Source organism: Rufibacter ruber (assembly GCF_001647275.1).
In the GTDB taxonomy this organism is placed as follows: Bacteria; Bacteroidota; Bacteroidia; order Cytophagales; family Hymenobacteraceae; genus Nibribacter; species Nibribacter ruber_C.
Window position 1 is genome coordinate 1 of record NZ_LRMM01000036.1, and the last position, 45,243, is coordinate 45,243.

27 protein-coding genes are annotated in these 45,243 nt (G+C 50.7%); 16 read left to right on the forward strand and 11 right to left on the reverse strand.

Annotation, left to right across the window (positions count from 1 at the left end; translation table 11 throughout):
- Positions 1–191 precede the first annotated feature (191 nt).
- The 4 genes from A8O25_RS13900 to A8O25_RS13915 all read right to left on the reverse strand — a co-directional run bounded on the left by A8O25_RS13900 (position 192) and on the right by A8O25_RS13915 (position 2,944).
- Positions 192–635, reverse strand: a complete 444-nt coding sequence (locus A8O25_RS13900) for an Hsp20/alpha crystallin family protein (protein WP_066835894.1) — start codon at positions 633–635, stop codon at positions 192–194.
- A 39-nt stretch (positions 636–674) separates the two neighbouring features.
- Complete coding sequence (locus A8O25_RS13905; RefSeq protein ID WP_066835896.1) at positions 675–1,520, reverse strand: universal stress protein; 846 nt, start codon at positions 1,518–1,520, stop codon at positions 675–677.
- Positions 1,521–1,628: 108 nt separating this feature from the next.
- A complete protein-coding gene (locus A8O25_RS13910) occupies positions 1,629–2,471 on the reverse strand; it encodes a universal stress protein (RefSeq protein ID WP_074987984.1) in 843 nt (280 codons plus the stop codon).
- Between the two features lie 59 nt (positions 2,472–2,530).
- Positions 2,531–2,944: a hypothetical protein gene (locus A8O25_RS13915; protein ID WP_066835899.1), complete on the reverse strand. Its 414-nt coding sequence runs from the start codon at positions 2,942–2,944 to the stop codon at positions 2,531–2,533.
- A gap of 298 nt (positions 2,945–3,242) precedes the next feature.
- On the opposite strand from A8O25_RS13915, the gene A8O25_RS13920 reads away from it, so the two are divergent.
- The 6 genes from A8O25_RS13920 (at position 3,243) to A8O25_RS13950 (ending at position 13,444) form a co-directional block, all read left to right on the forward strand.
- On the forward strand, positions 3,243–4,781 hold the full coding sequence (locus A8O25_RS13920) for a sensor histidine kinase (protein WP_066835900.1): 1,539 nt from the start codon (positions 3,243–3,245) through the stop codon (positions 4,779–4,781).
- A 13-nt stretch (positions 4,782–4,794) separates the two neighbouring features.
- On the forward strand, positions 4,795–5,244 hold the full coding sequence (locus A8O25_RS13925; RefSeq protein ID WP_066835901.1) for a response regulator: 450 nt from the start codon (positions 4,795–4,797) through the stop codon (positions 5,242–5,244).
- A gap of 165 nt (positions 5,245–5,409) precedes the next feature.
- Positions 5,410–6,642, forward strand: a complete 1,233-nt coding sequence (locus A8O25_RS13930) for a hybrid sensor histidine kinase/response regulator (protein ID WP_066835908.1) — start codon at positions 5,410–5,412, stop codon at positions 6,640–6,642.
- Entirely contained in the window at positions 6,639–7,706 is a 1,068-nt protein-coding gene (locus A8O25_RS13935; protein WP_066835910.1) for a response regulator, read from the forward strand. The genes A8O25_RS13930 and A8O25_RS13935 overlap by 4 nt, the downstream gene beginning before the upstream one ends.
- A 1,709-nt stretch (positions 7,707–9,415) precedes the next feature.
- On the forward strand, positions 9,416–10,684 hold the full coding sequence (hemA, locus tag A8O25_RS13940) for a glutamyl-tRNA reductase (RefSeq protein ID WP_066835950.1): 1,269 nt from the start codon (positions 9,416–9,418) through the stop codon (positions 10,682–10,684).
- Positions 10,685–11,434: 750 nt separating this feature from the next.
- Positions 11,435–13,444, forward strand: a complete 2,010-nt coding sequence (locus A8O25_RS13950; protein WP_082893645.1) for an ATP-binding protein — start codon at positions 11,435–11,437, stop codon at positions 13,442–13,444.
- A gap of 497 nt (positions 13,445–13,941) precedes the next feature.
- Here the strand turns inward: A8O25_RS13950 and A8O25_RS13955 are convergent, their stop codons facing one another.
- Complete coding sequence (locus A8O25_RS13955) at positions 13,942–14,868, reverse strand: alpha/beta hydrolase (RefSeq protein ID WP_066835916.1); 927 nt, start codon at positions 14,866–14,868, stop codon at positions 13,942–13,944.
- Positions 14,869–16,157: 1,289 nt separating this feature from the next.
- Here A8O25_RS13955 and A8O25_RS13960 point away from each other — a divergent pair.
- The 4 genes from A8O25_RS13960 to A8O25_RS13975 all read left to right on the forward strand — a co-directional run bounded on the left by A8O25_RS13960 (position 16,158) and on the right by A8O25_RS13975 (position 19,474).
- Complete coding sequence (locus A8O25_RS13960) at positions 16,158–16,574, forward strand: hypothetical protein (RefSeq protein WP_066835921.1); 417 nt, start codon at positions 16,158–16,160, stop codon at positions 16,572–16,574.
- Positions 16,575–16,773: 199 nt separating this feature from the next.
- Positions 16,774–17,052 (forward strand): hypothetical protein, encoded by a 279-nt coding sequence (locus A8O25_RS13965; protein WP_066835923.1) that lies wholly within the window; start codon positions 16,774–16,776, stop codon positions 17,050–17,052.
- Between the two features lie 62 nt (positions 17,053–17,114).
- The gene (locus A8O25_RS13970; RefSeq protein WP_066835924.1) at positions 17,115–18,023 is read left to right on the forward strand and encodes a YihY/virulence factor BrkB family protein; all 909 of its coding nucleotides are present in this window, start codon (positions 17,115–17,117) and stop codon (positions 18,021–18,023) included.
- Positions 18,024–18,139: 116 nt separating this feature from the next.
- Positions 18,140–19,474 carry an NAD(P)/FAD-dependent oxidoreductase gene (locus tag A8O25_RS13975; RefSeq protein WP_066835927.1) on the forward strand — a complete coding sequence of 445 codons (1,335 nt, stop codon included), beginning with the start codon at positions 18,140–18,142 and terminating at the stop codon, positions 19,472–19,474.
- Between the two features lie 60 nt (positions 19,475–19,534).
- On the opposite strand, the gene A8O25_RS13980 is transcribed toward A8O25_RS13975, so the two are convergent.
- From A8O25_RS13980 to A8O25_RS22710, 4 genes are all read right to left on the reverse strand, one after another.
- Positions 19,535–20,038, reverse strand: a complete 504-nt coding sequence (locus A8O25_RS13980) for an ankyrin repeat domain-containing protein (protein WP_066835929.1) — start codon at positions 20,036–20,038, stop codon at positions 19,535–19,537.
- 1,007 nt (positions 20,039–21,045) lie between these two features.
- Positions 21,046–23,400 (reverse strand): penicillin-binding protein 1C, encoded by a 2,355-nt coding sequence (gene pbpC / locus A8O25_RS13985; protein ID WP_066835931.1) that lies wholly within the window; start codon positions 23,398–23,400, stop codon positions 21,046–21,048.
- A gap of 427 nt (positions 23,401–23,827) precedes the next feature.
- Positions 23,828–28,711 carry an alpha-2-macroglobulin family protein gene (locus A8O25_RS13990; protein WP_082893646.1) on the reverse strand — a complete coding sequence of 1,628 codons (4,884 nt, stop codon included), beginning with the start codon at positions 28,709–28,711 and terminating at the stop codon, positions 23,828–23,830.
- Between the two features lie 95 nt (positions 28,712–28,806).
- The gene (locus tag A8O25_RS22710) at positions 28,807–29,244 is read right to left on the reverse strand and encodes an Ig-like domain-containing domain (RefSeq protein WP_082893647.1); all 438 of its coding nucleotides are present in this window, start codon (positions 29,242–29,244) and stop codon (positions 28,807–28,809) included.
- 765 nt (positions 29,245–30,009) lie between these two features.
- On the opposite strand from A8O25_RS22710, the gene A8O25_RS14000 reads away from it, so the two are divergent.
- Both A8O25_RS14000 and A8O25_RS14005 read left to right on the forward strand, forming a co-directional pair.
- Positions 30,010–31,044, forward strand: a complete 1,035-nt coding sequence (locus tag A8O25_RS14000; RefSeq protein ID WP_066835935.1) for a GHMP family kinase ATP-binding protein — start codon at positions 30,010–30,012, stop codon at positions 31,042–31,044.
- 135 nt (positions 31,045–31,179) lie between these two features.
- Entirely contained in the window at positions 31,180–31,893 is a 714-nt protein-coding gene (locus A8O25_RS14005; protein ID WP_066835938.1) for a nucleotidyltransferase family protein, read from the forward strand.
- Positions 31,894–32,025: 132 nt separating this feature from the next.
- Here the strand turns inward: A8O25_RS14005 and A8O25_RS14010 are convergent, their stop codons facing one another.
- Positions 32,026–32,835, reverse strand: coding sequence for a hypothetical protein (locus tag A8O25_RS14010; RefSeq protein WP_066835940.1), 810 nt, complete (start codon positions 32,833–32,835; stop codon positions 32,026–32,028).
- An 893-nt stretch (positions 32,836–33,728) separates the two neighbouring features.
- Here A8O25_RS14010 and A8O25_RS14015 point away from each other — a divergent pair.
- From A8O25_RS14015 to A8O25_RS14030, 4 genes are read left to right on the forward strand one after another with little or no spacing between them, the layout of a single operon-like run.
- Positions 33,729–37,745: a response regulator gene (locus tag A8O25_RS14015; protein ID WP_066835941.1), complete on the forward strand. Its 4,017-nt coding sequence runs from the start codon at positions 33,729–33,731 to the stop codon at positions 37,743–37,745.
- Positions 37,735–38,568, forward strand: coding sequence for a CheR family methyltransferase (locus tag A8O25_RS14020; protein WP_066835942.1), 834 nt, complete (start codon positions 37,735–37,737; stop codon positions 38,566–38,568). Before A8O25_RS14015 ends, A8O25_RS14020 begins: the two co-directional genes overlap by 11 nt.
- Positions 38,569–39,141 (forward strand): chemotaxis protein CheB, encoded by a 573-nt coding sequence (locus A8O25_RS14025; RefSeq protein WP_066835943.1) that lies wholly within the window; start codon positions 38,569–38,571, stop codon positions 39,139–39,141. It abuts the gene before it with no gap.
- Positions 39,131–40,333 (forward strand): sensor histidine kinase, encoded by a 1,203-nt coding sequence (locus A8O25_RS14030; RefSeq protein ID WP_066835944.1) that lies wholly within the window; start codon positions 39,131–39,133, stop codon positions 40,331–40,333. The genes A8O25_RS14025 and A8O25_RS14030 overlap by 11 nt, the downstream gene beginning before the upstream one ends.
- Positions 40,334–41,058: 725 nt before the next feature.
- Here A8O25_RS14030 and A8O25_RS14040 read toward each other — a convergent pair.
- Complete coding sequence (locus tag A8O25_RS14040; protein WP_082893648.1) at positions 41,059–45,123, reverse strand: IPT/TIG domain-containing protein; 4,065 nt, start codon at positions 45,121–45,123, stop codon at positions 41,059–41,061.
- Positions 45,124–45,243: the final 120 nt, after the last annotated feature.

Below are 45,243 nucleotides of genomic sequence, written 5' to 3' on the forward strand. Positions count from 1 at the left end.
CGCCTAACCCCATAGAGTGGGCACTTATCTTCCAGAACTGGTTAATGAACAGCGTGGCGTAGACCGTGGCAGTAATCAGCCCCATGACCACAAAGAAGAGCTGTTTTGGGAAAAACAGCCCTAAAACGCAACGGTGAGGAATTGCAAAGTTCCTGCAATAAAAAATACAGGAAAGAGAGCGGGCCTAACCGTTAGGCAACGGCAATCTCTTTTCTGGCCAGGTCAATGGCTTCCTTCTTTTTAGGGAGGTGAAGAGACAGGATTCCTTCTTTGTACTGGGCATCTATGGCGTCTGCGTTCACAGAAGTGGGCAGTTCAAAGGAGCGGGAGAAGGAGTCATAGGTGAACTCCTGGCGGGTATAGTTTTCCTTCTCCTCTTTCTTCTCCTCCTTGCGCGCTGCTGAGACGGTTAAAACATTGTTGCTGAGTTCAACCCTGAAGTCTTTTTTCTCCATGCCCGGTACTGCCAGGGCTATCTCGTAGCTGTCGGCTTTTTCTTTGATATTGGCCGAAGGGGTCTTTTTGGGTCCGGCAAACCAGGGAGACTGCCCAAAGAATTTGTCTACCTCTACCAGGTCTGTGAGAAGGGAGCGGAAAGGGGTGAGTTCATGGGAGGTTTTAGGTAAGAGTGACATAGTTTTTATGGTTAAGGTGAAAGAATATGGGATTTGTTTTTATTTGTGATGGAGCACCAGCACGGGGAGGTAGGTGTGGGTAGATTCGCTCTGGAGATAGGTTGGGGGAAAAAGGTGTTGCCATGAGTTGACAGGCTTGAACCCAACTACCAGCATGTCAGCTTTCTGCTCCCGGCAGAACCGGCTGATCCCTTCCTCTACAAAGGGGCTGGTCTGCACATGGTAAGAAACATACTCATACTGTAACCGCCTGCCTGCGCGCTGTAACTCTTCAAAGGCAAAGGCTTGGGCTTCCCTGTCTTCTTTTGGCAGCACGTGCAGCAGTTGAAGCTCTGCCCCAAACAGGCTTGCCAGTTTTAGCAGAAAAGCAGTATCAAAGCCAGAAAGCCCCTGTAAATCTACCGCCACCACAATTCTATGAAGGGGTTTGAAGTCTGTGTTAGCAGGAATATGCAAGACGGGGCAGGTGGTGTTTCTAATAAGGGAGGCAGCCATGGAATCAACAAAAATCTCCTTCAGGCCCTGAACCGGCTCATAGCCCAGCACTAACAAGTCTGCCCGCTCTTGTTGCGTAACATGGGCAATGGTGTCAGCCGCCTTGCCATACCCTATGCGGGTCTCATAGCTGATGGGGATTCCCCAGTCAGTGTTCTCCAGGTAGGTTTGAATGGCCTTCAGCTTGCCTAAGTGACGAACCTCTTCCCCGTGCAGGCTTTCTGGGGCCGCCTCTGTGTCAATGCTGAAATCTTCATAGGCGGGAGCCGGTTCATGAATAGAGTGGAACAGGATGATGCGGGAATCTAGGCGCTGGGCTATCTCATCAGCATACCGTATGGCGTTGATGGAGCAGGCTGAGTAGTCTGTGGGGCAGATGATTGTTTGCATGGTCTTTAGGAGGTGAGGATGTTACATAGTAAAGATGGTATATTTAAGGGGCGTGCCAGATGATCTTCCGCAGTTCCAGAAATGAGAAATGTCATCTTTTGCAGAAGCTTAAAGCGTGTGGTGTACAACCAGGAGCGGGAGAAAAGTCTGGGCCGCAATCTGGCGGGTGTTGTCCTGGAGAAAAAGATGCTGCCAGAAGTTTTTGGTACGGTGGCCAATGACCACCAGGTCAGCCTTCTGCTGAAAACAGAACTGGTGAATTCCCTCTTCAATCTCCGGGTGCACCTCAAGGTGGGTAGAAACTTTGTTGTAGGGGAGCCGCTTGAGTAAAAGCCCTAGGCCGGCCTGGGCGCGTTGCCGGTCAGTAAAAGTATCTTCCTCTAAGATGTGAAGCAGCTGCAGTTCAGCGTTGAAGAGTTTGGCAATCTGGCAGACCAGGCTCAAGTCTGTAAAAGACTCACCTTTCAGGTCTGTGGCGAACACAATTCTGTTCAGGTACTTGAAGGAAGCATGTGGCGGTACCACCAGCACGGGGCAGGGCGCTTCATGAATGATTCTGGCGGTGAGGGAGTAGCCAAACACTTCCTGAAACCCCTCATGCCCAATGACCAGCAAATCTACGTGCTCTTTCCGGAGGGTGTGCACCATGGAGTCCAGCGTATGGCCGTAGCTGAGCTGGCACTCAACAGAAACCCCGCTGTTGAACGGCGACTCCCGCTGCGCCTCTGCCAGGGCCTCCAGTTTCTGCTGCTGCCCTTCCCTGTAAACCGGGTCTTGTACGGCCTCTACCAGCGGCGCGGTACCAAAAGGGGCCAGGTCCATGAGCACGGGTTCATAGATGTTGTGGTATAAGATCAACCGGGCGCCCATAGGCTGCCCCAGGGCGGCTGCGTAGCGAATGGCGTTTTCTGAACACGCTGTAAAATCTGTTGGGCATAGAATAGTCTCCATGGGTGAGGGGGTTATTTTAGATAGAACATGAAAGAAAGACTGGCTGGCCGTACCGGTACCTACAGGTACTGCTCGGCAAACTGGAACAGCTCCTGGCGGTACTGCCTGTAGTCAAGCGCAAAGGCGGCCAGTTGCTCTTTCTGCTTCTGGTGCTGCTCCCGGTATGGCTGGTCCTGGAAGGAACTGTCTTCCCTGCCAAGCTTTTGCAGGTAGTTTTCATGCAGCCTGACGTCATGTGCGAACCGGTCAAGCAGCTCTCCCTGAAAATAGGTGATGAGGTGCTGAAAATGGTCAATCTGCTTTTTGTCTTCTACAGCATGGGCCTTGGGGGCAATGCTCTCCAGTAGCTTTTGGAAGAAGCTGAACTCATTTCTCCAGAGTTCAATCTCCTGTACCCAGTTCTTGCTTTCCTGGTGCAGGTGGGAGATGCTGGTCTCCAGCAAGGCGGGTGTGGGTTGATGAACAGTTTCCATTTGTCTCTCAGGTTTTTGCGGTGAACGGTTTAGAATAGTGGTTCAAATTTTTTCAATTTATCAGCTTAAGTCAATGACAATCATCACCTTTGGAGGTGATGCCGGTCATCTGGCACTGGGGCTGTGCCCCGTGCTTCGTCTCTGTGTTTTTTAGATGGTTTTTCTAACGGTGCTGCGTTTTAGGCCTGTTTTTCTGAAAACAGGCCTAAAACGCAGCTGTCAATGCCTGTAATTGAGGAACCCGCATTGACAGATGCCGTTCAATTAGCTACTTTTAGACTGCCATTTATTTTTGCCTTTGGAACCACTACCACACCCTCAGAACCTGGATGACCAGATTCGGCTGAAAGCCATCATTGACACGGCCATTGACGGTATCATCACCATAGATGCCAGAGGTATCATTGAAACCGTGAATCCGGCGGCGGCCCGCATCTTTGGGTATTTGCCAGAGGAGGTCATTGGCCAGAACATCAGCATGCTCATGCCAGAGCCTGATAAGAGCCGGCATGACCAGTACATGGTCAACTACTATAAAACCGGCGAAGGGCAGATCATTGGCAAAGGCCGTGAGGTGGTGGGGCAGCGCAAAGACGGCTCCGTTTTTCCGTTTCTGCTGAGTATTAGTGAGGCACGGCTGAAAGACAAAGTCATTTTCACGGGCATTGTGCATGACATCTCGCAGCAGAAGAAGGCAGAGCGGGCCCAGCGGGAGAGCGAGAACAAGATTAACTCTATTATTGAGGCGGCGGTAGACGGCATTATCACCATAGACCCCCGCGGCATCATGGAAATGGTAAACCCCTCGGCGGCCAGGTTGTTTGGCTATGAAGCCCAGGAACTGCTGGGCCAGAACATCAGTATGCTCATGCCAGAGCCAGACCACAGCCGCCATGATGCCTACATGGACCACTACCACCGCACCGGCCAAAAGAAGATCATTGGCATAGGCCGTGAGGTCTCCGGCCTGAAAAAAGACGGGACGGTGTTCCCTTTATACCTGAGCATAAGCGAGGTGCAGCTGGAAGACCGCAAGGTGTACACCGGCTTTATTCATGACATCACCCACCAGAAGATGAGTGAAGAGCGGCTACGGCGCTACGCCGCCGAGCTGGAGCGCAGCAACGGGGAGCTGCAGGACTTTGCCTACGTCTCTTCGCATGACCTGCAGGAGCCGCTCAGAAAGATACAGGCGTTTGGTGACCGGCTCAAGAACAAGGAGAAAGACCACCTGAGTGCGCAGGGGCAGGACTACATAGACCGCATGCTCAATGCGGCCGTGAGAATGCAGAACCTCATCAATGACCTGCTTACCTTCTCCCGCGTCACCACCAAATCTAAACCGTTTGAGAAGGTGAACCTAGACGTGATCTTACAGGAGGTGCTGTCTGACCTGGAAATCACCATTGAGAAAACCGGCACCGTGATTGAACGCACGCCCCTGCCCGTTATTGAGGCGGAGCCCACCCAGATACGCCAGCTCTTCCAGAACCTGATCAGCAATGCCATCAAGTTCCGGAGGGAAGAGGCCACCCCGGTCATCAAAATCACCTCCCGCCTGGTGCAGCGCCGGGCGCACCTAACCTCCACCCCCGGTGATGAGCACGTGGAGATCTCTATTGAAGACAACGGCATAGGCTTTGACGAGAAGTACCTGGACCGGATTTTCAATATCTTTCAGCGGCTGGAGGGGCAGAAATATGAAGGCTCTGGCATTGGCCTGGCTATCTGCCGTAAGATAGCCACCCGCCATGGCGGTGACATCACCGCCCAAAGCAAACAAGGGGTTGGCACCAGATTTATTATTACCTTAGCCACCAAACACCTGCAAGAATAGACATTCCTGTACAATGAGCATAAAGAAAAGAACAATTGTGATCCTGATTGCCGACGATGACGCCGAAGACCGTATGTTAGTCAAAGAGGCCCTGGAGGAAAACCGGCTGACAAACGAGATTCAATTTGTAGAAAACGGCGAGGAACTGCTGGACTACCTGCACAACAAGGGGCGGTTCTCAGACAAAAACCAGTACCCTACCCCCGGCCTCATTCTCCTGGATCTGAACATGCCCAAGAAAGACGGCCGGGAAGCCCTGAAGGAAATCAAGTCTGACGAGCATCTGCGGGTGATTCCGGTGGTGGTATTGACCACGTCTAAAGCCGAAGAGGATATTCTGCGTACCTATGACCTGGGCGTAAGCTCCTTTATCACCAAACCCGTAACCTTTGCCGCCTTGGTAGACGTCATGAAGACCCTCACCAAGTATTGGTTTGAGATTGTAGAACTACCCAAACCCTAGGTTTTCCTGTTTTGAAACGGGCGGCTGGCCTGCCTGTGAAGAACGTGAAGCCAGGGTTTTTACTTTCAGTTCAGGCTGTTTTGGGACTGTTTTGGCCAAAACAGCCCTAAAACGCAACTGCCGCCCCCGTAATGGGGGGCACCTTCTCCCTTCAAATAGACCATCATGCCAGATCAAACCAGAATTCTGTTGGTAGATGATGATGAAGATGACTATATCATCACCAGAGATATCATAGAAGATATTCAGGGCCGGAGCTACCACCTGGATTGGACCTCGTCTTTCACAGAGGCGCTGGACATTATCAAAGAGCAGCGGCATGATGTCTACCTGGTTGATTTTTTTCTGGGTGCCGAAAACGGACTGAATCTGATCACCCAGGCGGTCTCTGGCGGAAGCACCGCCCCCTTTATTTTGCTCACCGGCCAAACTGACCGCGAAACCGATGAAAAAGCCATGCGCGCCGGGGCACTGGATTATCTGGTGAAGGGCACCTTCAACCCCTTTGACCTGGAACGCTCCATCCGGTACAGCATTGAGCACGCCAAAAGTCTGAACGAGATCCAGAAACTGAATTCTGAGCTGGAACAGCGGGTAGAGGAGCGCACGCAGGAGCTGGCAGAGGCTATCCATAAACTGGAGAAGACCAACAAGATCTTGTATGATGCCCAGCTGGAGATTGAGAAAGCCCTGCAGAAAGAGAAGGAGCTGAACGAACTCAAGTCCAGGTTTGTAACCACCGCCTCGCATGAGTTCAGAACACCGCTGAGCACTGTGCTGTCTTCGGCCTCTATCATTGCGCGCTATACTTCAGCAGAAGACAATGACAAACGGCTCAAGCACGTAGACCGCATCAAATCTGCGGTGCAGAACCTGACCACTATTCTCAATGACTTCCTGTCTATGAGCCGTATTGAGGAGGGCAAGGTGTACAACGTGCCCGCCCAGTTTGATCTGGTCAATTTCTCCCAGGAGGTGGTAGAAGACATGCAGGCCCTGGTGAAAGAGGGGCAGCGCATTGAGTACCGGCATGAGGGGGGGCAGCGCACGGTGGCGCTAGACAAACAGCTGTTCAAAAACATTCTGATCAACCTGCTTTCCAACGGGAGCAAGTACTCCGCTGAAGGCAAGACCATTCATTTCACAACCGCCATCTCTCCCGGCGCCGTCTCCATTACGGTGCGGGACGAAGGCATAGGAATTCCGGAGGCTGACCAGACACATTTGTTCACCCCGTTCTTCCGGGCGCACAACGCCACCAACATCCAGGGAACCGGTCTGGGGCTCAATATCGTAAAACGCTACGTAGAGGTCATGGAAGGTTCTATGGACTTCACCAGCGTCTTAGACGAAGGCACTACCTTTACCATCACGTTCCCGCAAACTGCTGAGCTATGAAAAAAATACTGCTGATTGAAGACAACCAGGAAATCAGGGAGAACACGGCTGAGATCCTCACCCTGGCCAATTATGAGGTGGTAGAGGCCGAAAACGGAAAGGTGGGCGTTGACCTGGCCCGCAAGGAGCAGCCAGACCTCATCATCTGTGACATCATGATGCCTCAGCTAGACGGCTATGGGGTGCTGCACCTGCTGAGCAAAAGCCCTGAGACCTCCAGCATTCCGTTTGTGTTCCTCACCGCCAAGTCTGAGAAAGAAGATTTCAGGAAGGGCATGAAACTGGGGGCCGATGATTACCTGATCAAGCCCTTTGATGACCTGGAGCTGCTGGATGCCGTAGAAATGCGCCTCCGGAAGAACGAGATCCTCAAAGCCGAATTCCAGAAGAACGTGGAGGGGCTTGACAACTTTATACAGGAGGCCAAAGGCTATGAAGACCTTAATAAACTTATCAGTGACGAGCGCAGAATCACCGTCTATAAGAAAAAACACAACCTCTTTCTGGAGGGCAAGTACCCCAACGCGCTGTATTTCCTGAGCAAAGGCAAGGTAAAAACCTACAAGGTGAATGAAGACGGCCGCGAGTACATTACCAACCTCTACAAAGACGGCGATTTCATTGGCTATCTGGACCTGCTGGAAGAAAACGCGTACCGCGAATCGGCCATGGCCATGGAAGACGCGGAGGTCTACCTGATACCCAAAGAAGACTTCTTCACGCTCCTGCACCAGAACCGGGACGTAGCCAACAAGTTCATCAAGATTCTCTCAGACAACCTGGCAGACCGGGAAGACCGTCTCTTAAAGTTAGCCTACAACAGCGTGCGCAAACGCGTGGCCGAGGCGCTGCTGCTGGTAGAGAAGCAGTACAAGCAGGAGGGCGTTGCCGCAGACACCACTGAGATGTCTATCTCCCGTGATGATTTGGCCAGTATTGTAGGGGCCTCCAAAGAAACGGTGATCCGCACGCTGGCTGATTTCAAAGACGAGAAACTGATTGACACCCGCGGCAGCAAGATCTTTATCCTGAATTCGCAGAAGCTCGCAAAAATGAGAAATTAAGGTCTGGGGTTGTCCCTTTTGTGATAGAGATGTTTTTGGCTTGTTTTTCAGAAAACAGGCCGAAAACAGCTTTTTTACTTCTTTAGAGGAGTAGAAGCGGTCTAGCGTTTTTAATTCAGGTAATGGCACATGCGTGTGCTGGTGCCTTTAGTTTAAGTGAACCCCTGTTTCCGGGCTGTTTTTTGGAAAGTAGCCCCAAAACGTAGGCACACGCTCACGCCCCTTGCCAAGGTCCGTCACGGTCCATCACTAAAGAAAAGGAAACAGCTTCGTAGTTGAAGGCCTTCTCATGGACCTCCTGTTGGGCATATTCTGCAGACGTTTTTGACTCAGCCACTTGTTTTGTTTCAGCGTTGTTGGTGGTGCATGCGCAGTTGGTGGTAGATTTTTTCTGCTGATGTCAAAGGAATACATGGTCTGCGGTTCTTCTTAACAGTGAAAAGCCTGTCCTCCCCCTGGCTGAACCGCAATTGGAAGTGCCTCATAGGCTGCACTGTTCCTTTGCTGCTGGAATGCGTAGACCGCTGTTCCCTTGGCTGGGCTGTTGGATGCAGTGGTGTTGTTCTAGGAATGCGTGGTCTGCTGTTCCCTAGGCTGTGCCGCTTGCTGCAGTGCTGTTATTTTAGGAATGCGTGGTCTGCTGTTTCCCTGGCTGGGCTGTTTGCTCCGGAGCGAAATCCCATTGCTGTTTCATCTTTTCCGGTAAGCGCTCACGGCCGCGGGGCCCCGTCCTGGCGGTGAGCACTGCTGTTAAAACTAGGCCCTCCGGCCTTGCCGCCGGAGCGGCACCGTATTAACAGAGGCGCTCACCCCCAGGACTGGTTGCTGTTCCTCTCCTGTAAATGCTTGTGCTATTAGATCTGCCTCTGCAGGTAACTATTGCTAATCCGCTAGCCTGAGGCGAGCCCGTGCTGCGCACATCAGCCAGGGGCAGAAGTGCTAATTTAACAGAGGTGCCACTGGCAGAAGTGTTGATTGTTCATTGTTGTTTGTTTGCCGCTTTCTCTGGTTCAAGTTTCCAACTTGGACCTATGGTGGCGGAAGCTTTAAGCTTACATGGGGCGGCAGCCTCACACTACCTCTGCCCTCTATGGCTCCCTCTTCTGCCCCTCTATGGCGCGGAAGTTACTTCCGTGCCTACTAACTCCAGCTGATACTCCCGCGCTGGCACGGGTCCCCAGAATCGTGCCTACAGCTGACGGCCGGTCTCTGGCTGCCCTCGCGGCGCGGCAGCGAAACCAGGCATTGCTACTTCATCCATGCAGAATTGCCTAGGGGAAAAAGAAAGGACTCAGCACTCAGGACTCAAGACTCAGAACTCACTTCAATACTCCCCCTTTGAAGGGGGCGAAGGGGGAGGTTGACACAGGAGGACACGCATTGCTGAGGTACGGTCACCCGTCACTTGTCCTACGCATTGCAGATGTTCCCCTCCAAGGAGGGGTAGGGGTAGGTTCAAATGCGGCTGCCCCCACAGTACCAACTGCTCCAATGACCTGAAAGTGCGCGCAGAACTGCGCCAATATCAGTAATTCAACGTGATAATAGTTGTGCTACCGGGCTGTTTTAGGCCTGTTTTTCTGAAAACAGGCCTAAAACAGAAATCCCTCTGCCCTCAAATACTGATGAACCTCTTCCTGTAAAATGACGAGCATCATATTTAGGGGACTGGTTTCTGCTGAAATTTGCATTAGAAATTGACCCAGAAAATGCAGACTTCCTTCAAAGCCCTTACGCTCTCTTACAAGCAAGCCCCCATTGCCGTGCGGGAAGCCGTTTCTTTAAATGAGATTGGCTGCCGTAACCTGCTGGACAAAATCAAGGAATTTACCCTGGCGCAAGAGGTGCTGGTGCTTTCTACCTGTAACCGCACAGAGGTGTATTACGCTGCCTCAGAAGATTACTCGCAGGAGATCATCAAGTTGATAGCCATGGAAAAAGGCTTTATCTCAACCAGCGACGTGAAACCGTACTTTCTGCACATTGACCAGCCTGAGGCGGCGGTGCAGCATCTGTTTCAGGTGGCGCTGGGGCTGGAGTCACAGGTGGTGGGAGATATGCAGATCATGAACCAGGTGAAGAACGCCTACCAGTGGGCGGCAGATGCCGGATTGTCGGGTCCGTACCTGCACCGCCTGCTGCACACCATCTTCTTTACAAACAAACGGGTAGTAAATGAAACCGCTTTCAAAGACGGGGCGGCTTCTGTCTCTTATGCCACCGTTGAACTGGTAGAGGAGCTGACCCGGCATCTGGAGAACCCCAGAGTGCTGATGCTGGGGGTTGGGGAGATAGGCGCCAACGTGGCAGATAATTTCCAGAAATCTACCATCCAGAACCTGACCATTGCCAACCGTACGCACCACAAAGCGGTTGAACTGGCCAAGCAGTGCAACGCCCGCGCCATCTACTGGGAAAAAGTGTGGGAAGAGATGCGGCAGGCAGACGTGGTGATTTCCTCGGTACCGGGTGATTGCTTTTTTATCAGTGCTGAGCAGGTGGCACAGATGGGGGAGAAGGCACCCGCCTTTTTCTTAGACCTCTCTATGCCCCGCAGTGTTGATGGCAACCTCAATGAACTGGCAAACACCGCCGTGTACAACATTGACAACATCAAAAACCGCGCTACTGAAGCCCTGGAAAAGCGGTTGGCAGCCATTCCCGCGGCCAAAGCCATTATTGCCGATGAAATGGCCAATTTCCAAACCTGGACCCGTGAAATGCAGATGTCGCCGGCGTTGCAGCAGTTCAAGAACCGGCTGGAGGAGATCCGGCAGCGGGAAGTGGCCCGGTTTGTCAAACAGCTGGGAGACGGGGAGAAGGAACTGGTGGAGACCATCACCAAAAATATCCTGAACAAAATTGTAAAGATGCCGGCCCTGGAGCTAAAAGCCGCATGCCAGCGCGGAGAATCAGAAGCCATGCTGGAGGGGTTGAGCGCCCTGTTCCGGTTAGAGCAGGAGCCACAGCTGGCCTAACGGGGCCGCAAGAATGGGCAAACTTTTGGGGTGGTCTGCCCGGCTGGTTGAAGGAGGAGTTGTTCCTGAACTTCCTGGATAGGAACGCCCCCGGTACCAAGCTTTTCCATATTCCTGTTAATCGCCTTCCCTGGTTTGCTGAGAACGAACGTCTGATGAGCCCCAACACCTTGGGCTGGTTGCTCCTGCCTGCAGCCAATCTGATGAAAAATGGGCCAGTCTCACCCTTTACTTTCTCCTTCGTCTCTATTACCAATTCGTTTATCAGTTAGAACGCCGCTTCTGTGGCAACCTCCTTCAGCAAAGATTGGTTAAGTACATTTTACTTACATACTGGGCAGAATTGTGTTGCGTTAGTTGAACCCCTATAGGCACCGTTTTACAGGATAACTTCCGGGGTAGGGGAAATACCTGATGAAGCGGCTCCTGTACCGCTTATCATAGGTTACAAGGCGAATAAACTTACGGTGACAGCCTGCAAATGTGGTGCAACCGCCGCAGGAAAATAAAAGCTACCAATTGATTCTCAGCTGTTTTCGCGTTTGTTGAAAGAACAGGCCGAAAACAGGCTGGTAAAATTCTACTTTCGCTGACTAGTTAAACGGCTATGGGTACCAGTAATTAAGGGAAAAGTAGAATTATTGTCACGGTCACGGAATGTTTTCTACCGTGAGAATGTCTACTTTACAATTAAAATGAAATTGTGAAGGCTTTCTGCTGGGTAGGTGGTCTTGCCGGTAAGCTGCGGGTATGAGAAAACTTCTATTCCTTTTCTTTTGGTTGCCTCTGTTGGTGCTGGCGCAGACTACCCCGGTAGACAGTTTGAAATTTGCCCTTCGGCAGGCGGCCACAGATTCTGCGCGCGTAAAGATTCTCTGTGAGCTGAGTAAACAAGCCTCCCTCTCTGATGTACAACAGGCCATTGCCTATGCCCGGCAGGCAGAACAGGTAGCCACCCGTGCCCATGATGCCAGAGGCAGAGCCGCCGCTCTGAACCAACTGGGGGCGGGGCATGTGATCCTGGGCGAGAATGACAAGGCCTTTACTTATTATTTTGCGGCCCTCAAAGTGGCTGAACAGGCCGGCGATACCGCCAACATGATCACCACCTATAATATTCTTGGCGTGCTCAGCCAGAAGATCAAAGATGACAAACGGGCACTAGGCTATTATCACAAAGCCGAAGCCCTTGCCCTTCAAGTGCAGAACCTGCTGGCCTTGAGCAAAGTGTACAACAACCTGGGGAGCATGTACAGTGACCAGAAAGCGTTTGCGCAGGCGCTTCCCTACTATGAGAAATCTGCCCGGCTGCTGGAACAGTTCCCGGAGCGTAAAGTACTGGCGGTGGTTCTCCAGAATATTGGCAATACCCTTACGGCCTTACACCAACCCCAAAAAGCACTTCCTTTCTTGAACAGGGCCTTGGCAATTGACCAGGACCTGGGCAATAGAATGAATGAGACTGTTACGTTGGCCGCTCTGTCACAAGCCTACCAGGAACAGGGAGACCGTAACAAAGCATTGGCCTATGCCCGGCAAAGCTTTTCTGTGGCCCAGGAAACCAAGTCTGGCAAGAAAATAGTAGCCGCTGCCAAATTACTCCAGGATCTGTACGCGCTCCAGAAGAACTTTGAGCAGGCGTATAAGTACCAGACGGTGGCCCTGGAGCACATGGAGAAGCTTGACGCAGAGGCCCAGTCTAAAAACGCTTCCCAGATTATTGCCCGCTATGAGAGCGAGAAACATGAGCTGGAAGACCAGAAGCTCAAGGCTGAGAAAGAGCGCCAAGACCAATCTTTGCGTTACCAGAGAGGGGCACTGCTGGCGGGGGGGGTAATGCTGTCCTTAATGATGTTGTTGTTGTCAGTCTCTCTCTTTTTCAGGAGACGTTTGATCAAGGCTTATAAACAGCTGAAGGGCGTGCATGAGCAGGTCCAGAAACAGAACAGGGAGATACGCCAGCATCAGGAGGAAATCCTGCAGCAGTCAGCGGTTCTGCAGACCCAGAATGAGCTTCTGGCCAAAACCAGTAACTTTAAAAGCAAGATCTTCTCAATTGTTTCACATGATCTGCGCTCACCGTTTACCACCCTGAAAGGTATATTGGCGCTCACCCAGGTCCATAATATGTCTGCGGAGGAACTGCAGCGTATTCTTGAGCTTCTCGCCAAAGACGTAGACACCGTAGAAGACATGTTGAACAACTTGCTGGTTTGGTCTAAAAGCCAGTTAGAGGAAGCCGTGGTGCATGTACAGCCGCTGCCGCTGCCACAGGTGTTAGATGAGACCCTGGAAGTGGTACAGTATGCAGCTGCCCAAAAGCAGATAACGCTTCTCAACCTGGTCCCTGAAGAGACCGTGGTACTCGCTGATAGGGAGCGTATGGCTTTTGTGCTGAGGAACCTGCTCATGAATGCCATCAAGTTCTCATTTGAAGGCCGGGAAGTGCAGGTGAAGGCCCACGTGCAGGACCAACTGGTAACGGTGTCAGTTATTGATTTCGGGAAGGGGATAGCCGCCAAGCATTTGCACAAGCTGTTCTCAGAAGACCGCTTCACCACCTTGGGTACCTCCAATGAAGTAGGGACAGGGCTGGGGCTGATGCTCTGCAAAGAGCTGTTAGACGCCATGGGCGGAACAATCACTGTTACCAGCGAAGAAGGCAAAGGAAGCATCTTCTCCGTTACGTTACCCCAGGCCGAAGCAGTACCTGGTTGGTCAGCCAAAATGCGATCTCCAGAGTTACAGGCTTCCCATTAACACTGGGTAGAACAGCTTTTCCTTCCCTGCCGTGGAACTCCTGCGGGCGGGACCATGCGCTGTGGTGGTTTTGACCCATCCGCATGTGACGGCGGGTGCCTTCACATACTTTTTCACAGACGTAAGAAGCAGCTAGGCTCTCTGCCTCCAGCTGAAAGTGTCCTTTCTTTCCTCTTATAGGAGACCTCTTTTCTGTTTTGGGGCTGTTTTTGAAAAAACAGCCCCAAAACAGAAAAGCCCTCGCACCTGGAACAGAAGGTGCGAGGGCTTTAGAAGATATCTGAAAAGCTGAATCACCCAATGGTGACATTTTATCTGCCAACCTCCTTTTTTTAACCGGCCAGGCTCTTAAGACTACTTTCTTCGCATAACAGCAAATAAATAGTATAAGGGTGAAGACCACTTTTAGACGGTGATTTTTGACACCGTTAAACAGGCTCAACTACCGGTTCTTGTTCTCGTGACCGCCTGGTCAGTTAGAGCGGGCAAAATCTTGGTTATTCGCAAAAGGAGTAGGCGTTGGGGCGGTCGCCTTTTTTGCCAGTTGAGACTATCACGTGCTCCTGGGTTTTGCTGCCAGCCATCACATCATCTAAGAATTTCACCAGCACCTGCTGGTTTTTACCAAAGAGTTCGCCGCTATAGGCGTGGGTGCCGCCGCAGTAGGTGATGAGACGCGTGTTCCCATGCAGGTGCACCAGGTGCTGGTAAATAGAGAGTGAACCAAACAACATGAACCAGTTTGAGGAATTAGTGGGGCAGCTGTGGTGGGCGGCCGTCCCGTATGGCACCGTTGTGTCAGCACTTCCGTGGAAAAGCAACACCGGAATCTTGTTCTCAGGAGTAATAAGGTTCAGGTCCATGAGCGCCCCGGCCCCCGAGATAACGCCTTTGTAGCGGAAGTTGGCGGGCAGTGACACCTGCGGGTAAAGGTTCATGCGCTTGTAGTCCCAGAAGGCGGCGTGCAAGGCGGCCTCTGCCCCGGCGCTGCTGCCAGACACAAAGATAGCGGCCGGGTCAAGGTTATACTTTTCTGTGTTCTTCAGGAAGTAGGCCGTAGCTAACCACAGACCATTGGCCGCGTGCTGAAAGGCCTTGATCTTCTCGGCCAGCTGTCCGTTACAGCCAAAGTTTTTATTTTTAGCAAACAGCGTGTAGGTGATAGTGGCGGCGGCGTAACCTTTATCAGCCAGATAGGAGCAGAACCCGTGCCCGCTCTTGCGGTCTCCGCCCGAAAAGCCGCCGCCGTGCTCAAACAACACCAACGGCAGCTTCCCGTTGCCGGGCTTGGCGGGCAGAAACAAATCCAGCTCCAATTTCAGGGTGTCGTTCTGGAAGTAGGTGAGCGTGGTGAATTTTTGGGATTGGGCGAAAGATGCCAGGTGACATAGGAGAAACGCGAGCAGCAGAAGTGCTTTTTTCATGGGTGTTGCAATGGGTTACGTAAGTGAAAAATAATCTGCCGCTATGGCCACAGACCGGGTAAGATAGGAAAAATCCTTTTATCTGGTTTTGATTTGGCACTACTGCCTGTGGTCTACCTTTCTGTGGGCTGGTAGAAAAGGCGAGAGCTTGGGAGAGGTGTGGGTGGTTTTTTCTATTGTGAACGGCAGTTCATGGTCAGCTGGAATGCGTAGTTGACTGTTCCCTTAACTATTCCCTTGGGTATTCCCTTGGCTGTTTCCATTGGCTGTTCCGTTTGCTCCGGTACTAAATCCCATTGCTATTGCATTGCCTCTGCTAAGCGCTCACGGCCGCGGGGCCCCGTCCTGCCGGTTCGCACTGCTGTTAAAACTACGCCTTCGGCACCGTAGTCACAGAGGCGCTCACCGCCAGGACTGGTTGCTGTTCCTCTCCTGATCAGCCTTATTTTCTCTCTCTACCTCTGTAGGTAACCACTGCTGATCCGCTAGCCTGTGGTGAGCCCTTGCTGCGCACATCAGCCAGGGGCAAAAGTGTTTCAGGAGGAGAAGCAAAGGCAGAAATGAGAAGCAAAAGCAGAAGTGATAAATCAAGGCACTGGTTCAAGCTGGTGACCTGGTCCCTCCCTTACGGAGGTTACGGAATGCCACGGCCGCGGTCTCACCTCTCTTCTGCCCTCTGTGGCGCAGAAGTTTGTTCCGGGTCTTGCTGTTTTCCTGTTGGGAGTAAACGACGGAGCTGTAGGCCAACCCAGAGGTATAGATGAGATGGACTGCGGTATATAAAGGACGGGGTACTTGCGGCTATTACGGTAATTGCTTGATAACTACTGAATTTGCTGCTGTGCCGGAATCATACTGCACCAGCGGTGTTCACTGGGAAAGCATTTGTAGTCATTGTGTTATGAAGAAAAAAATACCGCTGAACGCAGTCCTCCAGACCATAGAAAATGCAGATTTAGCCGCGTGCACAGATGCCGTGGAATTCATCAACAGCTGGACTTTTACCAGTACACGCAAGAAGAACTCAAGTGCATTAGTGACACGTTGAGCACTAGGCTGAGCCTTTTGCTACGGCTGGAGATCAGGACTGTCCTTCCCGCCTAACGGTTCAGTCTATGATTTGCTCTGCCTGATTTTTCAAAAACAGGCCAGAAACGCAAATAGGAGAAACTGTCCGGGCAAAACTTGCGGCGGCAGGAACAAAGGTGGTAGGGCCTCGTACAGAAGAGGGAAAGAAAGAGCTGGCAGTCCCCGTGACGGCCTTTGTTGTACCTTAACTGCAAGAATTCATGAACAACTGGCAACCAATTTCCAGACCCCTGCACGGCATAGCCGATGTAGCGTATATCCCTGCCGTAGCCTCTGCCCCGGAGACCGTAGGCTTCACCGAGGAAGAAACCGCCACCACCCTCTGCCGGGCCATTAGCGGCGGTACGTTGGTGTCTGCCCTGGTGACCCGCGCCGAATGGGGTGCGGTGAAGGTGATGCCGTACAAGGCACACCTGGCCATTGACTTCGCCACCAGCCTGTTCTCCCTGGCAGCGCCGTGGCTGTTCGGGTTCGCTAAAAATGAGAAGGCGCGCAATACATTTTTGGCCATGGGCCTGACCGGACTGGTGGTGGGCGCGCTGTCCCGCCCAGAGGAGATGGATCCCGACAAAGTACAGAAACTGCAGCGCAGAGCCAATAACCTGCCAGCATTGTAAACAGCCGTACCTCTGCGTTGGCAGAAGTGAGGGAACTCCTGTTTTCGGCCTGTTTTACAGAAAACAGACCGAAAACAGGAGTTTCTGTTTCGGCTGAAAGCCAGGGGGAAAAGTTGGTGCAGGCCCGGTGAAAAGGGGGGAGCAGGAACAAGTGTGCAATAGGAGCCGTAAGAACCTTAGAAACCTACTAATTCAGTGTATGACTGCTTCAACCTTTTCAAGATTCACCCGCTTTACCCTGTTCCTTGTTTTTCCATTCATGATGAGTTGCTCTGTGTTTTCCGGCAGCGGCTATTCCAGTGACCCCATTGTGGCGGCGCAGCAGCGCAAAATAGATGAACTGGAGAAGGAGGTGGACCAGGCCGAGCGGGCGGTAGACGAGGCTGAGCAGCGGGAGAAGGCTGCCAAAAGCAGGTTGCGCGCCGCCAAAGATGAACTGAAAGTCATTCAGACCGAAGCCAAAAAACGCAACGGGTAAGCCGCAAAGCAATTGTAAAGACCTGTTCTCTGAGGGGAATACCCTGTTGACCATCGCACCCTATGGCTACCAACTGGAAGTACACCTGGAAACTCACCAAACTCACCTTCAAGGAATTCACAGATGACCGGCCGCTAGACTACGCGGCCATCATTGGCTTCTACACCATTTTCTCGTTGCCGGCTGTGCTCATCATCATGATCAGGATTGCCGGCTCAGTGTTTGGGCAAGATGCGGTGAAGGGGCAGGTAGTGCAGCAGATCAGCGGTCTGGTGGGGCGTGACAGTGCAGAGCAGATCCAGAACATCATCCAGAACGCCAGTCTTTCCCCGGCCAGTACGGTGGGCACCATTGTGGGCGTCTGCACCATGATCTTTACCGCCACCACCGTCTTTGTGGCCATACAGGATGCCCTGAACGCCATGTGGGAGGTGAAGGCCAAACCGGAGAAGGCCTGGCTTAACCTCATTGTGAGCCGGGTGCTGTCGCTGGCCATGGTGGTGAGTATGGGCTTTCTGCTGCTGGTGTCCCTCTCGGTAGAGATTATTCTGGGGGTGATCAATGACTTTCTGCGGGAGCAGCTGTCGGGCGGGGCGGTGTACCTGATCAATGCGGGCAATCTGGTGGTTTCAGTGTTGATCAGCATTCTCATCTTCGCCGCCATTTTCAAAGTGCTGCCAGATGCCAAGATCAGGTGGAAGAATGTATGGGTGGGGGCCACCGTCACGGCCATTCTCTTTGTGGCGGGCAAGTTTTTGCTCAACATCTACCTGCAGCATGAACCGCTGGCCGATACGTACGGTGCGGCCGGCTCTGTGGTGCTCCTGCTGGTGTGGGTGTACTATGCCTCAGTGGTATTCCTGTTGGGCGCCGAGTTCACCCAGGTTTACTCGCGGGAGCATGACCAGGGTGTCAAGGCCTCTGACCACGCCGTAAAGGTGGAGCAGCATGAGGTGGAGAAGGAGGAGTAATATGAAAGCGTTTTTGGCCTGTTTTCTGAAAAACACCAAAAACGGGTTTCAAAACCAACTTTCAATAACCCACTGCCCGCGAGCGGGTAAAACAGGGTGGGACCAACCAGACACGTATGGCAAACTACGCACGCATCAAGAGTACAGGCAAACCCAAGGTGGTGGTGATTGGCGGCGGCTTTGGAGGGCTGGAGCTGGTGAAAGCGCTCAGCACCGCCCAGGTGCAGGTGATCCTGATTGACAAGCAGAACTACCACACGTTTCAGCCGCTCATGTACCAGGTGGCCACTTCAGGCGTGGAGGCAGATTCTATCATTCACCCGTTCCGGAAGGTGTTTGAGAAGCAGGAGAATTTCTTTTTCCGGCTGGCCGAAGTGGAGCGCGTGGACACGGAGCAGCAGTTGGTGGAGACCAGCATTGGGCTGGTGCGGTATGATTATCTGGTCATTGCCACGGGTGCCACCACCAATTATTTTGGCGATGCGCAGATGGAGCAGAACGCCATCTCCATGAAAAGTGTGACAGATGCCATTACCCTGCGCAACACCATTCTCTGCAACTTTGAGAACGCCCTGCAGCTAGATGACCCTGCCCAGCTCAACAGCCTCATGGACTACGTGATTGTGGGCGGCGGACCTACGGGCGTGGAATTGGCGGGGGCGCTAAGTGAGCTTAAGTTGCACGTTTTCCCTAAAGATTACCCGGAGCTGGACTTCCAGAGCATGGACATCCACCTGATCCAGAGTGGGGGTGAATTGCTCAAAGGTATGTCGCCGGAGGCGTCACAGAAGTCACTGGAGTTTCTGGAGAAGATGGGCGTGCAGGTGCTGTTGAACCGGCGGGTGAAAAGCTATGACGGCCACACCGTGACCCTTACTTCCGGCGAAACCCTTACCACCCGCAACCTCATCTGGGCCGCCGGCGTGACGGGGAACCCGGTCAACGGCCTCAAGCCCGAAAGCCTCCTGCGCGGCAACCGCCTGCAGGTAGATGAGTACAACCGCGTGGCGGGCTATGACAACGTCTTCGCCATTGGCGATATTGCCGCCATGGTCACCCCAGAGTATCCGCATGGCCACCCCATGCTGGCGCAGCCTGCTATGCAGCAGGGGAAGCTGCTGGGGAAAAACCTGCCGCGCTTAATGGCGGGGCAGCCGCTGGAGCCGTTCCAATACCATGACCAGGGCACCATGGCCACCATTGGCCGCAACAAAGCCGTAGCAGATCTGAAACTGCTTGGCAAGGAGATCAAGACCCAAGGCTTTCTGGCGTGGCTCATCTGGATGTTCATTCACCTTATCTCTCTTGTGGGCTTCAGAAACCGGTTGATGGTCATGAGTAACTGGTTCTGGAACTACTTCACCTATGACTCGGGCAACCGCCTGATTATTGGGAACAAGCAGGAGAATATTCCCATCAAGGAAACCATCACGCACAAGACGGTGCTGTGACGTTAGCTTCGGTTTTTGGCCTGATTTCAGAAAAACAGGCAAAAACAGAAGTTGTCTGCTTTAGGCTTGGTGGCTGCTGAAATATTCCAGTGCGGCTGTGTTGCCTTGCTGGTGCGCCAGATCTAACGCGGTAAGGCCCCGCGCATCTCTGATGGTGGTGTCAGCGCCTTTGTCCAGCAGCAGTTTCACCAGGTTGTTTCGGCCAAATAGGGTGGCGAACATCAGGGCGGTGCCGCCGTTGCCGTTCTGCAGGTTCAAATCAGCCCCGTTGGCAATAAGCAGTTCCGCCACCTCAGGATACCCTTTGAATGACACCCCCATGAGCGCCGTATTGCCCCCGAAGTCTTGGGTATTCACATTGGCCTGCGCTTCTATGAGCGTCTTCGCCGTTTCCAGATGGCCTTCATAGCAGGCCAGGATCAGGGGGGTGAACCCGCGGCCATCAGTGATGTTGAGGTCAATGCCTTCTGAGATCAGCTGCTGGATATAGGCGGTGTCGCCTTTGCGGGCGGCGTCAAAAAGCAGGTCTTCTTTTCTGGTGGAGGTAAAGGGAGCGTCTTGCATAAGTTTACATCTGGTTTAGATTAAGATACGGAAGTTGCCTGTGAAAAGCTATGGTGACTTGGGAACATGCAATTTTTGAAAAGGTTTGGAAGTGGTAGTTCTTGACTGAATAAGCTAAGGATACTCTTACTTTTGTATACATAGTCTGCTGTTCCCATGACTATGCCACCTGCTGCAATGCGTGGTTAGCTGTTCCCTTGGCTGTACCGCTGTTGACTCTGCCGCACTGGCTGTATTGTTTCATCTTTTCCGCAAAGCGCTCACGGCCGCGGGGCCCCGTCCTGGCGGTGAGCACTGCTGTTAAAACTAGGCCCTCCGGCCTTGCCGCCGGAGCGGCACCGTATTAACAGAGGCGCTCACCGTCAAGACTGGTTTCTGTTCCTCTCCTGATCAGCTTTACTTGCTCAATCTGCCTCTAGGTAACTGTTGCAGATCCGCTAGCCTGAGACGAGCCCGTGCTGCGCACATCAGTCATGGCAGGTGCACCTTCAGTAAGAGGAGTTGCGTTTCTGGCCTGTTTCCCGGGAAATAGGCCAGAAACGCAATGGCGATTTTCTGTCCTCTATGACGCGGAAGTTACTTCCGTGCCTTCTAACGCTAGCAGATACTCCCCCTTTGAAGGGGGCGAAGGGGGATGTTGACACAGGAGAGCCCGCATTGCTGATCAATTCCCTTGGTGTTACATATCGTTGAGCCCTGCCCAGCATTGCGCTCTTCCGGATTTGCAATCCGGAAGCTGGTACACGGGGATTTGCAATCCCCGCGGCGGCACGTTTGATCTGCAGGCGCCGCAGATTGCAAATCTGCAGGTACTGTGTCCGGGATGGCAAATCCCGGACAGCCGAGGGACACGCATACCAGATCACTCCCCTCCTGGGAGGGGGCATGGCGACTGCCCCAACAGTACCGCCTGCTCAATTGATCTCTTGGTGTCTTCCAAACCTGCGAACGGGTGCGCCATTTCCGTTTTCGGCCTGATTTACAGAAAGTAGCCCAAAAACGCATCTTTAGTCCATAAACCGGACCGTCACCTGAATATTCGTATTTCGGCCTTGGTCGTCAAGGCAGGAGATTTTGAGTTTGCCGGCTTGTGGGGGTTCAAAGAAAACTGGTTGGTTGGACGGCGCGCTTTGCAGGAACTGATCATTGATATACCAGTAGACTTTTTTGACCTCGTTGTGAGCGTTGCACTGCAGCATGAGTTTCTGGTGGTCAGATGCTTCCAGGAGATATTCCATATTCGCCGTGGGCGAGGAGATGATGGGCGCGTATTCCTGAAAAATACGGCTGCAGCCCGGGTTGTGCGGCGGGAGCGAGACGTACGGCAGGTGCTGATTGACAAAAAACGTGAGCATCTCAGGGGCGTGGTTGGGGTACCATTGGTGGTGGTAGCCGGTTTCCGGAAGGCAGCTGGTGCAGTAGGCGTATTTCCCGTCAAGAGATACGGCCACTTTTTTGAGATGGGTGCACTTGGCCATGGAAGATACGCTGGGGATGTAGGTATCCATGATCTGGTCTTGGCAGAAGCTGTTGGCCAGCAAGCCGGTGACAGCGCAGACATCGCGGTAGGAAATCCCGTTGGGCGCTCTGAACCAACTTTCAGGGCTGTTGTAGTCAATGGTGTTGAAGATGTCAAAGAGCAACGGGGTGGCGGTGTCGGTGCCGTTGAGTTCGGGAACACCCTGGCCGGAAAAATTGCCCACCCACACGCCCACGGTGTATTTCTTGTTGTAGCCAATGCTCCACGCATCTTTCCGGCCGTAAGAGGTGCCGGTTTTCCAGGCAATCTTGGGCAGGTGGGCACTGTTCTGGGAGTTGTGGGGCAGGTCAGGGCGCTGCAGTTGGGTCAGAATCTCATTGAGCATATACGTGGCGGCCGGTGACAACAGCGGGGTGCTGAGCGTGTCTTTCTGCCCCTGCAGCCACCGCAGGGAGGCGTAGGTGCCCTGGTTGGCGAAGGAAGAATATAGTGCCGTCAGTTCCTCTAATTTCACCCCGCAGCCCCCTAAGATCAACGACAAACCCAGGCTACCGCCGTGCTTTTTCATCTGGGAGAATTCTGCCTGCTTCAGTTTCTGCACAAACGCCTGCACACCCACCTGGTCCAGCAGCTTTACTGCCGGTATATTCAAGGAAGTGGCCAGGGCGCGTTCAATAGTAATGTAGCCGTTGTAGTCACCGTAGTAGTTTTCGGGGCGGTAGCCAGCGTAGTCAATGGGCACATCGGTGATGATGGTTTTAGGGGTGATAAGGCCGCGGTCAAAGGCGGTGGCGTACAGGAACGGCTTTAACGTACTGCCGGGTGAACGAATCGCCTTCACCCCGTCCACCTGACCGCCGTGCAGCCCGTCGTTAAAGTCGGCGGAGCCGAGGTAAGCTTCTACGGCTTTGGTTTGGTTGTTCACCACCAGCACCGCCGCATTGTGAATGTTGTAGCCTTTGAGCCGCTGCAGGTAATTGTAGGCCAGTTGCTGCACCTTGTCCTGCACCTGCCGGTTCAGCGTGGATTTGATGATGGGTTGCTGCGGGTACTGGCGGTGCAGGCGGTACGCATAATGCGGCGCAATCTTGGGGGCTTCCAGCCTGAATGCCTCCAGGGGTTCCTGCCGCGCGTCTTCTATGGCCTCTTTGGGGAAGGCTTTTTCTTTTAGGTAATACGCCATCCACTTGTCCCTGAAGGCTACAATGCGCTCGTTCTGCCTGCCAATCCGGAGGCTGGAGGGCTTGTTGGGAATGACGGTGAGGGTGACCGCCTGCGCCAGGCTCAGCTGCTGGGGCGACTGCTGGAAATACAGCACAGAGGCCGCCTTCACGCCTTCAATGTTCCCGCCGTAAGGCACCAGGTTCAGGTACAGCAGCAGGATTTCGTCTTTGGAATAAGTTAGCTCCAGCTGGATTGCCCGGAACATTTCCACCAACTTGTTGGCGTAGGTGCGCTCTTTGGGGTACAGGAGCCGCGCCACCTGCATGGTAATGGTAGAGGCGCCAGAGGTGGTTCTGCCGTGGGTGAGGTTGTTAAGGAACGCCCTGGTCAGAGCCACAGGATTCACGCCGAAATGGTAATAGAAATATTTATCCTCCTTTAGGAGAATGGCCTTTTTCAAGGTAGGGCTTACCTCCCCGGGCTCCAGCTGCATGCGCCATTTGTCGTCTGGGCTGAGGAACGCATTGAGCACACTTCCGTCTGCCGCGGTGATGACGGGAGAGTAGGCAATAGAAATCTTGAGGGGGAAAAGCAGGTTCAGGAGTGAATAAAGGCAGAAGGTCACCACTACCGTTGCCACTGCGGCGCGCAGCCACCTTCTGCCTCTGTTGCTGAGAGGAAGTTTGGGGGAGCGCGTAAATGCTTGCAGCAAGGGCATGGGGAAGCGGTTTTACAAAAATACAGAAACTGTTTTTCCGTTTTCGCTGTTTTTGTGAAAACAGGCCGAAAACAGGAAGTTTGGTTCTCCTTCTGGTTTGCCGGCAGATAGTCTCCTGTTGAAGCGGGGGAAATGGTGCTGGTTCCAAAGGAGGCCGCGTATCAGAAAATCACAGACAGAGACCATGCACCGCTTTGTCTTTCATGCTGGCATGTTCATTCCCCTCCTGGGAGAGGTAGGTTCTTTTCTAGTTACCGCAATACCGCCTGCTCAAATGACCTCGCAGGGTCTTCCAGACCTGCGAGTGTCTGCGCCAATTGCTGTTCCACCACTACCTGCTTCTTCCAAAATATTCTGTTTCCGGGCTGTTTTCAGAAAAACACGAAACAGAAAAGCTAAAACCTAAAAAATCACTACCGCACTCTTACTACACCGGCACCGTGGTAGGAGTGGTACTCGGCGTTGTACATGGCGTCTGCGGCAATGGGGCCAGCTGGAAATCACCTTTGGAGACGGCACGAACCTGGTAGAAGAAGTGCTGGGCCTGTGGGCGGGCGGTGGTGTAGAGGTTAATGCGGTCATCGCGGATGTCAGTGTGCTCAGGGGTGGCGGGGCGCAGGTCTTCTATCCACTGGAACTCGCGGGAGGTCATGAGGCGCGGGTTCTCAATCTCGAATCCGGCCGGCAACAGATCGGTAATGGCCACGTTGGGAGCGGTTCTGCCGTCCAGTGACTGCAGGGTGACGCGCACCACCACCAGGTCGTTCTGCCGGAAGGTGCGGTTGGCGACTTCCTGGCCGTTGCGGTCATAGAAGGTTTTACGCACCTGCAGCAGGTGGTCTTCCTGTTTGTATGCCCCGCTCTGGCTGATGCCTTCCAGTTCCCAGAAGTAATAGAGGGTGCCTTGTCCGGTGCTTTTGAGGGTGACGGGACCTTTGTTGAGCTGGTTGGTGAGCACCAGGTCTTTGCCGTTGAACGTGCCCACTGCTTTGCCTTTTTGCAGCACTTGGGCAGTGATTTTGCCGTTGCTCCGTTTGGCCATCTTGCCTAGTGCCAGCAACGCAAAGGCTCTCTCCTGGGTGTTGTACCACCGGCTCGTTTTCAGTTCCTGTGACAGGTGCCGCGCCAGCGTACCCACCTGCACATGGTCTGGGTCTGCTTCTAAGAGGCTGTTCAGGGAAATGGCCAGGTCCCGGAGCGGCGAGTAGAAACTGCCGTCCAGGGCTCGCAGGGAGGTTTCGCCGGTGAAGGAGCGGGGCAGGATCTGGCTGAAGCTCTGGCGGCCCCCGTTGAGGGCGTAGGTGCTGGCCAGCAGGTACCGCGAATCCAGTGACATCTGCTCCGGTTTGGTTTTATAGAAGTTCATGGTGGCCCAATCGGGCTTGCCCGCCAGGCTGAGCACGTAGAGGGAATATATGGTCTGGTGGGCGGCTATGTACTTGGTCTGCAATTGGCGGGCAGCGTTATAGTAGCGGTACGGCTCAGTGGCCTTGCTTTTCACCATGCGCTGCAGGTATCTATATGCCTTGTTCAGCACCTCCTGGTTGACGCGGTAGCCGGCTTTCTGGGCTTCCTGCAGGAAGTGGGTGGCATAGGCGCTGCTCCACCAGTCAGTATCTGAGCCGCCGGGCCAGTAGGCAAACCCGCCGTCATACTGCTGCATCAGCTCAATTTTGGTGATGGCTTCCTGTACCAGAAAAGTAGGGTTGTACGTGCGGCTTTTCTTGTCCTGGTTCAGGGATTTGGCCAGATCTGCGTAATACAGCAGCGGGAATGCGGTAGAGGTGGTTTGCTCCAGGCAGCCGTGCGGGTACCGCAGCAGGTAGGTAATATCCTCTGTGAACTGCACCAGCGGCGACGTGCTCACCACCAGCTTAGAACTCACGGAAGAGGGGATGAAATCATGTGCCGGTTTTATATCCGCCGCGGCGGAATTCTTAAGCGCGCCCGCCTGCGTGACCTGCGCCAGCGGGGCGGCCGGACGTACGGTAATGTCAGTGGTGTGGCTGAACTGTTCACCCAGCGCCTTTACCACCACCTTTACCTGTGCCTGCCCAATGGCCGGGGTGGCCACCAGTTTGTACATTATCTGACTTTCTGCACTGGCATTGGCACTGGCGGCTCTTACCGCAGTACCCACCACGCGCAATGGACCTGTAACAGTAAGGGTGCTGGTGTAGGCGGTGTTCTTAGCGGTGGTGTTGCTCACGGTAACGGGCACCAGCAACGTGTCTTTGGGGCTCAGAAACCTGGGCAGGGCGGTGCTGATCACCACAGGGTCTGCCACGCGCATCATCTTGTCACTGGAGCCGAAGGCGCTGCCTTTGTAGGCCACGGCCATGATGCGTACCGCCCCTGAAAACTCAGGGATCTTCACGCCCACCGTGGCTTCTCCGTTGCTGTTGGTTTTGAGTTGGCCGCTCCACAGAGACACCAGTTTTACCCGTTTAGAAGTGAGCGGATTAATGCGTTTCTCCAGATCATAGCCGTCGCCGCCCACGCTGGAGCGGGCTCCGCTAAGCTCTGGGAACAGGTACGGGTACAGGTCAAAGGCATTCACCTCCAGCGCCCGCTTCTGATAGAAGAAGGCGTGCGGGTCAGGGGTCTGGTAGTCTTTCAGCTGCAGTATGCCTTCATCTACCACCGCCAGTGTGACCTGTGCGTTAGGCGCGGTTTTGATTTTTACCTGCTGCACCCGCTTTGACCTTGACGCGTCTGGGGCGGTAATGGCCACCTGCAGTTGGGTCTGCTTTTTAGTGACTGTTAATGGTTTAAAGCCGCGGGCAATGGTGAGGGGCATCTGGTTGTCTTTCACCTGCCGCAAGGCCACCGCCGAGATGTAGACCGTGGGCAGGTGTTCATCTTTGATAGGGAGTTTGAGCGAAGCCGCTTTCTTATCGGTTTTGAGGTAGTGGTAGCTCAGAACTTTGTTTTGTTCTACCGTGACCAGAATTTTGCCTGCAAAAGGTGATTTGAACAGGATTTTGGCATCTTCGCCTACCTCATAACTTTCCTTGTCTAAGGCAATGTCTACTTCCCCTTCTGTGTTCACTTCAAACGAGGTGCTCTCTGTGTCGCCCCAGCCGTAGGCGTAGAACTCCTGCGCCACATAATTGTACGCGCCGGGGCGCATAATGCGCAGCTCGTATTCGCCGGAGGTGCTGGGGGTGAAGTTTACCGCAACCCCACTGGCAGGCAACTCCATAGTACGGTTCATGACCACGTTCACCTTGCGCTGCGATTTGTAGTTGTAGTCTTCACTGTAGCGCTCAATCACAGATTCATAGGTGTACCGCACCAGTTGCACCTGCACCGTTGTAGAAACCGGTGTACCCTTCCGGTCAAGGGCAATGAGGGGGATGTTGAGCGGCTGCTTTGTGCTCACGTAGGTGTCAAACTTTTTAATGCCGTAGAACGCCCGCTGGGTGCACACGTTGAATTTACTCAGGCGGTTTACTGGTCTGCCGGTCTCGTCAAACACGGTGGTGAAGAGGGAGCCGTCCAGAAGCCCCACGTCCTGATGATCTGTCAGTTCAAAGGCTTCCTGCCCGTTGCCCTGTTCATCTGTCACGCCCTGGCGCACGCTATTCTGGATGTCAATGCTTCTGGCTGCCTGAATCTCGAAATTGTAATCTGGGTACCTTGGGGCGTCAAACGGTTTCTTCTTCAGGCTTAGCTGAATTTCATAATTTCGGCCGGCGGCCGGTGGGCCGAACAGGTTTTGTGCTCTGAGGGTGGCGGTTAGGTTCTCCCCGGAGACATACTCTGCCTTGTTTGGGGCAGCCGTGACCTTGAGGCGGTCTGGCATAAATTCCTCCACCCCAATTTTGCGGGAGTTCAGCAGCACCTCATTCCCTGAATATACCTCCAGGGTATAGGTGCCGGTGACGGCAGCGGGCGGGAGCGTGAAGAACGTTTCATGGGCGCCCTCCTGGTTGAGGGTGCCGCGGTGGTTTCGGTACTCTTTGCCGTTGGGCAGGAGCAGTTTGATTTTGATGGGCAACCCCGCCACCATTTTCCAGTCTGGGGTGCGCACCACGGTGTTCACGTAAACGGTGTCACTGGGGCGGTAGAGGTCACGGTCACCGTAGATGAAGGCGTCATAGGTGGCTTGGGCCATACGCTTACCGCCCACATCAAAGCGGGAGGTATTGACCTGGGTCTGGGTGTAGGGCAGGTAATTAAAGTCGTTTCCGGCGCGGGCGGTGATGAGCCCCATCTTAAAGTCTGGGGCGGTTTTCTGCATATTGGGGAACCGCGCCACCCCGTCTTTGTCTGTGGTGGCCTTGTGAATGACCTGGTTGTTGGTACTGATGAAGCTGATCTCCACGTCTGGCATCACTTGCGCGTTGCGGATGGAGTTGGCAAATACCACCACTTCGTCTTTTCCCTGCTTGGCTATGAGCCCAATGTCTGAAACTGAAATGATCTTTGAGTCTTTGAGCCAGTTGTTGTCTGTGCTGGTCACATTGATGACGTAGAGGCCTTTGAACTGGCTGTCAAAGTCCAGGTCATGCAGGTTGAGGTTCAGGAGGCGGGCATTGCCTTGTTTCAGCAGGCTGGCGGTCTCGTACTCGCGCTCAAAGATGGTCTTGCCTTGATCCTCATTCACTTGGTAAGAGTTGCTCTCAAAGTATTCATCAGTCTCCTCCTCATAGTAGCCGTCATACATTTTGCCTTCCTGCAGGTACCGCTGAATGTTGCTTTCAAACACCTTGCTGATGGTCACTTTTATGCGCGGCACCTGCTCAATGTTCAAGGCAATATTACGAGAGCCCTGGCTGCTGAGGTAGATGCTTTTCTTGTTGACAAACGCTATGGTGGGTTTAACGTCTTTGAAAGAGACAGGATGCTGGTACAGTTGGCCCAGAGGTTTGCCCACCACACCCGTCAGGTCACCAGAGACGGCCAGCGTGTAGTTCTGCCCATGGGAGAAATTCCCTTTCAGGACCAGCCCATGGTCCAGCCGTTCTACTGTGAACTCAGCATACGGCGAGAGGGAAACGTATTTTTCCACCTCAGGATTAGTAACAGGCTGGGTGGTAAAGATGTAAACACGGTCCTGGCCTTCTTCCTGGGCGGTGGTGACCTCTGTGATCTGCATCTGCTGCCTACTGGGCAGGGTGACAGTTTCCTGAATTGTTGCGGGCGTCTGGTAGGTGCTGCCTGGCGTGGTCAGGCCCTGTGCAATCTGCAGCTGTACCGGCATGGGGCCCTGGTAAGACGGGTTTATGTTCTTCAGTTTCACCACCACCTTGTCTGTGTTGCCGGTAACCAGTTCAAGGGGCTGCTCAGCATTGTTCTGCAGCACCTGCAGCCGGTCCCGCAGGTCATTGTACTTGACGGGGTAGTTGAAGTCCAGGAGCAGGTTAGCCTCCAGTTGGCTGGGGTTGTTCTCGTTCTGGGTCAGTACGCACTGGTTTTGGTGAGCGTGAGGTAGGGGGTGTGAAACCGGAAGTCCTGCCCGGCCGGAATTTTCAGTTTTTCCTGGGTGTGGCTGACCAGGTGGCCGGTCAGCTCAGCCCGGTACTCAGTGGAAGGGGCAAAGGCTCTGGTGGGGGAAAAGGTCAACTCATTAGGGGCCGTCCATTTAAATTTGCCAGCCACGGCCGGGGTGAAGGTGAGGTAGGGAATGGTGTCCCACCGGTTGAGCAGGGAGTCTGCCGCCAGGTCCTTGTCAAAGGTGAAGACCAGATTCTGCTCCTGCGCAATTTCCTGCTCAAAATTTTTCCGCTCCAGCCGCAGCTCATCGCTCTTACCGGAACAGCCCGTAAAGAAAAAAGCCAAAAGAAGGACCAGAACCGGTAGGAGGTACTGCAAAGGGGCGGTGGTTTTTTGGGTCATATGCTGGCGGAAGGAGAATGAATCTGGCCTCTAAACTTAATAATTCTTCAATTCAGTATAGAAAACTGGGGATAAATTATTTAGCAAGCGGGAAATAGCGTTTCAGCCAGTCTTAGTGCCTGCGCCCGGAATGGGACGTGCGAAGGGGTAGCTGGCAAAATAATTTTCTGTTTCCGGCCTGTTTTGGCCAAAACAGGCGGAAACAGCCTGAATTCTTTTTCTGGGTTTGGACTCACCTTTGCTCAACAAATGCGTGAAATCAATAACAAGTAATTCTGGGCGGTAATAAAGTTTGGACTCACCTTTGCTCAACAAATGCTACGGGTGTTTCAGCTGGCTTAGGTAAGACACTATACAGTAAACCTGGGGCGCAAGAAGGGGAAGAAATGAAACTCTCTAAATGGTTTCTGAGTCAGGAAGACAGGTTGCTGAGGCCGTGGAAGTCCAGCCCAGGTTCTCTTTGGTGGTAACAGAGAACTTAAAATGCCACCTGTACCCGTGCCTTAATCTCACTTTAAGCCATTACCTTTACTTTTTTAAGTTGCAGAACAGTGTTAGGTAAAGGGAGTTATTACGGTCTTTCATCAAGGCTTCAGGTGGTTTTGATGCCTGGTTTAGTAAGGCTACTTTAGTTTGCCTGCAGTTCCCCGTGATATTTTCCGGTGGAAAGGAATAGGATCATTTTCTTTTGTAGCTGATAGTAATACTTTCTGTACCGCTGTTGCCAGATAGCTGGCAGACTAATTTGTATAAATTTTATCAAGTATGATCATTCGTTCAAAAGCCCCGCTGCGGCTGGGGTTGGCGGGAGGAGGCACTGATGTAAGCCCTTACAGCGATCAATTTGGCGGAGCAATCCTAAACGCCACCATCAATAAGTTCGCGTACGCCACCCTGATTCCGCTGCAGGAGCCGCAGGTGGTGCTGAAGTGCTATGACATTGACCAGCACCATGTGTATGAGAACGTCAACTATTTTGACCTGGGCACAGACACGCTTCGGCTGATCAAGGGAATCCACAACCGCATCAAGAGGGAGTTCAAGATAGAGCTGCCGCTGTACTACCAGCTGGAGACCTACGTAGACGCCCCCCCCGGGTCGGGCCTGGGCTCGTCCTCCACGCTGGTGGTGGCCATTGTGGCGGCCTTCGCCGAGTGGCTGGGGCTGCCCCTGGGCGAATATGACATCGCGCAGCTGGCGTACAGCATTGAGCGCGAGGACCTGGGCCTGTCTGGCGGAAAGCAGGATCAGTACGCGGCCACGTTTGGCGGCTTCAACTTTATGGAGTTCCACACAGACCGCGTGGTGGTCAACCCCTTGCGGATCAAGGAAGAGTACATACACGAGCTGGAGTTTTCGCTGCTGCAGTACTACACCGGCACGTCCAGGCTTTCCTCCAAGATCATTGACGCCCAGGTGAAGAACGTGAACCGGGGGAACAGCAAGTCTGTAGAGGCCATGCACGCGTTGAAAGGCTACGCGTTCAGCATGAAGGAAGCCCTGCTGCGCGGGAAGCTGGAGGTGATAGGCGAGCTGCTGCATGAAAGCTGGCTGTCAAAGAAGAACATGGCCGATGAGATCAGCAACCCGGTCATTGACGAGATCTATGAGGCGGCCAGGGAGAACGGAGCCATTGGCGGCAAGATGTCTGGGGCCGGGGGCGGGGGGTATATGATGTTCTACGTAAGGTCAAACGCGCTTTACCACGTACGCAATGTGCTGCAGCAGTTTGGCGGGCAGGTGGAACGGGTGAGTTTCTATGACAAAGGCGTCATCACCTGGAAGACAAAAAGCACCTAAGCACTATAAATGCGTTGGTTTCTGTTTTGGGGCTGTTTTTCAAAAAAACAGCCCCAAAACAGAAACCAACGCAGCCTCACAGACGGTAGCATCCACTTTTATATGTTCGGCGCAGCCGAATGAACAGCATTTCTCATGACCAAAGAAGCCATTGTGCTGGCGGGGGGCTTAGGTACCCGCCTCAGATCTGTAGTACAGGACGTGCCCAAGCCCATGGCCGAGGTGGCGGGCAGGCCTTTTCTGGATTACCTTCTTTTTACCCTGGCCAAGAATAATATCAAAAAGGCGGTTCTGGCGGTGGGGCACAAGCATGAGGTGATCCAGGAGTATTATGCGGGCCAGAATCCGTTTGGGGTGGCGCTGGAGTACAGCATTGAAACAGAGTTGCTGGGGACCGGCGGTGCCATCTCTCAGGCCGCTGGACTGGTACAGGCAGACGATTTCTTCATCTTGAACGGTGATACATATTTTGAGGTGGACCTGGCGGCGCTACATGCGTTTGCCCAAGGGAAAAACGCTGACCTGGCGCTGTCACTGAAGCAAATGAAAGATTCAGACCGCTATGGCAGCGTGGTGACAGCCCCTGACCAGAGGGTGACGTCTTTCAAAGAAAAGCAGCCGGGGCAGAAACAGGATTTGCTTATTAACGGTGGGGTCTATTATATGAAGAAACATCTGCTGCAATCTTTTTCCCTGCCTCAAAAGTTTTCGTTTGAGGTAGACCTCCTGCAGCCCTTCCTGCCTCAGATCAAGGTGTATGGCCAAACCTACAGAGGTACTTTCATTGACATTGGTATCCCGGAAGACTACCAGCGCGCCCAACAGCTCCTGGAGCATGTGATCCTGTAAAAGGCTTTCAGAGGTGAACTCAAAGAACGGGAAAGGGGAGTTCCCTGCCGGTAGCTATCTGGTCAATATGGAAGATATGCTGAAGTTTTAAACGGAGTAGGCCATAAGCATTTGCCAGGTAGAAAGGAAAGCTTACGCCTGCTGCCTGCTTTCTTCGGTTTTATAATTTCTGAAGAAGACAATCAGTACCACCAGGGCCACCACCGCCAAACAACCCCAGGCGGTTATGATAATCTGGCGGCTCTCTTCCAGGTTGAGGGTATGGTGCTTCAAAATAATTCCGTAAAAGGCCCAAATCCCAACCAACCCTACAACAGGATTGGTCCTGGCTAAGACTACATACCCAACAAGTAAGGCGGCAACCACTAACATGATGGTTGTCCAGAGGCCTTCACTCAAACCAAATCTGTCCCATTCCAGGCCCACTAATGCAGAACTGATATTGGCTACAGTTGCTATTATGATCCAGCCGAAGTACAAGCTCAGCGGCACCTGGGTAAACCATTTAGAAGCGACGGACCGGCCTGCCTTATAAATGCCCAGCCGCACATGTATGGCCAACAGTGTTGCCAGTTGGATCAATATCAATACCACTGATAGCACCAGCCACTCGTTTACCCAGGCAATGGTCCAGGCGCCGGTGGCCAGGTTGTTTGCCATAAATAAATAGCCTAACCGCTGCAGGTCTACGTTTGCTTGATGCTTTGAAGGCTCCTTAAATGCTTTTACCAGGTGATACATGCAGAAGGCAGAAAGAGCTAAGTAAATAACTCCCCAGATAGAGAACGTGAGGCCTGCCGGGGTGAATAGCGCAGGGTATTTGTCAGACACGTCGCCAATAGTTTGGCCATTGAAGAGTTCCAGCTGCGTTAACTGTGATGGCACCAGGTGCAGTAAAAAGAAGACAGTGTTTAGTACCGCCAGTGTTTTGATTTCTTTCATAGTGGAAGGACAAGGGTCTGCAAGTACTTTTTACGTATTTAAGCCGTAATGGACAGTAGAACCCGTAACTGCTGCTATTGTTTTTTATGAGTATGAGCTGCTGGCAGGGTTTTGGGTTTACAGAACATACTTTTCAGGACAAGCGAGCAGGTAGTAACTAAGCTTTTCATGGGGCCAGCCCCCAACTCTGACCATAGAAAAAGGTTTGAAGAGGTTAAAGGCTGTCTAGATTCCCCTGGGGGTGGTAACTTAAACGCTCCCGTTCAGTCTGGAGAGCGGGGCATCTGAGGTAATCCCCCTGAAACTTGATAAGCAATCCTTTCCTTTCCTGCGGGTGCTCCTACAAGCCAAAAAGGCTCCTAACAGCACTAGGGCAGGTTACCGAAAAGCCCGCACTTATTTAGGCGGCAGCTTTTCCTAATGCTATGGGGCACCATGAGATGAATCCCTCTCCAGTAATCTTTTACAAGGCCCTCTCAAGTATTCACTTGCGTACTCAAGTACTCCCAGGCAGATCCTTCGGTTTTTGACGGTAGGCCTTTGCGTCTGCCGCCGGGAACTTTGATCTGGCTTTAATTAGAAGCTCTCCCTTACATGGAGTGCGGCCAATCTTCTTTTCTGTTTTTGGCCTACTTTCTGGAAAACAGGCCAAAAACAGAAATCATTACTGGTCCAGTAGAACTCAAAAAGTAGAGCCTCTACCTTGATGTGATGACTTCTAACAAAAGTGACAGTACTTGGTTTAGGTTATCACGGGGCCTTTAGAAGAAAGTTTTTTCCTGTGTATTGCAGTGGCGTTTTCAGGCTTACAGTGGTATTCAATAAAGGAAGAAACAAAAACGATTGTGCATAGCATTTTATAATTTACGGCCTCAAAATCATTTAGGAGAGAGATGAAACTACTGAAGAACCTTAAAATAAGAGATAAACTGCTGTTGGTCCTTACTTTACTCATGGTTCCACTTTTTTATTTTGTCGCTTCCACCATTAAAAATGAACTGGATGAAAATGAAATACTGAGACAAGAGGCGATCCAACTGGAGGAATCTGAGAAAATATCTAGCTATCTCCATGCTTTTCAGCGGGAACGGGGCCGTATTCTGGCCGCTGTTGAGGGTGAAAAAACTACCTTGCTCGAGGCAAGGGGCCAAAGGAGTCTGACGGATGAAGCAGAGAGGGAGTTGCATGCCTTTTTGGCCAGCACTGGCCGCTCTTTGCCAGAGGCTGCTCTTTTTGAGGATTTTAAAAAATTCAGAAAAGATCTGGACCAGGATAAGTTAGACGTTCTCGCGTTCAGGAGTTATTCCAGGGATTTGATTTTTCGCCTGCTTGACAGGGTTGATGCCAATGCGACAGGTATCAGTAATAAAATGATCAGCAGGCAGCTGGTCAGCTTTAGAAATCTGGCCGAGGCAAAGGTGCAATTAGGTAGAATAAGAAGTCTGTTAATGAAGGTAATCCCTGAGAGACGTTTTTCTTATGAAGACTATGCTCAAATTGTCTCCCAGGTTGAATCTTATAACCGGTCCCTGAATAATTTTCAGAGATATGCCACCAAAGAGTCAGCTAACCTTGTTCAGAAAATCACTGCTTCTGATAACTACAAGCAGGTTGACGCTACTTTACTGGCTATAAGCGCTAATCCCGAGATAGATCTTTCTTCCTTTAGTACCGCAGCTGTCTTTAACGTTTTTACCATAAGCATAGAGGCGTACCGGGCAGCAGAGGAAAAACTGATTGCCCAGATCAGGAACCAAGTGAACGCTGAAATACAGCAAAAAGAGCAATTCCTGCTGTTTTTAAGCCTTGCGATGGTAGTTGTTCTGGCCCTGACTGCGTTCTTATCCTTTTATATTGTAAACCTTATCTCTACTTCGCTTTCTAAGTTAAAAGTTGCTGCAGACCGAATCAACATGGGGGCAACAGATGTTGTCATCAACATTGACAGCAAAGATGAAATTGGCAGTGTGGCAAGCTCCTTCAGAGAAGTGGTGGCTAAGAATATTTCCCTGTCTCAGGTGGCCAAGGCAATAGGGCAGGGGCAGTATGACATGGAGGTTGAGGTGAAAAGCGAAGAAGATGTGCTGAGCCACGCCATTAAAGACATGAAGGACAACCTGCAAACCTTCACCTCTGAGAATGCCAGGCGTAGTTGGGTGCTCACAGGAGTGTCTGAATTTAATAGCCTGATTAGCGGAGAAACCTCCATAGAGGGGGTAGCCAAGAAAACTATTTCTTATCTGTGTGATTATACAGGGTCAGAGGCTGGTATCTTTTACCTGCATAATGACAATGGCCGGCTGGAACCTGTCGCCACACACGGGGTTGCTTACAGCATAGACCAGTTACCCACCTTTGCAATGGGAACTGGAATAATAGGCCAGGCGGTGCAGGACCGTAAAGTGCAGCAATTGGAGGGAATAGCTGAAGAATACCTGAAAATCAAGACAGGTATGTCTGAGGTGATGCCTGCTAGTGTTCTAATTGTTCCTCTTTACTTCTCCTCCCATATAGTGGGGGCGCTTGAGCTTTGTTCCCGCCAGCCCTATGGAGAGCTGGAGCAGAAGCTTTTTGACGCTTTATCTGAACGTATTTCAGTTGTTCTCCATACTTTGAAAGCGCACCTGCAGACGCAGGAACTACTGTATGAAACCCAGAACCAGGCTGAAGAGCTGGAAACCCAGCAAGAAGAGCTGCGTCACCTCAACGCCGAGCTGAAAGCCTCAGAAGAGGAACTGCGCGTAAACCAGGAGGAATTGCAGGAGAAGAATGCTGAACTGGAAGAAAAAGCCCAACTGCTGGAGGAGCAGTATGAGGCGCTTCAAACTAAAAACACTGCTCTGGAAGATGCCCGCCAAGCCATTGAGCTCAAGATAAAGCAGGTAGAAACGGTAAGTAAGTACAAGAGCGACTTCCTGGCCAATATGTCTCATGAGCTACGCACGCCGCTCAACAGTATCCTGATTCTGTCCAGGTTGCTGGCTGACAACGTAGAGAACACCCTTTCTTCTAAGCAGATAGACCATGCCCAGATCATTCATAAATCTGGGGTAGACCTCTTGAAGCTGATCAACGAGATTCTGGATCTCTCCAAGATAGAATCTGGTATGATCAAACTGGAGACGGAAGAAATCAATTTGAAAGACATTTCACTGGAGCCCATGTTCAGGGAACTGGCGGCTAAAAAGAAAATCACCTACCGCGAGACCATCAGGCAAGGAAGGGTGGACAAAATCATCACAGACCGTTTCAGGTTGGAACAGATCCTGAAGAACTTCATAGGAAATGCAATCAAGTTCACAAACGAAGGGGGAGAGGTAGAACTCTCAATTTATCCGGTAAACAGCAGACCTACGTTTAAGTCTGAGCAGTTAAACGAGCAGCAAGAAATTATTGCCTTTTCTGTAAAGGATTCTGGCATTGGTATTCCTAAGGATAAGCAGGAAGTAGTATTTGAGGCATTCCAGCAAGCAGATACGTCCACTACCCGCAAGTACGGTGGCACAGGCTTAGGCTTGACCATCAGTAAAGAATTAGCGACTCTGTTAGGTGGTGAACTGATGTTGGAGAGTGAGCCGGGGGTGGGTAGTACCTTCACTTTATATCTTCCGGCAAACCCGGCTAACGTTTCTGAAAAACCCCAACAGAAAAAAGAGAACGTCGCTGCCCCGTCTCGGCCAAATAAAGCCGAAAGCCTAAACCAGGTGTTAGACCGGATTGAGCAGACTGACAAAAAGGACATTTCAGTTCTCATTGTAGAAGATGACAGAGGCTTCAGTGATATCCTGGCCGATTTTGCCAAAGCAAAGAAGTTTGTAGTGCACCAGGCGTTCACTGGTCAGGATGGCCTAAAACTGGCCCGCATAGAAAAACCAGATGCTATGCTCCTGGATGTGCATTTACCTGATATCTCCGGATGGGAAGTCCTGAAGGAGATTAGGGAAGACCGTGAGCTGCGGCATCTCAATGTGCATGTCATGTCTGCCTATGACAAAGAGGTGATGGGCGAGCATGGGCACAAAGAAGAATACCTGCCTAAGCCGGTAACGCTTGAAATGTTAAACAAAGCCTTTACTTCTATTGCAGAAATATCTGGTACCTCACTGGAGAACATCTTGATTGTAGAAGACAACGAGATAGAGAACAAAGCGGTGGCAGAACTGCTTTTGGCGCATGGCTTAAAATCAGCCTCTGCCTATTCTGCTGAAGAAGCAGAGCAGGTTCTGGCCAAACAGAAAATTGACTGCATTATTCTGGACCTGAACCTGCCCGGCATGAAAGGCTATGACTGGATGATAAAGATGAAGTCACAGCCGGCCCTCACTGATATTCCTATCATCATCTATTCCGGGAAAGATGTAAGTGAGGCTGAGGAAACAGACCTGAAGGAGTTCGCCAACACCATTATTATCAAGAATGAGTATTCTTATCTGCGTCTGCTGGATGAGGTGCAGCTGTTCTTGCACAAGGTGAACCAAAAGCTTCCGTCTGGGAATGAGTTCAAGATGAAACTGCACGTGCCCAAGGAAGTACTGCATGACAGAAAGGTGTTGGTGGTAGATGATGACGTGCGTAACATCTACTCGCTCAGTAGCTTGCTAGAGCAACACGGCATGCACGTTCTCACCGCCTACAATGGGAAAGAAGCCATTCAGAAACTGGAAGCTGAAAAAGGCGTTGAGATAGTCATTATGGATGTGATGATGCCTGAAATGGACGGTATTGAAGCCACAAAACGAATAAGGGAAAATCCTCGTTTGAAGCAATTACCCATTATTACGCTCACCGCTAAGGCCATGAAAGAAGACAAGGAGAAGTGCATTGCTGCTGGGGCATCTGATTATATAGCCAAACCCGTAGATACTGATAAATTATTGACTTTAATGCGGGTGTGGCTGTATGAAGCTTGAGGCTGATGTGCTTTTTGAACAGGCGGTAGAAACGCTTATCCATGATATTCATGCCCAGTATGGGTATGACTTTAGCGGATATGCCCGGGCCTCAGTGTACCGGAGAATCAAAAGGTTTTTAGGAAATAAGAACCTGGCCTCTGTTGAAGAACTGCGGAAAAGCCTATTTCAGGATCCCTACTTCTTTGAAAATTTCCTGCAGGAAATCACGGTCAATGTCACCGAGATGTTTCGGGACCCTACATTTTTCCTGGCACTGCGCGAGAAGGTGTTGCCTATACTCTCCACCTATCCGTTTATTAAAATCTGGGATGCGGGTTGCTCTACCGGGGAAGAACTTTTTTCCCTGGCCATTCTCCTGAAAGAGGAAGGATTGCTGGAAAGAACTAAAATTTACGCCACTGACATTAACCAGAAAGTTTTGAAGCAGGCGAAGGAAGGTATTTTCAATTTGGCCAATATGGCAAGTTACACCTCCGCTTATTACGCCGCGGGAGGCAAGACAGAATTCTCCAGCTACTATACCAGCAGCTATGGTAGCGCTAAATTTGACGCATCGTTAGTAAAGAATGCCGTTTTTTATCCGCATAACCTGGCCACTGATTCCTCTTTTAATGAGTTTCACTTAATCCTGTGCAGAAATGTGCTCATTTACTTTAACAGAGAGTTACAGGAACGGGTTTTCAACTTGTTTGATGAAAGTTTGGTAAGTTTAGGGTATCTGGGTTTGGGCAAAAAAGAAACCTTGGCCATGTCGCAGATCCATAACAGCTATACCTGCCTTGATAAAAGTAACCGAATCTACCGGAAGGCCACCAGATAGATGAAGAAGGAGACAAAGGTTATTGTGATAGGAGGTTCTTGGGGCGGCATCAAGGCTTCCCAGGAAATTCTAAAGCAGTTGCCCGCTTCTTACGGTATTCCTATTGTGATGGTGCTGCATAGGCTCCGCAACTTTGACGGAAATCTACAGATAGTGTTTGAGAAGAGAGTGGCGCTCCAGGTAATTGAGGTAGAGGAAAAGGAAAAGCTACAAGCTGGATATGTATACGTGGCACCCTCTAATTACCACGTACTGCTGGAAAAGGACCAGACCTTTTCTTTAGATGTTTCTGAGCTGGAGAATTACTCCCGGCCGGCCATTGATGTAACCTTCACCAGCGCGGCAGAAGCATTTGGTTCTAATACTATTGGCATTGTGTTAAGCGGCGCCAGCAAAGATGGTAGTGCCGGACTCAAGGAAATTGCCGCCAGGGGAGGGACCGTTATTGTGCAGGATCCCAGGGAGGCAGAAGTAGACACTATGCCCTTAGCCGCTATTGCCAGTGTGCCAGGTTGCCAGATAATGAATTCGGAGTGCATTCAAGCTTTTTTACTTTCTTTACATGATCACTGACCAATACCTTCTATCTCCCATGCTGGCCTCTGAAGTACAACCAGTTAAAATTCTTTTGGTTGATGACAAACCTGAGAACCTGGTGAGTTTGGAAAGCTTACTTTTTAAAGAAGAGGAAGGCGTCACGTATCTGTGTGCAGAATCAGGTGAAGAGGCGCTAAAAATTGCTCTGCAGGAAGAACTGGCATTAATTTTACTGGATGTGCAAATGCCCGGGATGAACGGTTATGAAGTAGCCCGGTACCTGCGCAACATTTCCAAAACCAGGGATATCCCTATCATTTTTGTAACTGCCATTGATGAGCAAGATACCCATGTGATGGAGGGCTTTGAGGCGGGTGCGGTAGATTTTCTTTTCAAACCCTTGCACCCATACATCACCAAAGCAAAAGTCTCTGCCTTTGTAAAGTTTTTCCTCCAGAGAAAAGCGCTTGAAAAAGCGAATCACCTCACTTTAAAAATGAATCAGGAACTGGAGGCGCGGGTGAAAGAACGCACCAAAGAACTGATTAAGGTGAACAGAGATCTGGACAACTTTGTTTACACCGCTTCACATGACCTAAAAGCCCCTATCAACAACATTGAGGCGCTGATGATTGCCCTGGAAGAGACATTGCACCAACCTGAGTTTGATAAGGACGAGGTGGCTAATTTATTGAACATGGTGAATCATTCTGTCAGCCGTTTTAAAGCCACCTTACTTGATTTGACTGAAATAGCCAAAGTCCAGTATGAGGCAGAAACTGGTAAGGGCAAAGTAAGCTTCAAAGAGATTTTCAACGATGTAAAATTGCATATAAAGGATCTGATTGAAAGTTCTAACGCTAAAATTACCGTTGATTTTTCCCAGGCTCCTGACATAACCTTTTCCCGTAAGAACCTTAGGAGCATTCTTTATAACCTCCTCTCTAATAGCATCAAATATCGGTCCCCTGAGCGGAGTCCGGAGATTGAGGTTAAAACAAAAACAATAGACGGTTTCACTCTGTTAACGGTAAGAGACAATGGGTTAGGGTTGCGGCAGCAAGACCATGAAAAGGTGTTTGGAATGTTCCAGCGGTTACACCGGCACGTGGAAGGAACCGGTGTAGGCTTGGCCATTGTAAAGAATATTGTGGAGAACTGTGACGGAAAGATCGAATTTGAAAGTGAGGTTGGAAAAGGCAGTGTATTCAAGGTGTATCTGAAGTGAGTTGTAATCCAGAGCGACTATGGGTGAGCGTATTGGTTGACTTTATAGGTGGGTAGGTTTCCATTTACTAGGTATTTACGGGCCTTCAGCAGTTCCCATTTTTCCTTCAGAGAATTAAAGGAGAAACAGTAGGCAACTATAAATCCAGTGATGATAGCATTGGGCCCACCTAGTTTAGAAAAGTACAGAGTGATAAAGAATAGTACCAGAAGAAGATAAAGTACTTTTTCTTTTCTGGTAAGATCATTTAAACCAAGCATAATAAAGGGGGCAGATTTTTTAGAGTAACTATAGCAACAGCAAAGAAAGAGGTTTATATTTTAGTAGTAAAGAGTCTGTCTTTTTACGGTTGCCTATTACTTAAAGAATGATGAACCTGTTTAGCGTGTATGTTTTGCCGCCCTCTCATGCTTAATGACTGGCTGAAGCATAAGAGAGTGTCCACGTTTTTGGGCTATTTTCTGAAAAACAGGCCAGAAACAGAGGCTGTCTTCAACTAAAGGCAACAGCAGAGGCTTGCGCCTGATACTAAGGTGAGAACCCTAATGAGCTTTGCGGTTAGTTTGAAAATGTTTAGGGCTTGTTTTTGATAATTTATTTTCCAGATTTTTGATTTATAAAACTGAAAAGAGACAGGACTAGGGGTCGCTGTCTCTTTTCAGTTTTTGATCAGATTTTAAAACTAGCGTAGAAACAGGAGCTATTTCTACGCCTAGGGGAAAACGTCATTTTACAACTACTAATCTTTTGAGAATTGGGCCATCAGTGGTGAGAACTCTAAGGGTATACACTCCTGCGCCATAGGTAAATAAGTTGAGTTGTACTTCATCTCCGGGAACATTTTCCCCTATCGCTGTAAACAGGCGTTTGCCTACTGAGTCAAAAACTTCAATATTTTGCACCTGATAATTAGCCTTGTACCAGTTAATAGTCACGTTGCCTTGAGTAGGGTTCGGGTAAATGGAAAGTGCTTCTTCTTTGCTGAGGTCGGGCACCAGGAACTCTGCTCCTATGGCTTCGCCTCCGGCGCCTTTTACAGAAAGATTACCAGTGATCACTCCTTTAGGTGCTTTGACTACCAGTTTGGTATTGGTGGCTTCTAAAATGGCAGCAACGGTGTTGTTGAAGTAAATGACATCAGTCTGGTGGTCTGCCCCAAAATGTTCTCCGGTAATGGTGACGGTTGTGCCAGCATACCCACTGGTTGGGCTAAAGGAGGAAATGACAGGAGCCGGGACAAAAATAAAGTCAGAGGCGGTACGGGCGGTGCCTCCTGGTGTCTCTACTTGAATTTTCTCTGTTTCGGCGTTTGCCGGTACCGTTACGGTGAGGCTATTGGCACTGGCAGCCGTCACCTCAGCTTTGGCAGAGCCTAAAGTGACAAGATTCCGTTTTACATCCTCTGCAAAATTCATTCCGCTCAAATTGACTACTGTTCCCGTCTTACCTTTTCCGGGTGAAAAAGAAGTAATAGTGGGGTGGTGCCAGACCATAAAGGGCTGCTGAGTCTCCACTTGGCCCCCCAGAGTTTTAAGCAGTACCTTTCCTTTAGTGGCGGTAGCAGGCACTTCTACTTTTAGTTGGGTGGTTGAGGCTTGGGTAATTTTTGCCTTCACACCATTAAAATAGACTGTGTCTAGGGTAAGATCAGTAGAAAAATGTGTCCCGGAAATAGTGATGCTGGTGCCAGGAACTGCCTCTGCAGGCGAAACGGAAGTAATAGTAGGTGGCTGAAAAATAATAAAGTCTGGACCTGTAGTTGCTGATCCATCTGGGGTTACCACCCTGATTTTGCCTGAGAAAGCATTGCTTGGCACTACCACCTTTAACTCTTCTGCTGTGGAAGCGAGTATTAGAGCTAGATGTCCGTTGATGCTGACTTTATTAGCAAAGGCGTTAGTAGAAAAGTTTTTCCCCCGGATGGTCACGGTTTGTCCCGCCCGGCCTTGGGTAGGGGAGAAAGAAGTGATATTGGGAGAAACAACCACTTCATGTGCAACCAGTTGCTTGTCACTGATCACCGGCGGGATATCAAAGATCCGGTTCTGGGTTATATTGGTTCTAACTGGCTCATTGTAGTCAAAAAAGATATCAGCATAATTCTCAATCAGATGCTTCTCTGGCAGGTTAGCTTTCGGTTTGATGCTGAACTGGATGGCCCCATTGCTACCTGCCTGGTTGGTACCGCTGTCTGGCAGCATGATGTTATTGAAGGTGAAAGTAAGAATGGGTCTTTCTTTGCCCGAAACAGTAAAAGTATAAGGGTGTGTAACCGCCCCAACTTGAAAGGTGCTCATATCCAGATCAGCAGACAGAGTGTCTACCACCACCACTTTGTAGGCTACATCATTGCCTGTATTCTGGAACCGGATGGTGTAGCGAAGAGACGAACTAGTGGGGGTATATTTTTCTGCCGTACGGCCAACGGGTATTACTTGTTTATCATTGGGGTCAAAGGAGTCAATGATGGGGAGGCATTCTTCTGTGATTTCGGGTTCAGGATCATTAGGCGGCATGGCCATCATGGCTATATCAGGCAAGCCAGTAGTATTGGCTTTTTTCATTTCCAGGTTGGCGCTTACAATAGTTTTGAGAGGGTGTCCCTGGGGCTGATCTGCCTCTACCCTTATAACCCTGCTTGCCGTAGGGAACTTGAGGACTAAACTATCACCAATGGCTAGTTTGTATTTTCCTGTAAGAGAAAGTTCCATGTTTTGCAGCACGCGGTAAGAAAGGCTATCCGTCATAGCCCCTTGCCCTTGATTTCTAAGGACAAAACGGGCCTGATTTTCTGGTGTTTCACTGGCTGCTATGGCAACATCTGCTCTGTTGTAAGTTGGTGGGGCGGTGTACTGGTTCACTGGGGTTATCCAGGCTTTGGTGCAGACGGTAAGGCCCCTAATGGTAGGGTCAGCGCAGGAAACAGAGTCTTTGATAGTAATAGTGCCCTGTTGGTTGGGCTGCAAATCACCTACAACAAAAACGTAATTGCCTTTGCTGTCACGGGTGAACGGCATAGAAGCTGATTTGAAGATGACCTCTGTCGGGAATTGAAGAGTCACTTTGGCATTAGAGGCCGGGGCGAAACCGGTATTGGAATAGGTGACAGTGGTGACGTTCTCCATGCAACGGCGGCGGCGGTTAGAAGAGAGGCTGACATTTAAATAAGGACTTTCTTCAACTGTATTCCCGAAATCAATATTTTCAATTACACTATTTTCTTGAGTTACATTTACATTTTTTATGGTTGTACAGGAGGGGGTGATAATTCTTGAAGCACTGTTACCAGGGAGAATAGGCTTAATAGTATATGAACCTTTGGGAAAGTTGATACTATAATTCCCTTTAGAATCTGTTATGCCAAAGAAAGGGCCAGGCAAAGCTGTTACAATAATACCTTCAATGCCTTTCTCATTGGGCTCAAACTGGCAATTTAAATTTTGATCATCATAGATATTCCCATGTATGAAACCAGAATAAGTAGCAGAAGTTGTATCATATAATTGCACCTTGTACCCATCCATTATGCCATAGGCAGTAAATGTGTGGTCAGTTGCTTTAAAACTTCCAAAAAAAGTCCCAAACACCTGACTGGTTGAACCAGATGATATTAATACTTTTGTTGCATCTCCGTTTACTTGTTTTAAATAGGATTTCCAAAGGAAACTTCCATTGTGTAGGTAGCTTAGTATATAGGGTTTAGAATTACCAAAAGATCCTTGCATACCTACTATTTGCACTTTCCCCTCTTTATAGGCAATGCTTTTAGCCGTTGTGCCACTTGAGCCAACAAACTCGTGCTTGGCCCATTGGGCATTACCATAAGAATCAAGTTTCGCTATGAATGCTTCTCTATATACGCCCCCCACATTAGAAGTAGACGGTAGAGTTGTGGAACCAAAAGTGGCACTAAAGGCATAAGTACCTGTGATATAAAAATTGTTGAATTCATCAACAGCTATATCCTCCCCATGAATATTTTGATTACGTTCCCCAATTGCTTTTGCCATCAAAACATTACCATTAGGAGTATACTTTACTAAGAGTAAGTTGTCGTTTCCGGCAGATTTCACAAGTGTATTTCCATAAGTTCCGCTGCCGCTTATGGTGCCTATCATAATTAGATTTCTTTCCCGGTCAAATGCCAGAGAATTACCGGCTGAGTTTACATATCTTCCTAAGCCAGCTTGTATCCAGACAAACTTCCCTTGTGAATTGAGCTTAAGCAAAAAACTCTTAGGGTCACAGCAACTATTTTCTGGTGTTAAATCTAAACCTAAAACAGACCACGCACCTACAGTACCAGTTACATATACATTGCCCTCTTCATCTGCTAAAACTTTTTTACCAATGAAATGAGAATTCACTCCTTCTGTAAAACTCCAAACTAATGAGAAGTCGGGACTGAATTTGGAAACAGTAATAGAATGGGAAGAGGACCCGGAGACATAAATATTATTATTTTTATCAACAGCAATAGAGTGGAGCGTAGAGCCAGAATACCCAACACTCCCAATTTTATCTAAAACCCCATCTTTACTATAGACTGCAACATACCAGTTATAATTACTTTTTATTTCATGAGATGTCGGGGTTAATATATTACCTTGCTTACCATCAAAACTCCCTAAAACATAGACGTTCCCTCGGCTATCAGTTGTAGCATCAGTTATGTAATCATAACCCGTAGTACTAAAAACTACAGGGTTGAGAGGAATCTGGGCTAAGGAATGAAAGGTAGAGAAAGTCCAAATACAGAGTAATAGAAGTCTTAAGTATTTCTTTTCCATATTATATGCTAGATACAGTAACTTGTTAATTTTATAAAGCTACTAAACATGATTAAATAATTATTATTCGTTTCACCTTTCCTTCTGTGTGTTTGGAAACGGCAAAACTGGAAAAGGGTG

Excerpts from the sequence above, each read along its gene's own strand:
- A8O25_RS13900 (WP_066835894.1), bottom strand. The coding sequence starts at position 635 with ATGTCACTCTTACCTAAAACCTCCCATGAACTCACCCCTTTCCGCTCC.
- A8O25_RS13905 (WP_066835896.1), bottom strand. The coding sequence starts at position 1,520 with ATGCAAACAATCATCTGCCCCACAGACTACTCAGCCTGCTCCATCAAC.
- A8O25_RS13910 (WP_074987984.1), bottom strand. The coding sequence starts at position 2,471 with ATGGAGACTATTCTATGCCCAACAGATTTTACAGCGTGTTCAGAAAAC.
- A8O25_RS13915 (WP_066835899.1), bottom strand. The coding sequence starts at position 2,944 with ATGGAAACTGTTCATCAACCCACACCCGCCTTGCTGGAGACCAGCATC.
- A8O25_RS13925 (WP_066835901.1), top strand. The coding sequence starts at position 4,795 with ATGAGCATAAAGAAAAGAACAATTGTGATCCTGATTGCCGACGATGAC.
- A8O25_RS13930 (WP_066835908.1), top strand. The coding sequence starts at position 5,410 with ATGCCAGATCAAACCAGAATTCTGTTGGTAGATGATGATGAAGATGAC.
- A8O25_RS13935 (WP_066835910.1), top strand. The coding sequence starts at position 6,639 with ATGAAAAAAATACTGCTGATTGAAGACAACCAGGAAATCAGGGAGAAC.
- hemA (WP_066835950.1), top strand. The coding sequence starts at position 9,416 with ATGCAGACTTCCTTCAAAGCCCTTACGCTCTCTTACAAGCAAGCCCCC.
- A8O25_RS13950 (WP_082893645.1), top strand. The coding sequence starts at position 11,435 with ATGAGAAAACTTCTATTCCTTTTCTTTTGGTTGCCTCTGTTGGTGCTG.
- A8O25_RS13955 (WP_066835916.1), bottom strand. The coding sequence starts at position 14,868 with ATGAAAAAAGCACTTCTGCTGCTCGCGTTTCTCCTATGTCACCTGGCA.
- A8O25_RS13960 (WP_066835921.1), top strand. The coding sequence starts at position 16,158 with ATGAACAACTGGCAACCAATTTCCAGACCCCTGCACGGCATAGCCGAT.
- A8O25_RS13965 (WP_066835923.1), top strand. The coding sequence starts at position 16,774 with ATGACTGCTTCAACCTTTTCAAGATTCACCCGCTTTACCCTGTTCCTT.
- A8O25_RS13970 (WP_066835924.1), top strand. The coding sequence starts at position 17,115 with ATGGCTACCAACTGGAAGTACACCTGGAAACTCACCAAACTCACCTTC.
- A8O25_RS13975 (WP_066835927.1), top strand. The coding sequence starts at position 18,140 with ATGGCAAACTACGCACGCATCAAGAGTACAGGCAAACCCAAGGTGGTG.
- A8O25_RS13980 (WP_066835929.1), bottom strand. The coding sequence starts at position 20,038 with ATGCAAGACGCTCCCTTTACCTCCACCAGAAAAGAAGACCTGCTTTTT.
- pbpC (WP_066835931.1), bottom strand. The coding sequence starts at position 23,400 with ATGCCCTTGCTGCAAGCATTTACGCGCTCCCCCAAACTTCCTCTCAGC.
- A8O25_RS22710 (WP_082893647.1), bottom strand. The coding sequence starts at position 29,244 with ATGACCCAAAAAACCACCGCCCCTTTGCAGTACCTCCTACCGGTTCTG.
- A8O25_RS14000 (WP_066835935.1), top strand. The coding sequence starts at position 30,010 with ATGATCATTCGTTCAAAAGCCCCGCTGCGGCTGGGGTTGGCGGGAGGA.
- A8O25_RS14005 (WP_066835938.1), top strand. The coding sequence starts at position 31,180 with ATGACCAAAGAAGCCATTGTGCTGGCGGGGGGCTTAGGTACCCGCCTC.
- A8O25_RS14010 (WP_066835940.1), bottom strand. The coding sequence starts at position 32,835 with ATGAAAGAAATCAAAACACTGGCGGTACTAAACACTGTCTTCTTTTTA.
- A8O25_RS14015 (WP_066835941.1), top strand. The coding sequence starts at position 33,729 with ATGAAACTACTGAAGAACCTTAAAATAAGAGATAAACTGCTGTTGGTC.
- A8O25_RS14020 (WP_066835942.1), top strand. The coding sequence starts at position 37,735 with ATGAAGCTTGAGGCTGATGTGCTTTTTGAACAGGCGGTAGAAACGCTT.
- A8O25_RS14025 (WP_066835943.1), top strand. The coding sequence starts at position 38,569 with ATGAAGAAGGAGACAAAGGTTATTGTGATAGGAGGTTCTTGGGGCGGC.
- A8O25_RS14030 (WP_066835944.1), top strand. The coding sequence starts at position 39,131 with ATGATCACTGACCAATACCTTCTATCTCCCATGCTGGCCTCTGAAGTA.
- A8O25_RS14040 (WP_082893648.1), bottom strand. The coding sequence starts at position 45,123 with ATGGAAAAGAAATACTTAAGACTTCTATTACTCTGTATTTGGACTTTC.